The organism is Kitasatospora sp. NPDC001603, assembly GCF_040298365.1.
Taxonomy (GTDB): domain Bacteria; phylum Actinomycetota; class Actinomycetes; order Streptomycetales; family Streptomycetaceae; genus Kitasatospora.
Map to the genome: position 1 here is coordinate 56,667 of NZ_JBEPAA010000015.1, position 56,406 is coordinate 113,072.

49 protein-coding genes, 2 tRNA genes, 1 other RNA gene and 1 pseudogene (2 of these 53 running past the window's edge) are annotated in these 56,406 nt (G+C 73.1%); 26 read left to right on the forward strand and 27 right to left on the reverse strand.

What is annotated here, in order from left to right:
- From ABT263_RS12735 to ABT263_RS12765, 7 genes and pseudogenes are all read right to left on the reverse strand, one after another.
- Positions 1-525, reverse strand: partial view of a spherulation-specific family 4 protein gene (locus ABT263_RS12735; RefSeq protein WP_329488652.1) — the 5' portion only. It extends 171 nt beyond the left edge of the window; only the first 525 of its 696 coding nucleotides appear in the window; it begins with the start codon at positions 523-525; its stop codon lies off the left edge, out of view.
- A complete protein-coding gene (locus ABT263_RS12740) occupies positions 522-1,427 on the reverse strand; it encodes an NAD-dependent epimerase/dehydratase family protein (RefSeq protein ID WP_352290487.1) in 906 nt (301 codons plus the stop codon). The genes ABT263_RS12735 and ABT263_RS12740 overlap by 4 nt, the downstream gene beginning before the upstream one ends.
- Positions 1,428-1,561: 134 nt before the next feature.
- Positions 1,562-2,269: pseudogene (locus tag ABT263_RS12745) on the reverse strand (nucleotidyltransferase family protein); the annotation flags it as partial.
- 73 nt (positions 2,270-2,342) lie between these two features.
- Positions 2,343-3,335, reverse strand: a complete 993-nt coding sequence (locus tag ABT263_RS12750) for an SDR family NAD(P)-dependent oxidoreductase (RefSeq protein ID WP_329488650.1) — start codon at positions 3,333-3,335, stop codon at positions 2,343-2,345.
- Positions 3,336-3,410: 75 nt separating this feature from the next.
- On the reverse strand, positions 3,411-4,943 hold the full coding sequence (locus ABT263_RS12755) for a hypothetical protein (RefSeq protein WP_352290489.1): 1,533 nt from the start codon (positions 4,941-4,943) through the stop codon (positions 3,411-3,413).
- A 227-nt stretch (positions 4,944-5,170) separates the two neighbouring features.
- A complete protein-coding gene (gene pelF, locus ABT263_RS12760; protein ID WP_352290491.1) occupies positions 5,171-6,688 on the reverse strand; it encodes a GT4 family glycosyltransferase PelF in 1,518 nt (505 codons plus the stop codon).
- A 106-nt stretch (positions 6,689-6,794) separates the two neighbouring features.
- Entirely contained in the window at positions 6,795-9,152 is a 2,358-nt protein-coding gene (locus tag ABT263_RS12765) for a hypothetical protein (protein ID WP_352290493.1), read from the reverse strand.
- A gap of 413 nt (positions 9,153-9,565) precedes the next feature.
- Here ABT263_RS12765 and ABT263_RS12770 point away from each other — a divergent pair, with 413 nt between their 5' ends.
- A complete protein-coding gene (locus ABT263_RS12770; RefSeq protein ID WP_329488646.1) occupies positions 9,566-10,564 on the forward strand; it encodes a tyrosine-protein phosphatase in 999 nt (332 codons plus the stop codon).
- Positions 10,565-10,592: 28 nt separating this feature from the next.
- Here ABT263_RS12770 and ABT263_RS12775 read toward each other — a convergent pair whose 3' ends face one another.
- From ABT263_RS12775 to ABT263_RS12810, 8 genes are all read right to left on the reverse strand, one after another.
- Entirely contained in the window at positions 10,593-11,537 is a 945-nt protein-coding gene (locus ABT263_RS12775; protein ID WP_352290495.1) for an RNA polymerase sigma factor SigF, read from the reverse strand.
- Between the two features lie 190 nt (positions 11,538-11,727).
- Positions 11,728-12,810: an RNA polymerase sigma factor SigF gene (locus ABT263_RS12780; protein WP_352290497.1), complete on the reverse strand. Its 1,083-nt coding sequence runs from the start codon at positions 12,808-12,810 to the stop codon at positions 11,728-11,730.
- Positions 12,811-13,082: 272 nt separating this feature from the next.
- Positions 13,083-13,376 carry a Dabb family protein gene (locus ABT263_RS12785; protein WP_329488644.1) on the reverse strand — a complete coding sequence of 98 codons (294 nt, stop codon included), beginning with the start codon at positions 13,374-13,376 and terminating at the stop codon, positions 13,083-13,085.
- Positions 13,377-13,461: 85 nt separating this feature from the next.
- Positions 13,462-13,626: a hypothetical protein gene (locus ABT263_RS12790; protein WP_199926184.1), complete on the reverse strand. Its 165-nt coding sequence runs from the start codon at positions 13,624-13,626 to the stop codon at positions 13,462-13,464.
- A 451-nt stretch (positions 13,627-14,077) separates the two neighbouring features.
- Positions 14,078-14,167: transfer RNA gene (locus tag ABT263_RS12795), tRNA-Ser, on the reverse strand.
- A gap of 69 nt (positions 14,168-14,236) precedes the next feature.
- The gene (tadA, locus tag ABT263_RS12800; RefSeq protein ID WP_352290499.1) at positions 14,237-14,752 is read right to left on the reverse strand and encodes a tRNA adenosine(34) deaminase TadA; all 516 of its coding nucleotides are present in this window, start codon (positions 14,750-14,752) and stop codon (positions 14,237-14,239) included.
- A 40-nt stretch (positions 14,753-14,792) separates the two neighbouring features.
- Entirely contained in the window at positions 14,793-15,371 is a 579-nt protein-coding gene (locus ABT263_RS12805; protein ID WP_329488642.1) for a tRNA adenosine deaminase-associated protein, read from the reverse strand.
- A gap of 232 nt (positions 15,372-15,603) precedes the next feature.
- A complete protein-coding gene (locus tag ABT263_RS12810) occupies positions 15,604-15,840 on the reverse strand; it encodes a hypothetical protein (RefSeq protein WP_329488641.1) in 237 nt (78 codons plus the stop codon).
- 184 nt (positions 15,841-16,024) lie between these two features.
- On the opposite strand from ABT263_RS12810, the gene upp reads away from it, so the two are divergent.
- Positions 16,025-16,660 (forward strand): uracil phosphoribosyltransferase, encoded by a 636-nt coding sequence (upp, locus tag ABT263_RS12815; RefSeq protein WP_329488640.1) that lies wholly within the window; start codon positions 16,025-16,027, stop codon positions 16,658-16,660.
- A 74-nt stretch (positions 16,661-16,734) separates the two neighbouring features.
- Here upp and ABT263_RS12820 read toward each other — a convergent pair whose 3' ends face one another.
- Together ABT263_RS12820 and ABT263_RS12825 are read right to left on the reverse strand one after the other, a co-directional pair.
- Positions 16,735-17,397: a LytR C-terminal domain-containing protein gene (locus ABT263_RS12820; RefSeq protein WP_352290578.1), complete on the reverse strand. Its 663-nt coding sequence runs from the start codon at positions 17,395-17,397 to the stop codon at positions 16,735-16,737.
- Between the two features lie 249 nt (positions 17,398-17,646).
- Positions 17,647-17,943: a type II toxin-antitoxin system VapB family antitoxin gene (locus tag ABT263_RS12825; protein ID WP_030061387.1), complete on the reverse strand. Its 297-nt coding sequence runs from the start codon at positions 17,941-17,943 to the stop codon at positions 17,647-17,649.
- 148 nt (positions 17,944-18,091) lie between these two features.
- Between ABT263_RS12825 and ABT263_RS12830 the strand changes: the two genes are divergently transcribed.
- Positions 18,092-19,744, forward strand: a complete 1,653-nt coding sequence (locus ABT263_RS12830) for a helicase HerA-like domain-containing protein (protein ID WP_352290501.1) — start codon at positions 18,092-18,094, stop codon at positions 19,742-19,744.
- A 58-nt stretch (positions 19,745-19,802) separates the two neighbouring features.
- On the opposite strand, the gene ABT263_RS12835 is transcribed toward ABT263_RS12830, so the two are convergent.
- Positions 19,803-20,969: a type II secretion system protein M gene (locus tag ABT263_RS12835; protein ID WP_352290503.1), complete on the reverse strand. Its 1,167-nt coding sequence runs from the start codon at positions 20,967-20,969 to the stop codon at positions 19,803-19,805.
- A 170-nt stretch (positions 20,970-21,139) separates the two neighbouring features.
- Positions 21,140-21,799 carry a rhomboid family intramembrane serine protease gene (locus ABT263_RS12840; RefSeq protein ID WP_352290505.1) on the reverse strand — a complete coding sequence of 220 codons (660 nt, stop codon included), beginning with the start codon at positions 21,797-21,799 and terminating at the stop codon, positions 21,140-21,142.
- 105 nt (positions 21,800-21,904) lie between these two features.
- On the opposite strand from ABT263_RS12840, the gene ABT263_RS12845 reads away from it, so the two are divergent.
- Positions 21,905-22,423 carry a YbhB/YbcL family Raf kinase inhibitor-like protein gene (locus tag ABT263_RS12845; protein ID WP_329488635.1) on the forward strand — a complete coding sequence of 173 codons (519 nt, stop codon included), beginning with the start codon at positions 21,905-21,907 and terminating at the stop codon, positions 22,421-22,423.
- A gap of 12 nt (positions 22,424-22,435) precedes the next feature.
- Positions 22,436-23,317 carry a hypothetical protein gene (locus tag ABT263_RS12850; RefSeq protein ID WP_352290507.1) on the forward strand — a complete coding sequence of 294 codons (882 nt, stop codon included), beginning with the start codon at positions 22,436-22,438 and terminating at the stop codon, positions 23,315-23,317.
- Positions 23,318-23,327: 10 nt separating this feature from the next.
- Here ABT263_RS12850 and ABT263_RS12855 read toward each other — a convergent pair whose 3' ends face one another.
- The gene (locus ABT263_RS12855) at positions 23,328-24,338 is read right to left on the reverse strand and encodes a helix-turn-helix transcriptional regulator (RefSeq protein ID WP_352290509.1); all 1,011 of its coding nucleotides are present in this window, start codon (positions 24,336-24,338) and stop codon (positions 23,328-23,330) included.
- Positions 24,339-24,431: 93 nt separating this feature from the next.
- Here ABT263_RS12855 and ABT263_RS12860 point away from each other — a divergent pair, with 93 nt between their 5' ends.
- Together ABT263_RS12860 and ABT263_RS12865 are read left to right on the forward strand one after the other, a co-directional pair.
- Positions 24,432-25,961, forward strand: a complete 1,530-nt coding sequence (locus ABT263_RS12860) for an MFS transporter (RefSeq protein ID WP_352290511.1) — start codon at positions 24,432-24,434, stop codon at positions 25,959-25,961.
- Between the two features lie 61 nt (positions 25,962-26,022).
- On the forward strand, positions 26,023-26,235 hold the full coding sequence (locus tag ABT263_RS12865) for a KTSC domain-containing protein (RefSeq protein ID WP_329488631.1): 213 nt from the start codon (positions 26,023-26,025) through the stop codon (positions 26,233-26,235).
- A 26-nt stretch (positions 26,236-26,261) separates the two neighbouring features.
- Here ABT263_RS12865 and ABT263_RS12870 read toward each other — a convergent pair whose 3' ends face one another.
- A complete protein-coding gene (locus tag ABT263_RS12870; RefSeq protein ID WP_352290513.1) occupies positions 26,262-26,540 on the reverse strand; it encodes a DUF2087 domain-containing protein in 279 nt (92 codons plus the stop codon).
- Between the two features lie 124 nt (positions 26,541-26,664).
- Positions 26,665-27,258: an HhH-GPD-type base excision DNA repair protein gene (locus ABT263_RS12875; RefSeq protein WP_329488629.1), complete on the reverse strand. Its 594-nt coding sequence runs from the start codon at positions 27,256-27,258 to the stop codon at positions 26,665-26,667.
- Between the two features lie 698 nt (positions 27,259-27,956).
- Between ABT263_RS12875 and ABT263_RS12880 the strand changes: the two genes are divergently transcribed.
- The 7 genes from ABT263_RS12880 (at position 27,957) to ABT263_RS12910 (ending at position 37,807) form a co-directional block, all read left to right on the forward strand.
- A complete protein-coding gene (locus tag ABT263_RS12880) occupies positions 27,957-29,276 on the forward strand; it encodes a helix-turn-helix domain-containing protein (protein ID WP_352290515.1) in 1,320 nt (439 codons plus the stop codon).
- A 93-nt stretch (positions 29,277-29,369) separates the two neighbouring features.
- Positions 29,370-30,212, forward strand: a complete 843-nt coding sequence (locus ABT263_RS12885; RefSeq protein WP_352290516.1) for a TIR domain-containing protein — start codon at positions 29,370-29,372, stop codon at positions 30,210-30,212.
- The gene (locus ABT263_RS12890) at positions 30,209-32,200 is read left to right on the forward strand and encodes a hypothetical protein (protein WP_352290518.1); all 1,992 of its coding nucleotides are present in this window, start codon (positions 30,209-30,211) and stop codon (positions 32,198-32,200) included. The genes ABT263_RS12885 and ABT263_RS12890 overlap by 4 nt, the downstream gene beginning before the upstream one ends.
- Positions 32,201-32,205: 5 nt before the next feature.
- Positions 32,206-33,510, forward strand: a complete 1,305-nt coding sequence (locus tag ABT263_RS12895; RefSeq protein ID WP_352290520.1) for a hypothetical protein — start codon at positions 32,206-32,208, stop codon at positions 33,508-33,510.
- A 269-nt stretch (positions 33,511-33,779) separates the two neighbouring features.
- A complete protein-coding gene (locus ABT263_RS12900) occupies positions 33,780-36,284 on the forward strand; it encodes a terpene synthase family protein (protein WP_352290522.1) in 2,505 nt (834 codons plus the stop codon).
- A 219-nt stretch (positions 36,285-36,503) separates the two neighbouring features.
- Complete coding sequence (locus ABT263_RS12905; protein WP_352290524.1) at positions 36,504-37,301, forward strand: VOC family protein; 798 nt, start codon at positions 36,504-36,506, stop codon at positions 37,299-37,301.
- Positions 37,301-37,807 carry a DinB family protein gene (locus tag ABT263_RS12910; protein ID WP_352290526.1) on the forward strand — a complete coding sequence of 169 codons (507 nt, stop codon included), beginning with the start codon at positions 37,301-37,303 and terminating at the stop codon, positions 37,805-37,807. Before ABT263_RS12905 ends, ABT263_RS12910 begins: the two co-directional genes overlap by 1 nt.
- Positions 37,808-37,861: 54 nt before the next feature.
- On the opposite strand, the gene ABT263_RS12915 is transcribed toward ABT263_RS12910, so the two are convergent.
- Positions 37,862-38,899, reverse strand: a complete 1,038-nt coding sequence (locus ABT263_RS12915; protein ID WP_502885796.1) for a helix-turn-helix domain-containing protein — start codon at positions 38,897-38,899, stop codon at positions 37,862-37,864.
- A 98-nt stretch (positions 38,900-38,997) separates the two neighbouring features.
- Here ABT263_RS12915 and ABT263_RS12920 point away from each other — a divergent pair, with 98 nt between their 5' ends.
- The gene (locus ABT263_RS12920; RefSeq protein WP_352290528.1) at positions 38,998-40,575 is read left to right on the forward strand and encodes an alpha/beta hydrolase; all 1,578 of its coding nucleotides are present in this window, start codon (positions 38,998-39,000) and stop codon (positions 40,573-40,575) included.
- A gap of 113 nt (positions 40,576-40,688) precedes the next feature.
- Here the strand turns inward: ABT263_RS12920 and ABT263_RS12925 are convergent, their stop codons facing one another.
- Positions 40,689-41,282: a carboxymuconolactone decarboxylase family protein gene (locus ABT263_RS12925; protein ID WP_502885794.1), complete on the reverse strand. Its 594-nt coding sequence runs from the start codon at positions 41,280-41,282 to the stop codon at positions 40,689-40,691.
- A gap of 246 nt (positions 41,283-41,528) precedes the next feature.
- On the opposite strand from ABT263_RS12925, the gene ABT263_RS12930 reads away from it, so the two are divergent.
- Positions 41,529-42,455 (forward strand): NADP-dependent oxidoreductase, encoded by a 927-nt coding sequence (locus tag ABT263_RS12930; RefSeq protein ID WP_352290532.1) that lies wholly within the window; start codon positions 41,529-41,531, stop codon positions 42,453-42,455.
- 96 nt (positions 42,456-42,551) lie between these two features.
- Positions 42,552-43,487, forward strand: coding sequence for an AraC family transcriptional regulator (locus tag ABT263_RS12935; protein WP_352290534.1), 936 nt, complete (start codon positions 42,552-42,554; stop codon positions 43,485-43,487).
- Positions 43,488-43,559: 72 nt separating this feature from the next.
- Here the strand turns inward: ABT263_RS12935 and ABT263_RS12940 are convergent, their stop codons facing one another.
- The 3 genes from ABT263_RS12940 to ABT263_RS12950 form a co-directional block, all read right to left on the reverse strand.
- Positions 43,560-44,687, reverse strand: coding sequence for an NADH:flavin oxidoreductase (locus ABT263_RS12940; RefSeq protein WP_352290536.1), 1,128 nt, complete (start codon positions 44,685-44,687; stop codon positions 43,560-43,562).
- Between the two features lie 256 nt (positions 44,688-44,943).
- Complete coding sequence (locus ABT263_RS12945) at positions 44,944-46,407, reverse strand: MFS transporter (RefSeq protein ID WP_352290538.1); 1,464 nt, start codon at positions 46,405-46,407, stop codon at positions 44,944-44,946.
- A 287-nt stretch (positions 46,408-46,694) separates the two neighbouring features.
- Positions 46,695-46,779, reverse strand: a tRNA-Ser gene (locus ABT263_RS12950).
- 141 nt (positions 46,780-46,920) lie between these two features.
- On the opposite strand from ABT263_RS12950, the gene ffs reads away from it, so the two are divergent.
- The 9 genes from ffs to ABT263_RS12995 all read left to right on the forward strand — a co-directional run.
- Positions 46,921-47,017: signal recognition particle sRNA small type (gene ffs, locus ABT263_RS12955), an RNA gene on the forward strand.
- 69 nt (positions 47,018-47,086) lie between these two features.
- Positions 47,087-49,273: a DNA polymerase III subunit gamma and tau gene (locus ABT263_RS12960; protein WP_352290540.1), complete on the forward strand. Its 2,187-nt coding sequence runs from the start codon at positions 47,087-47,089 to the stop codon at positions 49,271-49,273.
- 225 nt (positions 49,274-49,498) lie between these two features.
- On the forward strand, positions 49,499-49,840 hold the full coding sequence (locus tag ABT263_RS12965; protein WP_352290542.1) for a YbaB/EbfC family nucleoid-associated protein: 342 nt from the start codon (positions 49,499-49,501) through the stop codon (positions 49,838-49,840).
- A 187-nt stretch (positions 49,841-50,027) separates the two neighbouring features.
- Positions 50,028-50,627: a recombination mediator RecR gene (gene recR, locus ABT263_RS12970; RefSeq protein WP_329488609.1), complete on the forward strand. Its 600-nt coding sequence runs from the start codon at positions 50,028-50,030 to the stop codon at positions 50,625-50,627.
- Positions 50,620-51,330, forward strand: a complete 711-nt coding sequence (locus ABT263_RS12975; protein ID WP_329488607.1) for a DUF5063 domain-containing protein — start codon at positions 50,620-50,622, stop codon at positions 51,328-51,330. The genes recR and ABT263_RS12975 overlap by 8 nt, the downstream gene beginning before the upstream one ends.
- 397 nt (positions 51,331-51,727) lie before the next feature.
- Positions 51,728-53,008, forward strand: coding sequence for an aspartate kinase (locus tag ABT263_RS12980; protein WP_329488605.1), 1,281 nt, complete (start codon positions 51,728-51,730; stop codon positions 53,006-53,008).
- Complete coding sequence (locus ABT263_RS12985; RefSeq protein WP_352290544.1) at positions 53,005-54,057, forward strand: aspartate-semialdehyde dehydrogenase; 1,053 nt, start codon at positions 53,005-53,007, stop codon at positions 54,055-54,057. Before ABT263_RS12980 ends, ABT263_RS12985 begins: the two co-directional genes overlap by 4 nt.
- Before the next feature lie 499 nt (positions 54,058-54,556).
- Entirely contained in the window at positions 54,557-55,102 is a 546-nt protein-coding gene (locus ABT263_RS12990) for a SigE family RNA polymerase sigma factor (protein WP_352290582.1), read from the forward strand.
- Positions 55,095-56,406: the 5' portion of a hypothetical protein gene (locus ABT263_RS12995; protein ID WP_352290546.1), read on the forward strand. Its footprint extends 113 nt past the window's final position; the window shows 1,312 of its 1,425 coding nt (coding positions 1-1,312); the start codon lies at positions 55,095-55,097; the stop codon falls past the right edge of the window. The genes ABT263_RS12990 and ABT263_RS12995 overlap by 8 nt, the downstream gene beginning before the upstream one ends.

Here is a 56,406-nt window from a genome sequence, read left to right on the forward strand (position 1 = left end):
GTGCCGGCCGGTCCAGACCGGCAGGGTCATCGCGCGGTACGCCTCCCAGTCCCCCTCGAAGGTGACGAGCAGGTCGGCGAGCCCGACCTCGGCGTAGCCGGGGTCGGGGTGGTCGCCGTGGCCGAACACCACGGTCGCGCAACCGGCGGCGCGGGCCGCGGTGGCGAGCCGCCGGTAGTGCGCCAGCGCACCCGGGTGGGTGGCGACCTGGTCGAGGTAGACGCCGGTGATGCCGTGTCGCTGACGGTACGTCAGGATGTCGTCTACCACGGCGGCGTGGGGTCGTCGGCCGTAGTCGGTGTCGGCGTAGCCGAGCAGCGGGAGGCCCGCCTTGCGCAGCTCGTCGGCGGCCTCGGCGAAGACGTTGTCGGGGACGGCGCCGGGGCCGTCGGCCAGGTTCAGCACGACGGCGGCGATCCGGCCCGGGTCGGCGGCGGCGACCGCCTGCCAGGCCGCCGGGTCCACCGCGGGGTGGACGTACAGCGGCACCAGCAGGCGGCCGTCGACAGGGCTCGCGCCGGTCATCCGGTGACCAGGGGATCGGTGCTGAGCCAGAGGTCGCGCAGGGTGTCGGCGAGGTCCGTCTCCGGGTGCCAGCCGAGCTCCCGGGCGGCGGCCGAGACCTCGGCCTGCTGCCAGGAGACGGCGGCCGAGCGCTCGGAGCCGGCGCCGCTCTCGTCGATCCGGCCGGTGAACCCGGCCGCGGCGGCCAGGCCGTCCGCGATCGCCCGGACCGGCTTCGCCCGCCCGGAGGCGAGGTTGAGCACCCGGGGCAGCGGGTGCTCGGCGGCGACGGCCAGGCCGACCGCGCGGGCGACGTCCCGGGCGTCGACGAAGTCGCGGTGGGCCGAGAGGTCCCCGACCTCCACCACGCCGTCGGCGCCCTGCGGCGCGGCCCGGCGCAGCTCGGCGGCGAGCCGGCCGGGCAGCGAGCCGGCCGGTGCGCCCGGTCCGACCGGGTTGAACACCCGCAGCACCACGGCGTCCAGCGGCGAGCCGGCCACCGCGAGGGAGCCGGCCAGCTTGGTCGCGCCGTAGACGCCGACCGGGCGTGCGTCGGCGTCCTCGGCGAGGGAGCTGCCGGGCTCGCAGACGCCGTACTCGCCGGCCGAGCCGATGTGCACCAGCCGGGCCTTCGGCGCGCCCTGGGCCAGGGCCTCGCAGAGCACGGCCGGGCCGCGCGCGTTGACCTCGGCGAGCGTGACCGCGCTGCCGGACACCGCGCCGGCGAAGTTCACCACCGCGTCCGGGGTGAGCGCGGCCAGCTCCTCGCCGAGCGGACCGGCCTGCGCGGTGGCGAGGTCCAGGCGCAGGTCGTGGTCGGGCCGCCGCCCGGCGGTCAGCACGGTGGCTCCGGGCAGTGACCGCAGGACGGTGGCGGCGTGCCGGCCGAGGAAGCCGTCCACGCCGAGCAGCAGGATTCTCACGCGGCCCGTCCGTCGTTCTCGGGGCCCGTCGCGGCGGAGGCCGTCGGCTGCCCGTCGGCGGCGTCCGCCGCGGTGCGGGCGGCCGGGACCGCCGCTCCTGGGCTGTTCGGCACGGCGTACAGGCCCTCGGGCTCGCCGGGGAGCAGCACCGAGCGGTTGAGCGCGAACTCGGCGTTGGCCCGGTCGTAGTCGTCCGGGCGGCCGATGTCGAGCCAGTAGCCGCCGAACTCGTAGGCGGCCGGCGGGGTCTGCGCGGCGAGCAGGTCGAGGACCAGCTCGTCGAAGCCCAGCGGCAGGCCCGGGGTGTAGGCGGCGAGCGCCGAGCGCGACACGCCGTAGACACCCATCGAGACCCGGTAGTCGATGGTCGGCTTCTCCTGGAAGCCGGTGATCGAGCCGGACTCGGTGGTCAGCACACCGAAGTCGATCTTGACCTGGCGGGCGTAGGTGGCGATGGTGAGCGGCGCCCCGGAGGACTCGTGGTGCTTGAGCACCCCGGCGAAGTCCAGGTCGGTGAGGATGTCGCCGTTCATCACCAGGAAGTGCTCGGGCAGCCGGTCCTGCATGGTGAGCAGCGGGCCCATGGTGCCGAGCGGGCTGTCCTCGACGGCGTAGCCGACCCGGAGCCCCCACTGGGAGCCGTTGCCGACGTAGGCGCGGATGATGTGGCCGAGGTGGCCGATGGCCAGGGTGACGGAGGTGAAGCCCGCCGCGGCGAGCTGGCGCATCACGATCTCCAGGATCGCGTGCTGGTCGCCGATCGGGACGAGCGGCTTGGGGAGGGCGGTGGTGTAGGGACGAAGGCGAACGCCCTTGCCACCGGCCAGGATCACTGCGTGCATGGTGTTTCCCCCACGGAAGTATGGTGCGACAGGAGCCTTGTGGTTGCCGGTGCTGCCAGTGAGGTGCGGCAGGTCAGACGTTGTAGATGTCGGTCTTGTAGCGCGCCAGGTTGGCGGGGTCGCGGAAGAACTCGATGGTCTGCTCAAGGCCCTGCTCCAGGGAGAACTCGGGGGCCCAGCCGGTGGCCGTGCGCAGCCGGGTCGCGTCCGCGACCAGGCGCATCACCTCGGAGTTGGCCGGACGGATGCGCTGCTCGTCCTCCTTCACCGTGAGGTCGGCGCCCATCAGCTTGCCGATCAGGACGACCAGGTCGCCGACCGAGATCTCGCCGCCGGTGCCGGCGTTGAAGGTCCTGCCGACCACGGTCTCGGCCGGGGCGGTGCCGACCGTGCGGAAGGCGTTGGCGGTGTCCTTCACGAAGGTGAAGTCACGGGTCGGGCGCAGGTCGCCCAGGGTGATCTCGCGCTCGCCGGCGGCCACCTGGGCGATCACGGTGGGGATGACGGCGCGCATCGACTGGCGCGGGCCGAAGGTGTTGAACGGGCGCAGCGTGACGACCGGGGTCTCGAAGCTCGCGTAGTAGCTGTCGGCGAGCCGGTCCCCGCCGGCCTTGGAGGCGGCGTACGGGGACTGGGTGTTGATCGGGTGGTCCTCGGTGATCGGCACGGTCTGCGCGGTCCCGTAGGTCTCGCTGGTGGAGGTGTGCACCAGGCGCGGCACGTCGAGGTGGCGCACCGCCTCCAGCACGTTGAGGGTGCCGGTGACGTTGGTGTCGACGTAGGAGTGCGGAGCCCGGTAGGAGTACGGGATCGCGATCAGGGCGGCCAGGTGGTAGACCGCCTCGGTGCCCTTGACCAGGCCGGTGACGGAGCCCGGGTCCCGGACGTCGCCGAGGACGATCTCGACGGAGTCCAGCACCTCCTTGGGGAGGGTCTCCAGCCATCCGAAGGAGGAGAAGGAGTTGTACTGCACCATGGCGCGGACCTGATGGCCGTCCGCGACCAGGGTCTCGACGAGGTGGGAGCCGATGAAGCCCTCGGCTCCGGTAACGGCGACGTTGCTCATCCGGTAGATCGCTTTCTGCTCTGGTACGGGTGGGGACGGCTGGGCGCGGAACGGTGGTGACCCAGCACTGGTGGTTCAGCGGTGCCTGGTGGTGCGGCCGAGCACGGGCCCGGCGATGGCGGTGAGGACCGCGGCCGCGGCCCCGCAGCCGATCAGCTGCAGGACGGTCGGGTCGACACCGGTCAGCAGTCCGGCGCACTCGGCGCCCGCGGCTGCCAGACAGATCAGGGCGGTGCTCCAGCTGAACCCGAAGGCGTTCAGCAGCAGCGCCAGCCAGAGGGAGCCGCCGAGCAGCAGCAGCGCACCGAGCTCCGGGACCCCGAGCGCCGGGGCGCCGGGCCAGAGCACGGTGGCGGCGGCGTCCAGCGCGGCCACGGTGGTGAGGTAGATGAACAGGCAGCCGAGCAGCACGCCGGCGGTGCGGCGGGCGAACGCGGCCGGGGTGTGGCTGGTCCGCAGCCCGGCCACGGCCATCGCCCGGTAGCGGAACAGCAGCCACTCGGCGAGCCCGAGGCTGAGCGTCAGCGCGATCATGGCCGGCCCCGTCGGGCTGGCGGACGCGCCTTCCGCGGCCCCGGTGCGGACCGCCTGGTGGACGGTCGTGCCGAGGCCGGCGATCATGGTGAGGGTGCCGACGGCCAGGCCGAACAGCAGGTGCGGCACCTCCTTGCGGAGCGGGAGCCTGAGCACCGTGGTGTCCTGCTCGCTGCGCAGACAGCGGACGATCTCCCGGCCGGCCAGGCCCACCGCGAGCGCGAGCGAGGCCAGCAGCACGACCGTCCGGACGAGTTGCGGCACGTCCACGGCCAGCACCACGCCGGCCCCGATCGCCGACGGCGCCAGTGCCACCAGCAGGAACTTCTCCCGCCCGAGCACCAGCAGGACGGTGGCCGCCGCCAGGTAGCCGGACTGCCCGGCGGCGAAGCAGAGCGCACCGAGCGGACCGCCGATCACGTACCCGGCGACGGCGGCGACCAGTGCGCCCAGCGGTGCGCCGACCGCCAGGCAGACGCCGGCCGCACGCCGCCGGCCGCGGCCCAGCCAGGCGTACGAGCGGTGCGCCAGCGCCTGGTTCCACGACCAGCTGACCAGGGTGGCGACGGAGAGCGCGAGCATCCCCGAGGGGAGGCCGAAGCGCATCCGGGTGGCCGCGAACAGGTTGGCGCCGAGCAGGTAGCCGAGGCCGGGCAGGGCGAACACCAGGCCGCGCACGACGCACCGCCAGGGGTCGGCCCGCCAGGGGTTGGCGAACTCGGAGCTCGGGCCCGGGTAGCGGCGCTCGACCTTCTCGAACAGCTCCTCGGCGACGGTGAACGCGTCGGGGCGGCCGTACAGCAGCCCGGCCTGCTCGTCGGAGAGGCCGTCGGACTCCAGGAAGGCCGCGATCTCGTAGGGGTGGACGGCGTCGGCGCAGACGTCGGCGAGCCGCTCGGCGAGCTCGTCCAGCGGGTCCGGGGAGAGCTCCAGCTGCTCCTCGGGCTCGGGGACGGGCCGCTGCGCGGGCAGCACGGGCCGGCGGCGCCCCCTCGGGAGGGTGCGCAGCTGTACGGTCTGCTCGGCCCAGTCGGGGCCGGCCTCGTCGGGCACCAGGCGGAGCGGGCCGCTCATGCGCCCACCTCGCTTCGCTCGGCGGCCGCTTCGCGGGACGCGCGGCTTGTGATGGTTCGCTCCCTGCGGTCGTTCACGCGCCCACCTCGCTTCGCTCGGCGGCCGCTTCGCGGGACGCGCGGCTTGTGATGGTTCGCTCCCTGCGGTCGTTCACGCGCCCACCTCGCTTCGCTCGGCAGCCGCTTCGCGGGACGCGCGGCTTGTGATGGTTCGCTCCCTGCGGTCGTTCACGCGCCCACCTCGCTTCGCTCGGCGGCCGCTTCGAGGGGCACCGGGTCGTCCCAGTCCGCGTCGGACGCGCCGTCGGTGACGGCGACGACGCCGTTCGGGAGCCAGCGGGAGGTGCCCAGCAGCTCGGTGTAGATGCCGCGGAAGCCGTCGATGTTCTGGCGGAGCGTGAACTGCTCGATCACCCGCAGCCGGGCCTGCTCGCCGAGCCGGGCCCGGCGCTCCGGGTCGCGCAGCAGCTCGACGGCGGCGGCCGCCATCGGTTCGGGTTCGCGCGGCGGGACGACCAGACCGGTGTCGCCGACGGCCTCGCGCACGCCGCCCACGTCGGTCGAGACCGTGGAGCGGCCGCAGGACATCGCTTCGATCAGGGTGAACGGGAAGCCCTCGCTGATGCTGGAGAGCATCACCACGTTCCCCGCCGCGTACGCGTCGGTGATGTCCGCGACGCGGCCTTCGAAGGCCACCGAGTCGGCGACGCCGAGCTCGGCGGCCAGGGCTATGCAGCGGTCGCGGTAGGCCTCGCCGCCCTTGGGCGTGCCGCCGAACAGCCGCAGCCGCGCGTCGGGTATCTCGGCGCGGACGATGGCGAAGGCGCGGATCAGCGTCTCCAGGTCCTTGATCGGGTCGACCCGGCCGGCCCAGCTGAGGGTGGGCGTCTCGGGCTCCGGCCCGGCGGGCGGGAAGGCCGCCGGGTCCACGCCGTTGTAGACGGTCCGGATGTGCGCGGACGGCGTGCCGCCGCGCTCCTCCCAGCGCCGGTTGTACCGGTTGCCGGGGGTGACCAGCGCGGCCCGCCGGTAGCTCTCCTCGGCGAGCATCCGGTAGAAGCCCAGCAGCAGCGCCTTGACCGGCCAGCGGTAGGGGCCGGTGCGGTAGCCGAGGTAGCGCTCGCGCAGGTAGATGCCGTGCTCGGTGAGGAGAAACGGTACGCCGTACTGCTGCGAGGCGATCAGCCCGGGCAGGGTGGCGAGGCCGCCGCTCGCCGCGTGCGCGACGCCGTCCTGGGGCGGCTCGACCGACAGCGGCCGCAGCGCGTGCTCCAGCAGGTCGGTGGCGTTGAGCGCGTCGTGCAGGGTGGGCCGGGAGACGCCGGTGGAGAGGTAGTCGCGGGTCCAGACGTGCTGGAGGGTGCGCAGGGCGCGCTCGCTGCGCAGCGCCGGGCTGAGCAGCCCGCGCCGGGCGAGGTCGGCGAAGCCGTACAGCTCGGTGCCGAAGTGGGTGGTGTAGACGGGGTCCAGGATGGAGTGCAGGAAGCGCTCGTACGCGTTGAGGAAGCGGCGCATCTCGCGGCCGCGGGGTGCTCTGCCGTCGGCGGCAGGGCCCCAGAGCGGTGCGGTCGTGACGGACCGCACGTTGGCGGGCAGCTCCCAGGCCAGCGGTTCGTGGCCGGTCCCGGTGACGGCGATGACGTCGAAGTCGACGTCCGGCATGCCCTGGACGAGCTGGTCGCACCAGACGCTCACGCCGCCGTGCTGGTGCGGGTACGTCCCCTCGGTGAGCAGGGTGACGCGCATTCCTGTCCCCCCTCCTGTCCTTGCGTCAAGCGGCCGGCCTGGACGGCCGGGCCCGGTGGCCGGTGGCGGGGCGGGCCGTCGCCCGTCCCACCACCGGTGTCACCTGTTAGCGGGTGCCGGACTGGCCGGCGGTCTTCTTGGTCGGGTCGGCCTTCCCCCCGGAGGCCTTGCCGGTCTGGGCGCCGCCCTTGGCGTTGCCCTTGGTGCTGCTCTTGCCGGCCGTGACGCCCTTGCCCGGCACCGGGACCCCGCTACCGGGGACCAGCGTCGGGGCGTCGGTCCGGGCGGTGTCGCCCGGGCCGGCCGGGACGGCGTCGGCGGTGCCCTGGGGCACGACCTTCTTGTCGGCCGGCGCCGGAGCGGTCAGCGTCTTGGCGGTGTTCGGCGCGGCGGCCGGAGCCGCCGGGGTGACCGCCGCGGCCAGCTTGAGCTGGACGCTGCTCTGGAGCGCTCCGGGCTTCACCCAGCCGGACAGCGTACCGGCGTAGGCGGTGCCGAACGCACCCGAGCCGATCGCGAGCTTCTGGGTGGTGCCGGTCGGCATGGTGGCCTGCACCTGGACGCCGGCCGGAGCGCTCACCGTGACGGTGTCGCCGACCCGGTAGGCGGTGACCTGGCCGGCGGTGAGCGCCGCGTTCCAGGCCGCGCGGCGCTGGAACTCGGCGCCGAGGTCCTTCTGCGCCAGGTTCACGATCGGCGCGTTGTCGGCGTGCAGCGCGCGGTAGGTGGAGAGGACCTTCTCCAGCACCGGGTAGACGATCCGGTCCTCGGACAGGTTCGACTGGTGGATGAAGTGCGGTCGCGGGTCGTTGCTCAGCACGTGGCCGAGGTCGATCCGGGCCTCCAGCGGCACGATGTACGACTGGTAGCCGGTGTTCACGTCCAGCGGCGTCGGCAGGCAGGTGGAGTTGGCGTTGTTCTCGCAGACCCCGCTGCCGCCGTTGGCCACGCTGGTGTAGATCCAGTTGTACTCGTCCGTCTCCTCCTTCGCCGTGGCGGCGTTGTAGAAGACGTTCATCGGGTACCGCGGCACGGTCAGCACCGACGAGCCGACGGCCCGCTGGCCGGTCTCGCGGGAGGCGTCGCTGGCCGTCCACTTCACGCCGTTGGCGACCAGCGAGGGAGCCAGGTACGGGTTGTCGCTGGTCTCCTGCGGAGCGGTCAGCAGGCCCGAGTGCTCACCGGTGACCAGCTCGGTCTTGTCGATGTGCAGGTTGCGCGCCGCGGCCCAGTCGATGTTGTTCTTGATCTGGGACGTGATGGTGGCCTGGTCGACCCAGACGGTGTTGCCGGCGGTGTCCTTGGTGCACTTCCACGGCACCACCGAGACGTCCTGGAGGCAGCCCAGGTACGGGTGGGTGTAGGTGTGGTTGACCCACCGGTAGCTGGTCTGGTCGGCGACCATCTGGTCCACCACCGGGTCGGTGGTGACGGAGTGGTCGGCCTTCCAGTCCTCGCTGCCGCCGCCGTTGAACACCATGTCCATGGTGAAGTTGTTGGCGCTCTGCCACTGCTTGGCGTACTGCGCGTCGGCGACCGTCATCCGGATCGGGTCGGCCGTCTCCGGGGTGCCGGGCGGGCAGGTGACGTCACCGGGGGTGCACTTCAGCACGGTGTCCCAGCGGTCGTCCGCCAGGAAGACGTCGTCCACGTGGGCCGCGAAGTAGTTGCGGTCGTAGCCGAGGTGGACGCCCTGGGTTATCCAGTCGACTATGCCGCGCGCCAGCAGGCGGTACTGCTGCTGGTACTGGTTGTAGACGAAGGTGACGACCAGCTCCTTGCGGCCGTCGTGGCTGTACTCGCCGACCAGCGAGCCCTTGGTGGTGGTGCCCGGGATGGTCGTCTCGACCAGCGGGGTGAAGCTCGCACCGGCCGGCAGGGTGGTCAGCGGGGTGGCGAGGAAGCCGTAGCTCTCGCCGACCGCCGGGTCGTTGTCCTCGAACGGGACGCTGCCCTTGAGGTAGCCGAACGGACCCGCGAGACCGGCCGTGGAGACCTGGCCCTGGAAGCCGTCGAGGCTGCCCATGTAACCCGGGTCGGCGGCGTAGTTCAGGCCGACCTCCGGCCTGGCGTAGGTGTACGCGTCGACCTGGCGCACGCCGAACGCCGCCTCGTAGGCGGCGATCGCGGCCATCTCGGCGGAGCCGGCCGCGAACGGGTTGTCGTTGGGCAGCACGATGCCCTGGAACTTGCCGCGCGGCTGGCCGTTGAGGCTGTCGCTGAGGAAGGCCGCATTGATCACCGGGCGTCCGGCGTCGTTGAGGTCGACCAACTTGTACGGGGTGCCCTGGCTCTTCAGCTCGGCCGCGATGGCTGCCGAGGCGGGGCCGCCGTCGCTGATCACCAGGACCGTGAGGTCGATCCTGGGTGCTGCGGTGGCACCGTGTGCGAGGGATGACTGCAGGCCGCCGGCCAGCAGGACTGCTGCCGCGCAGGCGGCAACTCTTCGGGTCGCTCGACCCATGTGTGTTCCTCCCCTGGGCAGGGCGCTTTCGCTGCTCGACGCTCGCCTGCCCGGTCGCTGTTCGCGGGCAGCAGGCTGCCCGGCGCCCATCCTGGTGGAGACTCCGCACCGATTGGGACCAAATGGGCAGGAGTGCAGCGAATCTGTTACCAACGTTCATGGCGATGCCATGAAGGCGCTGATTGTGACCGGAAGAGCGCCTGTTGCGCAAATAATGAATTGAGAATTAAAAACGGCGCCGGAGCGTTACCGCTGGTCACCGACCGTGCGGTGATGACATGTATGCCGCGCCCTACACTGGCGGCGTTGCGCATGACACTCTTGCACATCCCCCTGTTCCGTCGGGCAGGTTCATGCAATATCGCGTCGGGTTGTGCCACGGCACCGCTCGAATATCCAATGGAGGCCGCCGCGTGACCGAGCAGCAGACCGAGACCGCCGCAATCGAGGCCCTGCGGAATGCCGTGGGGACGTCGGTGGAGGGCGACCGGGACGGTGCCCGGGAAGAGGTCCTGGAGCCCGCTCCGGAAGCCGCCCAGCAGGCCCGGAGCCTCGGCCTGCGGGGCGCCGTCAACGCCCGCGATCTCGGTGGCTACCGGACGGCCGACGGACGGGTGCTGAAGCACGGCGCCGTGCTGCGCAGCGACGGCCTCAACCGCCTCACCGACGAGGACCTCGACCTGCTCGCGGCGCTCGGCCTGCGCCAGGTCGTCGACCTGCGCAGCCTCGACGAGGTCCGCGAGGCCGGCCCCGACCGGGTCCGCGGCCTGCCGGTGGCCGTGATCGCGGCCGCCGAGCTGTCCGCCGCGCCCATCACCGTCGAGCGCACCGCCCCGGACGGCGTGACCCTGCACCACCTGCCGGTCTTCGCCGCGGATTTCGACATCTACGTCGCGCTGCGCGACGCCCTGGCCGACCGCAGTCCGGAGAAGCAGCGCGCCCTGCTCGGTGACGGCCGGGCCGCCGCGATGATGACCGGCCTCTACCGGTGGTTCGTGACCGACCCGGTGGCCCGCGAGCGGTTCGCCACCGTGCTGCGCCTGCTGGCCGCGCCGGACGGCGCGCCGCTGCTGTTCCACTGTTCGGCCGGCAAGGACCGCACCGGGTGGACGGCGGCCGTCCTGCTCACCGCCCTCGGGGTGGACCGCGAGACGGTCTTCGCCGACTACCTGCTCACCAACGAGCGTTCCGCCGCGATCGTCGAGACCATCGTGGACAGCTTCGGCACCCGCGGCCTGATGCAGGAGCCGGAGCTGCTGCTCCCGGTGTTCCGGGCGGAGCGCGACTACCTGGAGGCGGCCTTCGAGGAGGTCGAGGCCGGCTGGCCCGACTTCGCGTCGTTCTGGCGGGACGGCCTGGGCCTGGACGACGCCGTGCTGGCGGGCCTGCGGGCCAACCTGCTCGTACCCTGAGCCGCCCCGGCCCGGTCCGGGCCCCGGCTCACCCCTCGCTGATCAGGCCCTCGCGCAGCTGTGTGAGGGTCCTGGTCAGCAGTCGGGAGACGTGCATCTGGGAGATGCCGATCTCCTCGCCGATCTGCGACTGGGTGAGGTTGCCGAAGAACCGCAGCATGATGATCCGGCGCTCGCGCGGCGGGAGCTTGGCCAGCAGCGGCTTCAGCGACTCGCGGTACTCCACGCCCTCCAGCGCGAGGTCCTCGTAGCCGAGCCGCTCGGCCAGCGGGCCGTCGCCGTCCTCCTCGCCGGGGCTGGAGTCCAGGGAGCTGGCGGTGTAGGCGTTGCCCACCGCGAGCCCCTCGACCACGTCCTCCTCGCTGACGCCGAGGCAGACGGCCAGCTCGGCGACGGTGGGGGAGCGGTCCAGCTTCTGGGCCAGGTCGTCACCGGCCTTGGTGAGCGCCAGCCGCAGCTCCTGCAGTCGCCGGGGCACCCGGACCGACCAGCTGGTGTCCCGGAAGAAGCGCTTGATCTCGCCGACCACGGTCGGCATCGCGAAGGTGGGGAACTCCACCCCGCGGTTCGGGTCGAACCGGTCGATCGCCTTGATCAGGCCGATCGTGCCGACCTGGACGATGTCCTCCATCGGCTCGTTGCGGCTGCGGAAGCGCGCGGAGGCGTACCGGACCAGCGGCAGGTTGAGCTCGATCAGGGTGTCACGGACGTAGGTGTGCTCCGCGCTGTCGGCCTCCAGGGCGGCGAGCCGCTGGAAGAGCGAGCGCGAGAGCGTCCGGGTGTCCAGCCCGGGGCCCGGCGGCGCCTGCGGCGCGGCGGCGGCGTCCGCCGCGGCCGGCGCGGCCGGCGCGGGGTCGATCTCGGCGACGGACGGTGCGTCCGGGCCCCGCTGGAGCGGGATCCGGTCGACGGCGACCGCGGTGCCATGGGCCTGACCAGCGTGGATCTCCGCAGTGCCCAGGTCTCCGGACATGCACCCACCCCCTTGTGACTGACAGTTGAACGGATTCCGTCGCGCGGTGGTTCCCGAGGACGCCCTCCCCCTGCATACCGGAACACAGTCCCCGGCAAACCCGAAGGTCGCAAGACGTCACGCGGTGGTAACGCGCAGCAATCCCGGGCGGGCCCAGTGGTTCGCGGTGTTCTGTCCGGGATTGTGACGGTCAGTCTTCCCAGGAATTGCCGGTCCGAAGCCTGGTCAGGATCCGCGAGAGCAGGCGCGAGACGTGCATCTGCGACATCCCCAGCTCGGTGCTGATCTGGGACTGCGTCAGGTTGGCGAAGAACCGCAGCATGACGATCCGCCGCTCCCGCTCGGGCAGCTGGACCAGCAGGTGACGGACCATGTCCCGGTGCTCGACCTCGGCCAGTGCCGAGTCCTCGTAGCCGAGCCGGTCCAGCAGGGCGAGCCCGCCCTCGTGCTCCTGGGCCGCCTCCAGGGAGGCCGCGTTGTAGGCCCGGCCGGCGTCCAGGCAGGCCCGGACGTCCTCCTCCGGGATGCGCAGGCTGGCGGCGATCTCGGGCACCTTGGGGGCCCGTCCGTGCACCACCGTCAGCTCCTCCATCGCGCCGCTGACCTGGACCCAGAGCTCCTGGAGCCGGCGCGGGACGTGCATGGTGCGGACGTTGTCGCGGAAGTAGCGCTTGATCTCGCCCAGGATGGTCGGCAGCGCGTAGGTCGGGAACTGCACGCCGCGGTTCGGGTCGAACCGGTCGATCGCGTTGATCAGGCCGATCGTGCCGACCTGGACGACGTCCTCCATCGGCTCGCTGCGGCTGCGGAAGCGGGTGGCCGCGTAGCGCACCAGCGGGATGTTGACCTCGATCAGCGCCGCCCGGACCCGCTCCCGCTCGGGGGCGTCCGGGGGCAGTTCGGCGAGCCGCTCGAACAGCACCCGGGTGAGCGTCCGGACGTCCACCACCGGGCGGCCGCCGGGGCCGCGCAGGCCGTCCGGGCGGAGCTCGCCGGCCGGGCCGATGACGGTGGCCAGGACCTCGTCCCCGGGCGTGGGCGCCGGGCGACCGGCGTCCGGTGCGGCGGCCTGCGCCGGGGCCTGGGCCGGAGCCTGCGCCTGGGCCTGGGCCTGGGCCGGAGCCTGCGCCTGGGCCTGCGCCGGGGCCTGGGTCTGGGCGGTGGTCGGTCCGGCGGTCTGGACGACGGCCTGGACGACGGTCTCCGCGGTGATCTGCCCGGCGGCTTGGCCGGTGCCGGTGTCCGGCGCACTCCCTGGTGTCCGCACGGACACGTCACCCCTCCCAAAGTCGACAAACGGTGGGACTTGCGGATCGGGTGTCGCGGCTCGATTCACCACCTCGCCGTGTCCGGCAAAACCGGTCATAGCATCACAAGCCGGGCGCAGGTCGGGCAAGTACCGAGGGGAGGTGTGTTGGTGCTGCGCCGGTGCGCCACCCGGCCCCCCGGGGTGGCGCGGCGCCGGGGGCGGTTTCCGGACAGCGCAAGGCGCCCCGCCCGGGTCCCGGGCGGGGCGCCTGCGGCCGTCCGGGGGACGGTCCGGGGTCAGACCTCGATGTCGGCGATCACCCAGGTGGCGAACTCCCGCCACTGACCGGCCGCGGCCTGGTGGGCCGGGTGGGTGAGGTAGGCCTGCAGCGCCGCACGGTCCTCGACCAGGCTGTTGATCGCGTAGTCGTGGGCGATGTCGCGCTCGGTGGTGTTCCAGCCGCACTCCCACTCGCGCAGCTCGGGGATGACCGGGCCGAGCGCCTCGAAGGCCTCGGCGCCGGCGAGCGCTCGCTCGTCGTCCTTGCTGACGCCTTCGTTGAGCTTGAACAGGACCAGGTGCCGGATCACGATGCCGCTCCTCGCGGACGGGGGACTGAGGGTCCCGCACACCGTAGCCGGAGCCGCCGGGGCCGGAGGACCGCCCCCTGGTCCGCTACTTCACCAGCCCGGTCATGAAGGTGCCGACCGCTTTGGCGGCGTTCGAGATGCCCTCGAACCCCAGCTGGACCAGCTCGGCCGCGCGGGCGGGCGAGGTGATGATCGTGTAGAGCACGAAGATGAGCAGGAGGACCATGCCGATCTTCTTCGCCTGCGCCATCCGGTGACCTTCCTCCCTGCTGTGGGCCGCCGCCATTCGGTCCCCGAGCGGCCCTCTGCAGAGCGCAGCTTATCCACCGGACGGCCCATCAAGTGTGCGACGCGTTCACCCGGCGGGACGAAGGTCCCCGGGAGTGGGGCCTTTCTCCGGGTGCCCGGGCGCGGACCGTCGCGCAGGATGGGTGGTGTGCCGCGGATCTGGCAGGAATCCCCCGGCACGTGGATCCGGAGCTCCCCGCTGTGGGACCGGTCGCCGTGACTTCCCCCCGACGCGGCGCCGGTTGTGGGACTCCGCCGGGGGAGCGGTTGGTCCCCCGAGCCGCTCCCCCTCCAGGCTCCGTACTCGCCGGGCGTTGGTGGTCATCGGCCCCGGGTGCGGAGCCCTTCCGCGCCCGAGGGTGCGCGGGAACGACGAGGGCCCCGACCGTCTCCGGTCGGGGCCCTCGTACTGCTGGCGGTAGCGGTGGGATTCGAACCCACGGTGAAGTTGCCCCCACACACGCTTTCGAGGCGTGCTCCTTTGGCCGCTCGGACACGCTACCGAGGGGAACTCTACCGGACGGGTGGCGAGGTCACGAAATCCGTATCGGGACGGCGGCCGGCGGCCGCGTTCAGCGGTGGTTCTCGAAGAACGCGCGGAGCTGCTCGCCGCACTCGTCGGCGAGGACGCCCGGGATCACCTCGGGGCGGTGGTTGAGCCGGCGGTCGCGCATCACGTCGAAGAGCGAGCCGGCGGCGCCGGCCTTCTCGTCGAGGGCGCCGTAGACCACCCGGTCGATCCGGGAGAGCACGAGGGCGCCCGCGCACATGGTGCAGGGCTCCAGGGTGACGACGAGGGTGCAGCCGACGAGCCGCCACTCCCCGAGCGCGGCGGCGGCCTCCCGGACGGCGACCACCTCGGCGTGGGCGGTCGGGTCGCCGACCGCCTCGCGCGCGTTGTGGCCGCGTCCGATCACCTCGCCGTCCGGGCCCAGGACGAGCGCCCCGACCGGGACGTCCCCGGTGGCCGGCGCCAGGGCGGCCTCGGCGATGGCGAGGCGCATCGGCGCCGCCCAGCGGTCGCGGACCGGGTCGGGGCGGACGGGGGCGGGGAGCGGGGCTATCTGGCGGGTGGACGCGGACTGCATGGCATCCAGTGTCCGGCATCCGGCGAGGGGCACCGGCCCGTTACCGGACGGCCTCCAGGACCTCACCGCAGCCGAGGGCCTCGGCGATCTCCTCCAGGGCGTCGCCCGGCACCGCGCCCTCGCCGCTGAGGGCGAGCAGCTCCTCGGACGGCAGGCCGAACTCGGTGAGCAGGTGGGCGTCGCCGAGCGGGCCGACCGGGACGCCGCCGCGGGCGTCCGCGTCGCCGTCCTCGTCCTCCTGCCCGGCCGAGGCCTGCGCCTCCTCGTCCTCCAGCTCGGCGACCAGGTTGTCGAGGTCGCCGAACTCGCTCTCGCCGGCCTGGTCGACCAGCTCGTCGGTGAGGACGGAGCCGTAGCTGCTGCGGGCGGCGGCGGCGCCGTCCGATACGAAGATCCGCGGGTCCTCCTCACCGTCGACCCGGACGATGGCGAACCAGACGTCCTCCTGTTCGATGAAGACCAGGACGCTGTCGTCGTCCTGGGCGGCTTCGCGGGCCAGATCGGCCAGGTCCGCCAGGGTTTCGACGTCGTCGAGTTCCGTCTCGCTCACATCCCACCCGTCCTCGGTGCGAGCAAGCACTGCAGCGAAGTACGCCACCAGGGACACTCCCAAGATCATCGGTCTCGGCTCGGCGCTCCGGGCAACGCGGAATCTGGCCGCCCCCGCGCCAGAGGCGGCCCGCTGTTCGGACCGTCCCCTCGGAATCGTGACAGAAAGCCCGGCTTTGCGGGGAGTGTTCGGCAGCGCGTCTTTGCAGGTCGTGTCGGAAGGGCCGGCCCGGAGCCGGTGAACGGGCGCCGGGTGCGCCGGGTGCGCGCCGTCGGATCCCCGTGGGCGCGCCGCGGGCCCGTCAGAACCGGAAGGTTCGCATCCGCATCGCTTCGCGCATCCGGCGCTCCTTGGTGCGCCGGGGCTGGACCCGCTCCCGCAGTTCGCGCGCCTCGGCGAGTTCGCGCAGGAACACCGTCCGCCGTTTGCGGCGCTCCGCCTCGGTCTCCGGGTGGTCCGGGGGCAGGCCCGAGCGCCCGCCCGACGGGCCCGTGGACCCGTCCGCCGAGCCGTCCCCGTTCTTCGGGTTGCTCGTCATAGGACCTGACTTTCCCAGATCGGCCGGATTGATACCACAGGAGGACGTTCCGCCCCGACATTCGCGGTGCGTCACGGCGCGTCACCGCTGGGTGACCCCGGTCGGCTCCGCGCCGGGACGCGGCGCCGGCCCGGTGGGCCACCGGGTGGCGTACGGGCGTCCGGGGCCGGGCTAACCTCGACGTATGCGGATCCACGTCGTCGACCACCCCCTGGTCGCCCACAAGCTCTCCACCCTGCGCGACGAGCGCACCGACTCGCCGACCTTCCGTCGCCTGACCGACGAGCTGGTGACCCTCCTCGCGTACGAGGCGACGAGGGACGTCCGCACCGAGGAGGTGGAGATCACCACCCCCGTGGCGGTCACCACCGGCACCCGGCTGAGCTACCCCCGGCCGCTGGTCGTCCCGATCCTGCGGGCCGGCCTGGGCATGCTGGACGGGATGACCCGGCTGCTGCCGACCGCCGAGGTGGGCTTCCTCGGCATGGTGCGCAACGAGGAGACCCTGGAGGCCTCCACCTACGCCACCCGGATGCCGGACGACCTCTCCGGCCGCCAGGTCTACGTGCTCGACCCGATGCTGGCCACCGGCGGCACGCTGGTCGCCGCGATCAGGATGCTGATCGAGCGGGGCGCCACCGACGTCACCGCCGTGGTGCTGCTGGCCGCGCCCGAGGGCGTCGCGGTGATGGAGAAGGAACTGGCCGGGCTGCCCGTCACCGTGGTGACCGCCGCCGTCGACGAGCGGCTGAACGAGAACGGCTACATCGTCCCGGGCCTCGGCGACGCGGGCGACCGCCTGTACGGCACCGCGGGCTGAGCCCCGCGCGCCACGAACGGACGAACGGAGCCCCCCGGCGGTGCCGGGGGGCTCCGTTGTGCCCGGGGCCCGGCTCAGCAGCTGCCGGTGGTGCTCGGGGTCGGGGTGGGTTTGGTCGCCAGGGCCAGCGCGGCGGCGGCCTGGGTCTCGTCCAGCAGGGCGTTGTAGCTGTCGCCGATCACGAAGTCGACGGTGGTGTCGGTCCGGGCGTCCGCCGTGGTGAGGGCCCCGGCGATCTGGGAGCCGAGCAGGGTGGACGCCCCGGCGCCGGCCGGGCCGGCGACCACCTGGGCGGTGCCGGGCACCTTCTTGTCCAGCTCGGCGGGCGCGTTGCCGACCTTGCCGATGGTGAAGCCGCGCTTCTTCAGCTCCTCGGCGGTCCGCGCGGCCAGCCCGGACTTGGCGGTGGCGTTGTAGACGTTCACCGTGATCGAGGCCGGCTGCGGGATGGCGTTCGGATCGGTGGGGGCGCCGGAGGGCGGGGCCGAGCCGTCCGGGGTGGGGGCGGCCAGCGGTTTGCCCGAGGGCGACACGCAGGCCTGGGCGGAGGCGTTCTTGCCCTTGCCGGTGAAGATGTCCCAGAGCTGCACCCCGCCGAGGCCGATCAGGGCCAGGGCGAGCAGTGAGCCGATCAGGGCGAGGACCTTGCGGCTCTTCTTCGGCGGCCGGCCCAGCCGTGGATAGCTGTTGCCGGTGACGCGGTACTGCTTCCCCTTCAGGCCTTGGGGAGTCAACATGCTCACGGTTTGTCTCCCCCTCGTGCCAGGGCGGGGATCGGGTGACGGAAACGGCCTGGGTGGGCGGCGTACGCCACGGACTGCGGCCGTAGTCAGCAGATTAGTGCCGGACGGCTGCGAAGGTACTAAATGATCATCATCTGGAGTACGCCGGCACCCGAACGGGGGTACCGGTGCATGCGCGGACCGCCCTCCGGAGGTGGCCGGAGGGCGGTGTCCACACGGGTCGCGGGGTGCGGGACGAGCCCGTCACTCCATTTCGAGGACGCGGGCGTGCAGCACCTGGCGCTGCTGGAGCGCGGCGCGTACGGCGCGGTGCAGCCCGTCCTCCAGGTAGAGGTCGCCGTGCCACTTCACGACGTGGGCGAAGAGATCGCCGTAGAAGGTGGAGTCCTCCGCGAGGAGGGTCTCCAGGTCGAGTTGGCCCTTGGTGGTCACCAGCTGGTCCAGCCGCACCGGACGCGGGGCGACGTCCGCCCACTGGCGGGTGCTGGTCCGGCCGTGATCCGGGTACGGCCGCCCATTGCCGATGCGCTTGAAGATCACACGGAAAGCCTACCGTTTGGGCGGCGGATGGCGCAGCAGCCGCGAGCGCGCCACGCGCACCGGCGCGAGCTGCGGGCGGACGATTGCGGCTGTTTCATGGGAAATGTCGTGAACGTCGCCCCTCAGTCGTGCCCTGGAGTGTGCACCGATGTCCACCGCCGAGCCGCCGTCCGCCCCCTCCGGCACCGAGGTCGTCCCGGAAGTCGTCCCGCCCGCGGTGCGGGAGATCGCCGAGGGGTACGCCTTCGCCGGGCCCGCCCTCGACCTCGGGGCGGTGCTGCTGGACGGCACCGCCTACCGGGACGCCCAGGTGCGCATCCCGCTCGGGGTGCTCAACCGGCACGGGCTGGTCGCGGGCGCCACCGGCACCGGCAAGACCAAGACCCTCCAGCTGATCGCCGAACAGCTCTCCGCCCAGGGGGTGCCGGTGTTCCTGGCCGACATCAAGGGCGACGTCTCCGGGATCTCCGCGCCCGGCGCGCCGGGCGAGCGGACCGCCGCCCGGGCCGCCGAGGTCGGCCAGGACTGGTCGGCGCAGGGCTGCCCGACCGAGTTCTACGCCCTGGGCGGCCTGGGCACGGGCATTCCGATCCGAGCCACCGTCACCAGCTTCGGCCCGCTGCTGCTCGCCAAGGTGCTCGACCTGAACGAGACCCAGGAGTCCTCGCTCGGGCTGGTCTTCCACTACGCCGACCGCAACGGCCTGGAGCTGTACGACCTCAAGGACCTCACCGCCGTCATCACCTTCCTCACCTCGCCCGAGGGCAAGGAGGAGCTGAAGGGCATCGGCGGGCTCTCGGCGGCCACCGCGGGAGTGATCCTGCGCTCGCTCACCATGCTGGAGAACGAGGGCGCCGGGGCGTTCTTCGGAGAGCCGGAGTTCGACACCGCCGAGCTGCTGCGGACCGCCCCGGACGGGCGGGGCCTCGTCTCGGCGCTGGAACTGCCCGCGGTGCAGGACCGGCCGCGGCTCTTCTCCACCTTCCTGATGTGGCTGCTGGCCGACCTCTACCAGGAGCTGCCCGAGGTGGGGGACCTCGACAAGCCCAAGCTGGTGTTCTTCTTCGACGAGGCGCACCTGCTCTTCAGCGGCGCCTCCAAGGCGTTCCGGGAGGCGATCACCCAGACCGTCCGGCTGATCCGCTCCAAGGGCGTCGGGATCTTCTTCGTCACCCAGACGCCGAAGGACGTCCCGGCCGAGGTGCTCGCCCAGCTGGGCAACCGGGTGCAGCACGCGCTGCGCGCCTTCACCCCGGACGACGCCAAGGCGCTCAAGGCGACGGTCTCGACCTTCCCCCGGTCCTCGTACGACCTGAGCGAGGTGCTGACCTCGCTCGGCACCGGCGAGGCGGTGGTCACGGTGCTCTCCGAGCGGGGCGCGCCGACGCCGGTGGCGGCGACCAGGCTGCGGGCGCCGCGGTCGTTGATGGGTCCGGTCGAACCTGCCGCGCTGCGGGCGGCGGTGGACGCGTCGCCGCTGGCGGCCCGCTACCGGGACGCGATCGACCGGGAGTCGGCCTACGAGAAGCTGGCCGCCCGGGCGGCGCGGCCGGAGCCGGCCCCGGTGCCCGAGCCGGTCCCGGAGTCGGTGCCGGCCGGGGAGCCCGCCGCGCCGCGGCCGGCGCCCGAACCGCGTCGGAGGTCCGAGGCGGGGTCGGGGGAGGGGGCCGGGGACGGTGGTGGGCTGCTCGGGTCGCTGCTGAGCAACCCGACGCTCAAGTCCTTCGCCCGCTCGGCCGGGACGCAGCTCGGGCGGGAGATCTCGCGCAGCCTGTTCGGGACGTCCCGGCGGCGGCGCTGAGCCGGGCCGTGGTGCCGAGGTGCGGCGGGGCCGAGCGGTGGGCTCGGCCCGGCTCCGCTCAGCCGGCGAGCGCGGTGCCGATCCGGTCCAGCGAGGAGAGCCGCATCAGGCCGTAGTGGTAGAACTCGACCTCCGGCACGCCGAGCTCACGGAGCGCGGCGATCTTGGCGGCGAGGTTGGCCGGGCCGTCGCAGTCCGAGGCCATCGGGCGCAGGATCACCGCCATGTCGCGCGGGCGGACGCCGTGCAGGGCGAACGCGGCGATCTTCTCCCGGACGGCCTCCGGGGTCCGCGCATAGCCGAGCGTCTCGATCTGGTCGGCGACCCCGGCGAGCGCGGGCAGGTCGATGCCGGCGAGCCAGCCCCGGCCCGGGCCGCCGCCGTCCATGAAGCTCAGCCGCATGCCGTGCCGTCGCGCCTCCTCGGCGACCTCGGCGGCGAGTGAGGTCACGGTCGCGGCGGAGGCGTCGACGTAGGCCGCCAGGGCGCCGCCGGCCAGCTCGTCGAGGGCGGCGGGCTCGGCGGCGGCCGTGTCGTCGGCCAGCCGGCGGCGCAGCTCGGCGCGGACGGTCGCCGCCACCTCGTCGGCCGGGACGCCCGCCCGGACGGCGGCGGCGCGGCAGTGGTCGCAGAAGCAGATTCCGAGCAGCGCCTCGGCGACCGGGCCCAGCTCCTCGAAGTAGCGCTCGTGGTGGTAGCCGTGGCGCAGCCCGTGGAAGTGCAGCGACTCGGCGCGGATCGCGTCCACGCCGTACCGGGCCAGCTCGGCGACCAGCGTCACCGCGTACTCGCGGACCTCCGGGGCGGCGGGGCAGAGTTCGGTGAGGTGGCGGTCGCCGAAGGCGTTGGCGGGGGCGCAGTCGGGGTGTTCGAAGCCGAGCCGGTCGTTGTGGCAGAACACCGTCCAGGCGTGCAGCTTCATCCCGCGGCGCCGCGCCTCGGCGGCGGCCTCGGCGAAGGGGTCGCGGTCACCGATCGCGGTGGAGGGGGTGGGCCGCAGCCGCCGCCCGGCCCAGCGCGCCGGGTCGGGGCGGAAGTAGGCGGCGCCCGGCTCCAGGTAGCGGATCACCCGGCGCGGGTTGTGCGGGAAGACGTCCCGGGCCTCGTGGTAGACCGAGGCGAGGGTGACGCCGCCGACCCCGGCCCGGTCGGCGAGGTTGCCGAAGAAGGTGTCGGTGCCCTCGTCCAGCAGGTCGGTGGCGAAGGCGAGGACGGACGACTCCACGGTGCGGCTCCGGAGCAGGGGGCAGGGGGAGAGGGCAGAAGGCAGTAGGCAGAGGGCAGGGCTCTCCCACGCTAGTCGCAGGTCCGGGATTGGTCTATACCTGGCCGGCGGCGCGCTCGCGGGGCCCCTCGCCGCGCTCCTGGCGTGCTCCTGGCGTGCTCCTCCGGCGCTCAGAGGCCGAGGTCGTCCAGCTCCTTGTGCAGGGCGGACCGGGGGCCGGCGGCGGGCTCGGACGCCGGGGCGGCGGCCGTCTTCGGTCCGCGGTTGCGGAGCAGCCAGGCGGCGGCGAGCCCGCCGATCAGACCGCCGAGGTGGCCCAGCCAGCTGACCCCCTGGGTCACCGGCAGGACGCCGATCAGGAGGTAGGAGTACACCGCCGCGACGACGACGGCGATCACCGCGTCCAGCAGGTTGCGGTCGAGCACGCCGCGCAGCACCAGGTAGCCGAAGTAGCCGTAGACCAGGCCGCTGGCCCCGGCGGTGACCGTCTCGGGGCGCTCGCACAGCCAGACGGTGAGGCCGCCGACCACGACGATCATCAGGGTCGCCCAGAGGAACCTCTTCATGCCCCGGTAGGCGGAGAGGAAGCCGAAGGCGAACAGCGGCCAGGAGTTGGCCTCGATGTGCTCCCAACTGAAGTGCAGCAGCGGCATGGCGAACACGTCCGGCAGCTCGTCGAGCCGGCGCGGCATCAGGCCGTGTTCGTAGGTGAGGCCGTAGTCGTCCATCCAGTTCACCAGCTGCACCAGCCAGATGACGGCGAGCAGGCCGACCATGGTGAGGAGGGCTCGTCGGGAGTCGGCCAGCAGGCGGGCGGGTGTGGAAGCCATGACCCGACTGTAGAGGGGGCCCGTGAACGGTGGCACCCCACTACAGTGAATCGCGTCATTCAGCCTGGTCCGGGCTGTCCTGGCTTGTCGAGAGGTGACCGTTTCATGAGCGTTCGTCCGCCGCTGCCCTACGAGTTCCTGCCGCAGGTGCCGTCCTTCGAGCTGACCAGTGATGACCTCGCCGAAGGCGGCAAGCTGGCCGAGGAGTTCGTCCACGCGGGCGGCAACCTGTCGCCGCAGCTGGCCTGGTCGGGCCTGCCGGAGGGCACCCGGTCCGTCGCCGTCACCTGCTACGACCCGGACGCCCCGACCGGCTCCGGCTGGTGGCACTGGCTCGCCCTCAACCTGCCCGGTGACACCGCCGGCCTGGCTCGCGGCGCGGGTTCGTCCGACGCGGACCTGCCCGGGGCGGCCTCGTTCCACGGCCGCAACGACTTCCCCGGCAACAAGTACGACGGCGCGGCCCCGCCGCCCGGCGCCCCGCACCGGTACGCCTTCGCCGTGCACGCGCTGGACGTGGACGCGCTGGACGTCACCCCGGAGACGCCGGCGGCCCAGATCGGCTTCCACATCACCTTCCACACGCTGGCCCGTGCGGTGATCACCGCCGAGTACGGGGTCTGACATCCTCGTCGGATGAACGAACCGGTGGAGGTCTGGCGGCTGCCCGAGCACGATGCCGGTGCGGGCCGCCGGGCCTGCGGCTGGACGGTCGGACCGGACGGCGAACTGGTCGTGCTGCTGGTGCCCGGGGAGAAGCCGTCCGGCGCCTGCGGCCGGACGTGCCCCGACCCGCTCCCGGACGCCGAGCTGGTGACGGTGACACCGGAGGGGGAGCGGCGGACGGCGTTGCGCGGGCTCGCCGTCGACCCGGACCACCTGGCGCCGCTGCCCGGCGGCCGGCTGCTGGTGGCGAGCTACCGGGCCGACGAGGAGCCGGGCGGATGGGCGCCCAACGCGGTCGTGTTCGGGCCCGACGGCGAGCCCGAACACGAGCTGGTGCTCGGCGACGACATCCGGACGCTGGTCGCCGACCGGGACGGCCGGATCTGGATGGCCTTCGGGGACGAGGGCATCTACGGGGACCACCCGATGGCCCACCCCGGTCTGGTCGGGGCGGACCCGGCCGGGCGGATGGTCTGGCGACCGGGGCCGGACGAACTGCCCGGTTACCCGCTGGAGGGCCTGGCCGGGGCGACCGAGGGTCGCGCCGTCTGGCTGGCCTGGTACCCGGGCAGTACCGCGAGCTACCTGACCCGGATCGACCCGGCCGGACGGTCCGTGAGTCGGCGGTCCCCGGTGCGGCTGCCGCTCGGCTTCGCCGTCGGCGGCCGGCAGGGGATCTTCCTGACGCACGCGGGTGAGCTGGTCCGGTGCCTGCTGGTCGGCAAGGAGTGGAAGGAGACCGGGCGGCGCCGGCTCCGGCTGCCCGGGGAGCTGGACCGGGAGCGGGCCTACGGGCGGGACGGCGTGCTCCGGTTCCGCTCGGGGGACGCCTGGTACCGGGTGGCGGCGTAGCGCGGGCGGCTCAGGGTCGGACCGGACCCCCGCTGTCGGCGGCGGGGCGGACCGGACCCCCGCTGTCGGCGGCCCGGCCGGCGCGGGCGGCGAGGGCGCGCAGGTGGGCGTTCATCTCCGGGGGCTCGTGGACCTCGAACTCGCAGCCCAGCATGAGGAGCCGCATCGCCAGGTACCCCAGCGAGTCGGACCGCGAGCGGAGCCGGCAGCTCCGCTCGTCGACCGGCTCGACCGTGGTGTCGGCGGCGCGGCTGATCCAGCTCTCCACCTCGGAGGCGGGCATGTGCAGGGTCGCCACCAGGGTGTGGGTGGCCGCCGGCCGGCGGAGCTTGCTCGCCACGTACGCGGCCGCGTCCTCGGCGGGGAGCTCGCGCGGGGTGAAGCGGGCGCCGGTCGGGAAGGGCTCGCTGATCCGGTCCACCCGGAAGAGCCGCCAGTCGTCGCGGTCGAGGTCGTAGCCGACCAGGTACCAGCGCCGACCGGTCGAGACCAGGCGGTTCGGCTCGACCTGGCGCCGGGTCTCGGCGCCGTCGCCCGCCCGGTAGTGGAAGCGCAGCCGCTCCCGGTTGGTGACGGCGCCCGCGAGCACGGTGAGGTCCTCGGGGTCGACGGTCGGTCCGTCGCCGGTGAGCAGCGGCACGGTGGCCGTGTTCAGCGCGCCGACCCGGTGGCGCAGGCGCCCCGGCAGCACCTGGAGCAGTTTGCCGAGCGCCCGGACGGACGCCTCCTCGATGCCGACCACGGCGTGCCCGGCGGCCGCCCGCAGGCCGACCGCGATGGCCACCGCCTCCTCGTCGTCCAGCAGCAGCGGCGGCATCGCCGTCCCGGCCACCAGCCGGTAGCCGCCGATCGCGCCCATCGTCGCCTCGACCGGGTACCCCAGGGCGCGCAGCCGGTCGATGTCGCGGCGGATCGTCCGGGAGCTGACCTGGAGGCGTTCGGCCAGTTCGCTGCCCGGCCACTCGCGCGGGGTCTGGAGGAGGGAGAGCAGGTTCAGCAGCCGCGCCGGAGTGTCCGTCATGGCACCCAGGATGCCGGACAACGAGGACAAGAGCTGACCTATATCCCCTCTACTGTCGCAGACGTGCCGAAGAGCGAGGTAGAGGAGAAGACGATGACAGCGGATTCCGGGGTGGGCTCCGGAGCGGGCTCCGGTGCGGTGTCCGACCGGCGGAGGTGGATCGCGCTGGCGATCGTGATGACGGCCTCGTTCATGGACCTGGTGGACGTCACCATCGTGAACATCGCCATCCCCAGCATCCAGGAGGACACCGGCGCCTCGTTCAGTGCCGTCCAGTGGGTGACCGGCGGCTACGCCCTGGCCTTCGCGATCGGGCTGATCACCGGCGGTCGACTGGGCGACATCTACGGCCGGAAGCGACTGTTCCTGATCGGAATCGGCGGCTTCACCGTCGCCTCGGCGCTCTGCGGTCTGGCGACCGGCGCCGAGATGCTGGTCGCGACCCGGATCCTCCAGGGCGGGACGGCGGCGCTGATGGTGCCGCAGGTGCTGTCGATCATCCACGCCTCCTTCCCGGCGGAGGAGCGCGGCAAGGTGTTCGGCCTGTTCGGCGCGGTGGTCGGTCTGGGCGCCGTCTCCGGACCGCTGATCGGCGCGCTGCTGACGGAGTGGGACCTCTTCGGGCTGGCCTGGCGGCCGATCTTCCTGATCAACCTGCCGGTCGGCATCGCCGGGCTGCTGCTCGGCCGGGCGTTCATCGGCGAGTCGCGGGCGGAGAAGGCGCTCAAGCTGGACCTCGTGGGCGTGCTGCTGGCCAGCGTCGGCCTGCTGATGCTGCTCTACCCGCTCACCCACGGCCGGGAGGCCGGCTGGCCGCTCTGGGGCCACCTCTCGATGGCCGGCAGCCTGCCGGTGTTCGCCCTGTTCGTCGCCTACGAGAAGGTGAAGACGCGGCGGGACGGTTCGCCGCTGGTCGAGCTGTCGCTGTTCCGGGTGAAGAGCTTCGCGGCCGGCATCGGCGTCCAGCTGACCTTCGGCGTGGTCACCGGGATCTTCTTCCTGGTCTGGACGCTCTACATGCAGATCGGGCTGGGCTGGAGCCCGCTCAAGGCCGGGACCACGGGCATCCCGTTCTCGATCGCGGTCTCGGTGGCGGCCGGACTCTCGGTGCAGCAGCTGGTGCCGCGCTTCGGACGCAAGGTGCTCCAGGCCGGCGCGCTGGTGATGGCGGTCGGCGCGCTGACCTACATCTGGGAGGCCGACCGGTACGGCACGGCGATCACGTCCTGGCAGATGGCGCTGCCGCTGGTGGTGATGGGCCTGGGGATGGGCCTGATCGTGGCGCCGATCACCGACGCGGTGCTGGCCGAGGTGCCGCGTGAGCACGCCGGTTCGGCGTCGGGTTTGATCAACACGGTGAACCAGCTCGGGACGGCGCTGGGGCTCGGGCTGGTCTCGGTGGCGTTCTTCGGGGCGATGGACGACGTGGTCGCCCCCGAGGCGGTCGGGACGGCGTTCGGCGCGGCCTTCGTCCACGCGATGTGGTGGGTCGTCGCGGTGCTGGCGGCGGTGTTCCTGCTGATGTTCGCGCTGCCGAGGCGGAAGGCGGCGGTCGTCGCCGGTACCTCCTCCGCGTCCTCTTCCGACGAGGCCGAGCGGGAGCAGGAGCCCGTGCTCGTCTGACGGTGGGTGGAGGGCCCCGGCCGCGATGCGCGGCCGGGGCCCTCGCGCGCACACTGGGAGCATGGAGCGGCTGGCGGTGGACTCCTCGGCGCTGCGCTCGGTCGGCTACGACGCGGCGCGGCGGGTACTGGAGCTGGAGTTCACCGGCGGGAGCGTCTACCGGTACGACGCGGTCCCCGGGCGGGTGCACCGGGAGCTGATGGCGGCGGAGAGCCACGGACGGTACTTCGCCCGGAGGATCCGCGGGCGGTACGCCTACCGGCGGGTGCGCTGAGGCCCTCCCCTCCCCGGGGGCGGGGTTCAGGCGGCGCGGCGGTAGCTGCTGCCGTCCTGGGGACGCGCCAGGTGGCCGGCCTCGACCAGGAAGCGGCGCAGGGCCGGGTAGTCGTCGTGCACCGCCCGCAGCGTCTCGTTGACCTCGCGCTCGCTGTAGGAGCGGCCCGGTTCGAAGAGGGTGCCGGCGAGGTGGGCGAGCAGCTGCTCGCGGCGGGCCGCCTTGCGGGGGATCGTGGTCAGCCGGCCGTCGCCGGAGAAGAGGGAACGCACGCCGGGGCTGCCCTGGCTGTCGGTGTCGGTCATCCGTCGAGCCTCACCCGGCGGGGCGTGGGCGGGCAACCCGTTTTCGGGGCGGGTGCCGGGGCGTGCGCCGCGCGCTGCTGCCCGGCACTCCTCGGGAGTGCCGGGCAGCGGGAATTATCGGTCATCAGACCTTGGCGGTCTTGGCCTCCTTGGCGGCGCGCTTCACCTCCTGCTTGTGGGCGCGCACCTTTTCCAGCGACTCCGGGCCGGTGATGTCCGCGACCGACCGGTAGGCCCCCTCCTCGCCGTACAGGCCCGCCGCCTCGCGCCAGCCCTCGGGCCGCACGCCGTACTGCTTGCCGAGCAGCGCGAGGAAGATCTGCGACTTCTGCTTCCCGAAGCCGGGAAGGGCGTTGAGGCGGCTGAGCAGCTCCCGGCCGGTCGCGACGTCGCGCCAGAGCGCCGCCGCGTCGCCGTCGTACTGCGCCACCACGAACTGGCAGAGCTGCTGCACCCGCTTGGCCATCGCGGCCGGGTAGCGGTGCACGGCCGGCTTCTCGGAGAGCAGGGCGACGAACGCCTCGGGGTTGTGGACGGCGATCTCGTGCGCGTCCAGGTCGTCCCGGCCCAGACGCTGCGCGATGGTGAGCGGGCCGGTGAACGCCCACTCCATGGGCACCTGCTGGTCGAGAAGCATCCCGACGAGCGCGGCGAGCGCGCTGCGCCCGAGCAGGTCGTCGGCCTCGGGCTGCTGCGCGAGCCGGACGGTGACGTTCATGGGCAGGCCCTCCTCGGATCGTGGAGACTCGGATCGTCGCCCAGTCTGGTGGACGGGGGATGAGGGGAGCGGGTCAACACGCCCGTCGGAACGGATTGCTTGAGTTGGCCGCCCTTGGCCCGAGCGGTTGGTTTGTGTTCGATCTTTAGGTGTTCTGCGGCCCGCGAGCCGAAGGGGCCACGGGGTGCACCGGAAGCGGGTCGGTGGACGGTGTCCCGGTCGGCCGATGGCGATGGCGTGAGCGATCACCAGGGCGGCCGCTGCCCCGCCGGCCCTGCGAGCCGACGGGGGCGACCGGGAGCCGGCCGCCTGGAGATGGGTGAATGCGCCTGTCCAGTAGCGCTGTTGGGCTGCCGCCTCAGCCTGGGCGTGCCCGACAAGTCAGGTGGTTCGCTTTCGTGCCGATGGATCCGTGCCGGCTGTCACTCCTCCCGCTGCGGGGGAGGCCGTCCTCGGCGGTGATGCGGAAGGCGGACGCCGATAATCGGCTCATAGCAGTGGACTTGTCGTCAATTCTCTTTGTGTCCACGTCGAATGGATATTGCTCCGGCATGGGTGAAAGAGGAAACGGGAAACGCCTCCGTTCCGCGTCCGCCCTCCTCGTCCGCATGCCAATATTCATTCGGAGGCGGGGGGAGAGACCGTCTCGGGCCCACGATGCAGAACTACGGGCAGACGGTTCCAGAAAGGGGGTTGGCATGCACGCGTCCGCAGTGCCCCACGGGGCCGGCGAGTTCGGTCCGGAGCTACGTAGGCGGCGGATCGCCGCCGGGCTGACGCTCACCCGGCTGGCCGAGTTGCTCAACTACAGCAAGGGCCACCTGAGCAAGATCGAACGCGGCCACAAGCATCCGCCGGCCGAACTGGCCCGCCGCTGCGACGTCCGACTCGGCGCGGGCGGCGAGTTGGCGAGGCTGGCGCCGTTCGAGGCTCCTGAGCGTGGAGCGGGGGTGGACGGCGCCTCGGTCGACGAGACGGCATGGCTGCTCAGAGTAGGCCGCGACGGCGTCCGCTGGCCCGGGGGCCTCGGGCGTCGCCAGCTGCTCGCCGCCGGTGCGACCACTCTGCTGGGGGCGGGAGTCGCCGCCGCCGTGGTGCCGCCCCCGCAAGCTGTCGCTGCGGCCACCGATGCGGCTCCGGTGGAAATCTTCCGTCTGCAGTTCGACCAGATGCGGGCACTCGGGCAGACCACCGACCCCGGTGTGCTGCTGCCCTTGCTCACCGTGCAGACCCACACCCTGCGCGAGTTGGCCGTCAAGGCGGCCCCGTCGAGCCGGCCGAAGCTGCTCGGTCTCGCTGCCCGCTATGCCGAGTACGCCGGCTGGATGGCCCAGGAGGACGGGGACAATCCGGCCGCTCTCTGGTGGACCGCCCGCGCCGTCGAGCTCGCCGAGGCCGGTGGCGACCGGGATCTCGCCTCGTACGCACTCGTCCGGCGGGCCCTCGTCACCCTCTACGCGGGTGACGCCGCCCAGACCGTCGAGCTGGTCGCCCAGGCCCAGGAGGGCAGCCTGCCGCCGCGGATCCGGGGTCTCGCCGCCCAGCGGGAGGCTCAGGGCCACGCGCTGGCCGGCGACCACGCGGCCAGCCTGCGCAGCCTTGAGCGGGCCGGCGATCTGCTGGCCCGGGCCGTGGCGCAGGACGGCAGTGACGCGCCCGTGCTCGGGACGAGCAACCTCTCCGACCCTGCTGCCATGGTCACCGGCTGGTGCCTGCACGATCTCGGCCGCTCCGCGCAGGCCGCCGAGATCCTCGACCGTGAGTACCCGCGGATTCCCGTGCGGGCCACCCGCAGCCGCGCCCGGTACGGCTTGAGGCGTGCCCTCGCGCATGCGGCCGCCGGGGAGATCGAGTACGCGTGCGTGCTGGCCGCCGAGCTGTTGCCGCTCGTCCCGGGGCTGCGGTCGGCGACTATCGGCACCGATGTGGAACGGCTCGCCCGCGAGCTGGCCCGGTTCCGGGCGAACCGGGCGGTGCTCGACCTCCAGCCCGCGCTGGCCGCAGCGCTGCATCCGTAGACCTTCGGGACCTACGCCTTTCGCGGACCGTCGTGCCGCCGTTTCCCGGCCCGCTCGTCCCGCCCCCGTAACTTCTTGGAGAGGTGATCCCCCATGCCCGACATCTTCGTGAACTACCGCACCACCGACGAGGACACCGGCGCCACCCTGATCGAACGCGAGCTGTCCCGACGGTTCGGTAGCGAGAGGGTGTTCCGCGCCAGCAAATCGATCAAGGTCGGCCGGCGATTCCCGCAGGAGCTGCTGACCGCCGTGCGTCGCAGCAGCGTACTGATCGCCGTCATCGGCGATCGCTGGGCCGACGCCCGTACCGCGGGCGGTCGGCGCGCGCTCGACGACCCCGAGGACTGGACCCGGCGGGAGATCGTCGAGGCCTTCGAGAGCGGCGCTCTGGTCGTGCCGGTGCTGATCGGCCGCGCCACCCGGCTCGAACGGCGTAACCTCCCGGCCGAGTTGGAGGAGCTGGCCGACTGCCAGTACCGCCGCCTGGACACCCGCAACGCGGACGCCGACCTGGCCAGGATCGGCGACGACCTGGCCGAGGCACTCCCTCAACTCGCCGAGGCGCAACGGCAGCTCGGCGAGGAACGACGGCAACTCGGCAAGGGCGAGGCGGACAGCCCGGGGATCCGCAATCGGGTGGGCCGGGTCGACGGGACCGTTGTCCAGGCGAGGGACTACACACACCGGCAGAACGGCGGTATCGGCAACGTGGGGGGTGACATCGGCACTTTCATCAACACGGCGAACGGGCCGCTGCACACGGGGAGCGGGGAGCAGCGCAACGAGATCCGCAACGGGGGCGTGCAATTCACCGGCGACGGTGCCAACTACCTCGAACACGGCACGGTGAACCAGGACTTCGGCGGCCGTCGGGAGAGCGAGGTCTGCGGCGAGGGGGAGGACCGCCGAGGGCACGAGGGCCGGCAGCGGTGAGCGGTGTCGGGGACGGCACCCGGATCGACGAAATCCGGGGAGCCGCGCACACCGGGACAGGCAACCAGTACAACTTCCACGGCTTCGATCCCTTTCGCACGGCTCGTCCGAAGGCGGACCCGTGGCGGGTCGCGCAGACGCAGCCCCGCTGGCTGGAGAACCGGTTCGTGCCTCCGGCCGGATTCGGGGAGGCGGCCGGACGGTTGGCGGAGCCGGGCTCCACGCTGCTGCTCGCCGGACCGCCCGGCAGCGGTCGGAGAACGGCGGCGGTCATGCTGCTGCACCGGCTGGGCGGAGACGACAAGGGCTTCATCGAGACGTCGTTCTCCAAGGAGAAGGACGACCTCTCGGAGCCGAAGGAGGGCGAGCGCCTGCTGGTCGATCTGACCGGGACCTCGGAGGAGGCCTATCCGGAGGCTCAGGAGCTGCTGTACTCGTTCTGGGGGAAGGTCGATGCCGCCGGGGCCCGGCTGATCGCGGTGCTGCCCTTCGAGGACGAGGACCTGCTGCACCCCAGACTCCGGCAGCTGGTGGCACACATCGGTCGGCCCCGTGAGTCGGCGGTGCTTCGCAGGCATCTGGTCGGCGAGCAGGTGCCGTTCGACCCGGTCGAGCTCCAGGCCATGGATGCCCAGGAGCAGTTGAAAGCCTTCGCCATGAGGGACTTCCAACGCCTCGCGCGCCTGGTGACGCAGGCCCGTAGCCGGGACGCCTCCGGCGGGATCGGGGCGTGGCTGCAGCAGGCGTTCTCGGCACTCGGTGACCGGAGCGCCGATGTGGCCAGGGACGTCGCCGCTCTCGCGTCGGGTCCTCAGCGGGCCCTGCTCCTGACCGTGGCGATGATGCACGGCGGCCCTGCGGACGCGGTCTTCCACCACACCGACGAGCTGTTGCGGCTGGTGGAGCACACGCAGGACGAAAGGCCGCTGCTGGAGCGGGCCGATCTGGCGGAGCGGCTGAAGGCGTTGCCGGTGGACGTGGAGGACTCCGGCGGTCTGATCCGTTTCAAGCCGCTGGCTTACGACGCGGCGGTCAGAGCGCACTTCTGGACGTACCTCCCGAGCCTGCGCGGCCGGTTCGGTGAGTGGGTCCAGGAGGTGATCCGCGCGCCGCACCCGATGTTCGGACTGGAGGAACGGACCAGGTTGGTGAGCCGCTTCGCCGAGCAGAGCCTGCGGATCGGCGAGTGGCAGCGTCTCCAGTTCCTCGTGGAGAAGTGGGCCGCCGCGAACCAGCGCCGCGGCGGCGAAGCGATGGCCGTGCTGGAGGCAGGCCTGGCGCACGAGCGGTACGGGGCCGCCTTCCGGGCCTGGGTCTATGACCAGTCGATCAAGGAATCGCCGGAACCGGGCCTCGTCCAGGTGCTGGCGAGGGCTTGCGCCGAAGTGATGGTTCGCACCCACCCGGACCAGGCATTGGTCCGGCTGCACCACCTCGCCCGGGTCACGGCCGTCAGCGGGCCCGCAGATGCTCGGGATGCGTTGTTCGACCTGGTCGGGCGGGACCGGCGGCTGTACACGAAGCTGCTCGTCCGGCTCGGCAATGCGCCACGCGCCGTCCGGATCGGGGACGCGCCACCTGCCACCGTTTCGAACGCGGGGATCTTCCTGGACCTGATCGGGTCGTTGCCCGAGTCGATCGCCCCCGAGGCCGGCGAGAGTGGCTGGCGGACTGCCCTGGCGGCAAGCCCGGTAACGCGGTGGGGGCCGGTGGCGGGGCGGTGGCTGTCCGTGGCCCGGGCGGCGCCCGCGGCCCGGAGGGAGCGACTGCTGAAGGTACTGGTGCAGGCCGCCGACAAGCGGCCTGCCGTGCTCAGCCGGCTGTACCTGGTCGGCTACGAATGGGCTGCGGGCGGCGGCCAGTTGCCCGAGGAGGTCGGTACCCGGGACGAAGTGGCACGCCGGTTCTGGCAGTTGATCGATCTGGAGCAGGGCATCGAGCCGATGGGCCCGCTCCGAATGCGTCCGTCCGAGGAGAGGATCCCATGAGGCCCATGAGCAAGGCCCGTGTTGTCGCCGTCGCCGTCGCGGCGGGGTCGGTGCCCGTGCTGCTGGGGCTGCTGGCCGGGTGGCCGGTCTGGTTGTGGACGGTGGCGGCCGTTGTGCTCGCCCTGGTCGTGGGGCTGAGTATCGGGCGTCCTGGCGCCCCGGTGCGGGAGGAGTCACGCGGACCGTACGTCCCGCCGGCGCCCCCGGCCCAACCGCCGGTAGTCGAACTTCCCTACCAGGAAGACAGGGTGGAGGGTGTCGCGCTGCCCAGCGGTCTGCCGGACTACGACTTCCTCTTCTCGGCGACCGTCTGGTGGCGGCCGGTCCACAACGCGACCGGGCTCGTGCACGTCAATCCGGGCGGTCTCGCGGTGGAGGCGGTGCTGGCTCGTGCCCGGGCGGTGACCGAACGCGAGCACCCGAGTCGGCTGGACCTGGTCCGGCACCGGCTGGAGGGGACGCTCGGCACACAGTGCCCGGACTCCTCGGGTCTGGTGGTAGCCATGGGCGGCCGGGTCGGGCTCGGTCTGCCGGACGCGGACCGGGAGCGGCTCGACAAGCTCTCCGAGGTTCGCAAAGCCGAGGAGGTCTGGGAGCACGAGCGGCGTTATGAGCGGAGCAAGCGGGCCTATCTCGGCGACGACGTGCTCAAGTCGCCAGGCAGCGCCGTGGTCTGGTGGCTTGCTCGGCACGACGAGGAGGTCGGGGAGGCGGTCGGGATGATCGGCCCGCTCGCGCAGCTGTCGGCGGCCGCCAACGACCGGCCGGTCGACGAGTTGTACGAGCACCTGGTCACGCGGCCGCTGCGGCAGCCGGTGCCGTTCCTGGACGCGGTCGCGCCGGGCGTGGTGTCCGCGCTGCACCACCCGGACGTGGACGAGGGGGCGGCAGCCGCAACGGAAACGGCGACGGCGACGATGGCGGGGGCGCAGGACCCGGGGCGGCGGGGGCCTGCGGTGGTCGGACCGCTGAACGACCTGATGGACGATGTCGACGTCGATGGCGAAGAGGGCGAGCGGACCGTCTACGCACTGCGGGTGGCCGGGATCACGGAGGCCATGGGGAACTCGGAGGCGGCGGCACTGATCCGGGCGAGCCTGGCGGAGCCTCCCGAGGAGGGGCCCGGGTCGAGCGCGTTCGTGCCGGGCCCGGTCCGGCCGGGTGGCCCGGGTGTCGAGGCATCCGCGCCGGGCGGGGCATCCGTACCGGACGGAGCGTACGCGTCACGTGAAGCGGAGGAGCCGGACGAGTCCGTTCCGGCGCCTTGGGAGGTCTACATGCAGGACTCCGTCAACGGCAGTGGGGCTTGAGCTTGATCGTGTTCTGCCGCAGGGTCTCTCCGGTTCGTCCACTCGACGGGAGGTAGGACCGTCGCTCCGCACAGGTGACCGAGAGGCGTGCGTTCTATCGGGCGGGTGTTCGGGGGAAGTGGGTTATCTCATACGACTGTTGCGGTTGTCCGGTGGAGATCGTCGGCGAGGGGTAATGCTGAGCCGACCGGGTCGTGGGGCAGCGGACCGACCGGCTCCGCTCCGCCGGGCCGGTCGGCCTCCTCGACGCGTCCAGAAAGGCTCGCCCGGTGACTCAGCCGTTCGAACTGCCCTCCTTCTACGTGCCGCACCCGGCGCGCCTGAACCCCCATCTCGAAGGCGCCCGGACCCACTCCACCGCGTGGGCCCGGGAGATGGGGATGCTGGAGGGGTCGGGCATCTGGGACCAGGCCGATCTGGAGGCGCACGACTACGGCCTGCTCTGCGCGTACACCCACCCGGACGCCTCCGACGAGGCGTTGTCGCTGGTCACCGACTGGTATGTGTGGGTCTTCTTCTTCGACGACCACTTCCTGGAGATCTTCAAGCGCAGCAACGACCGCGAGGGCGGCAAGGCCTATCTGGACCGGCTGCCGCTGTTCATGCCGGCCGACCCGTCGACCCCGGTGCCCGAGCCCACCAACCCGGTCGAGGCGGGCCTGGCCGATCTGTGGCGGCGCACGGTGCCCTCGATGGGGGAGGACTGGCGGATCCGGTTCGCCGAGAGCACCCGGAACCTGCTCAACGAGTCGCTCTGGGAACTCGCCAACATCAACGCCGGCCGGATCGCCAACCCGGTCGAGTACATCGAGATGCGTCGCAAGGTCGGCGGCGCGCCCTGGTCGGCCGGTCTGATCGAGTACGCCGCCAACGCCGAGGTGCCGAAGGAGGTTTCGGGTTCGCGACCGCTGCGGGTGCTGATGGACGCCTTCTCGGACGGCGTCCACCTGCGCAACGACATCTTCTCCTACCAGCGGGAGGTCGAGGACGAGGGCGAGCTGAGCAACGGCATCCTCGTGCTGGAGACCTTCCTGGGCTGCACGACGCAGGAAGCCGCGGACGCCGTCAACGACCTGCTCACCTCGCGGCTCCAGCAGTTCGAGAACACCGTGTTCACCGAGCTGCCCTGGCTGTTCACCGAGACCGGGCTGGACCCGGCGGGCGTCGCGCGGGTGATGGCGTACGTCAAGGGCCTGCAGGACTGGCAGTCGGGCGGCCACGAGTGGCACATGCGGTCCAGCCGGTACATGAACGGCGGCGGCGCGGCCGCCGCGCCGGCCCGTTGGTGGGACCAGTACGCGATCGGCGGGGTCGGGACGTCGGCGCTGGACGTGCTGCGGGTCGGCCCGGGGCGCGGACTGCCGGGAGGCATGGGTGAGTTGGGCTCGCTGAGCGGGGTGAACACGCTGGACGGGACGCCCGGCTCGCCCGGTGGCGTCGACCCGGCGGTGCGGCGGGCGCGCTCGCACGGCCATGTGCCGTTCCAGCGGGTCGGGGCCTCCAGGCTGCCGGAGTTCAGGCTTCCGTACACCGTCGAACTCAGCCCGCACCTGGACGCCTCCCGGCTCAACACCGTGGCGTGGGCCGCCCGGATGGGCATGCTGGAGGCGCAGCCGGGCGTACCGGGCTCGGGCATCTGGACGGCCGAGAAGTTCGCCGACTACGACTTCCCGCTCTGCTCGGCCGGCATCCACCCGGACGCCACCCCCGAGCAACTCGACCTCACCTCGGCGTGGTTGACGTGGGGGACCTACGGCGACGACTACTACCCGGTGGTCTACGGGCGGACCCGCGACCTGGTCGGCGCCAAGCTGCTCACCGAGCGCTTCTCGACGTTCATGCCCGTCGACGACAGCCCGGCGCCGGTGCCGGTCAACGCCCTGGAGCGGGGCCTGGCCGACCTCTGGGAGCGGACCAGCGCCCCGATGACGCCGGACGCCCGGCGGAAGTTCCGCGCCGCGATCGAGGACATGACCCTGAGCTGGGTCTGGGAGCTCAACAACCAGGCGCAGCACCGGATCCCCGACCCGGTGGACTACATCGAGATGCGCCGGAAGACCTTCGGCTCCGACCTCACCATGAGCCTGTGCCGGCTGGCGCACGGCCAGGCCGTCCCGCCGGAGATCTACGAGAGCGGGCCGATGCGCTCGCTGGAGAGCGCGGCCGCCGACTACGCGTGCATGATGAACGACCTCTTCTCGTACCAGAAGGAGGTCGAGTACGAGGGCGAGGTGCACAACGCCGTCCTGGTGGTGCAGAACTTCTTCGACTGCGACTACCCCTCGGCCGTCGGCATCGTCGACGACCTGATGCACTCGCGGTTGCGGCAGTTCGAGCACGTGGCGCGGAACGAGTTCCCGGTGCTGTACGACGACTTCGGGCTGGAGCCGGAGGCCCGGGAGCTGCTGGACGGGTACGTCAAGGAGCTGGAGAACTGGCTCGCGGGCATCCACGTCTGGCACCGGGACTGCCACCGGTACGGCGAGGCGGACCTTCGGCGGCACTTCGGGCGCGGGTCGGGGGCGGATGGCAGGGCGGCCGAGCTCCCGGCCGGGCCGGCGGCCGATGAGGTGCCGAAGGCCGACGGGGTGCCGGCGGCGGAGGTGCCGTCCGACGGCGTGGGTGCCCCGGCCACGGCCGTGCCGGAGGGCGCCCCGGTCGGTGCCGGGGGCGCGCTCCCGTTCGGCGCGCCCGGACTGGGGACGGCGGCGTCGCGGTTCGCCTTCGCGGCGGCCCTTCCGGTGACCCTCCCGGCGGGTGCGGCCGACGTGTAGCGGTGACCGGTTCTCGTGACGGCCCGCCGGGGTGCTCCGGCGGGCCGTCGCCGTGTCCGGCCGGGGATGCCGGGAAGGGCAGGGGCCGGGGAGGGCGGGTGCCGGGGAGGGCGGGTGCGGAGGGCACGGGCGGGGCGGTGCGGGTACTCGGGGCGCGGTCCGACGGGGGACTGGCTACTGTGACGAATCGGGGCAAACCGTTACATGGAGGGCAGGATCATGACCGTGCTACCTGAGGGCACACCCTGTTGGGCCGACGCCATGTTCAAGGATCTGGACGGCGCCAAGGCCTTCTACGGGGCGGTGCTGGGCTGGACCTTCGGCGAGAGCGCGTCGGAGTTCGGCAACTACACGACGGCGTACTCGGACGGCAAGGCGGTGGCCGCCGTCGTCCCGCCGATGCCCGGGGACGACGTGCCGTCGGCCTGGTGCCTGTACCTCGCCTCGCCGGACACCGCCGCGACCGTCGAGAAGATCCGCGCCGCGGGCGGCGAGGTGCTGATGGGGCCGCTGCAGGTCGGCGACTTCGGTTCGATGGCGATCGCCAAGGACCCGGGCGGCGTCACCTTCGGCGTCTGGCAGGCCGGCAGCCACGAGGGCTTCGAGAAGCAGAACGAGCCGGGTTCGTACACCTGGGCCGAGGTGCTCACGCGTGAGCCGGGCAAGGCCGACGCCTTCTTCCCCGCGGTCTTCCCCTACAGCACCAAGCGGATGGACACCGACCAGGTGGACTACAAGATCTTCCAGGTCGCCGACCGGCCCGCGCTCGGCCGGATGAAGGTCGGACCGGACGACATGCCGCCCGAGGCGCCCTCGTACGTGAGCGTCTACTTCTCGGTGGACGACTGCGACGCCGCCATCGCCAAGGTGACCGAGCGCGGCGGACAGCTGTTCTTCGGGCCGATGGACAGCCCGTTCGGCCGGTTCGCCGCCGTCGGTGACCCGCAGGGCGCGGCCTTCGGCGTCATCGACCTGGGCACGACCTCCGGGCCCATGCCGACCATGGCGGACGCCTGATGGCTGCCGGCGCACCGGCGGGCGGCGAGCGTGCCGACCTGCTCCAGACGCTGGACAAGCACCGCGGCTTCCTCCGGTACACCGTGCGTGACCTCGACGACGAGCAGGCCGCCCGGCGCACCACGGCGAGCGAGCTGTGCCTGGGCGGTCTGATCAAGCACGTCATGGGCGTCGAGGAGCGCTGGTCGCGGTTCGCGGTCGGCGGTGCGGAGGCGATGGAACGGGGCTCGATCTACTGGGAGGGCCAGTTCCGGATGACGGACGGCGAGACGCTGGCGGGCCTGCTCGCCGCGTACGAGCGGGTGGCGCGCGAGACGGACGAGCTGGTCTCGACGCTGCCCGATCTGGACCTCGTCCACCCGCTGCCGGAGGCGCCGTGGTTCGAGCCGGGCGCCGGCTGGTCGGTGCGCCGGGTGCTGCTGCACATCATCGCGGAGACCGCGCAGCACGCCGGGCACGCGGACATCATCCGGGAGTCGCTGGACGGGGCGAAGACGATGGGCTGAGGGCCTCGGCCCTGAGGGCTGCGCCGGAGCGGGGGCTGCGAGGGCGGCGGGCGCTCAGGCGGCTTCGGGGCGTCGGACGTCCGGGGCGGTGGTGCGCAGCGGGGAGGCGCCCGGCGCGGTGGTGCCCGGCGCGGTGGTGCCCCGGGTGGAGGCGCCCAGCGCGGTGGTGGCGCCCAGCGCGGTGGTGCCCAGCCCGGCGCGGAGCCATTCGTGGGCGGAGCCGGCCGTGACGGCGGGCGGGCCGCCGGCCGGGGTGGCGAGCTCCGCGGCGAGCTGCCAGTAGCGGCCGATCACCGGGTCGGCGGTCTGGTCGAGGACGTATCCGAGCCGACGGCGGAACTCCGGGGTGTCGCGCAGCCCGCGCGAGTCGGCGTGCGCGGCGACGAAGCAGTCCAGCGCCTCGCCGGGCCGCCCCGCCCCGTCCGCCATCTCCGCCGCCGCCAGCTCGTACGCCGTGCCGAGGCCCTGGTAGAGCACCGCCGGCCGGTAGTCCTCGTCGGGCTCGCGGAGGTCGGGCCGGCAGACGTCGATGCTGAGTCGCCCGGGGGCGGTGAGCGCGTGCAGCCGGGCGAAGGTCAGCACCTGGGCCGGGGTCGGATCGTCGGGGAGCTGCGGGACGGCCGCGTCGACGACCGCCGTGAGCAGCGGGGCGGGCAGCCGCGGGGGCAGCACCCGGCGCCAGAAGCGGGCCAGCACGGTGGTGTCGGGCGGACTGGTCACCGCGCCGATCAGACGCAGCCGGTCGGCGCGCTCGGCGGGGGTGCAGTCCTGGAGCAGCTGGAGGGCGGCCTCGCGCCAGCGCAGGGCGGCCAGCTGGGACCCGAGCTCGCGCAACTGCCGGGCGACGGCGCCCTCCAGTGCCGACTCGTCCTCCAGGGCCCGGCCGACCTCCGGGACGGGCAGGTCGAGCGCGCGCAGGGAGCGGATCAGCCGGAGCCGGTCGAGCGCCTCCGGGCCGTACCGGCGGTGGCCGCCGGAGCTGCGGCCGGCTTCGGGCAGCAGGCCGCGGTCCGAGTAGTACCGGACGGTCTTGACCGTGACGCTCGCCTGCTCCGCGAGTTCGCCGATGCTCCACATGACGTCTGACGACAGCAAGGCTTGAACCTCCCTCAGGGGGAGTTCCTACCGTACCGGTGTACGCGGGCGGCCGGCGGGCCGCCTGCGGGGACGATCCGCGCAAGGAGACGATCATGACGGCGTTCGTGCTGGTGTCGGGGCCCTTCACCGGTGGAGAGGTGTGGCGGGAGGTGGCCGCCAGGCTGGAGGAGTCCGGGGCCGAGGTGTACCCGGCGACGCTCACCGGGCTGGGGGAGCGCCGCGAGGAGGCCGGTCCGGACACCGGGCTGGGGACGCACATCGAGGACGTGGTGCGGCTGATCGACGGGGTGGAGGGGACGGAGCTGGTGATCGTCGGCCACGACTACGGCATCCACCCCGTGCTGGGCGCGGCCGACCGGCGCCCGGAGCGGATCGCCCGGATCGTCTACCTGGACGCCGGCCTGCCCCAGGACGGTGACGCCGCCGTTCAGCTGGTCCCGGACGAGGAGGTCCGCCGGCGGCTGCTCGACCCGGCGGACCGGGACGGCGGGACCGGGTGGATCGACCCGCCGGCCGCCGACGGGTGGCAGCGCTGGGGCAGCACCGCCGGGCTCTCGGAGGAGGCGCTGGCCCGGCTGACCGGTCTCGCCTCGCCGCAGCCGAGTGCCACCTTCACCCAGCCGCTCAGGCTCTCGGGGGCCCTCGCCACCGTGCCGACCTCCGGCATCTTCTGCACGGAGAGCGGGATGAGCATCGCCAAGCTGGAAGGCCTGATGACGCTGGGCATGCCGCAGTTCAAGGCCCTCGCCGACCCCCGGGTGAGTTTCTTCGACCTGGACACCGGCCACTGGCCGATGCTCTCCCGTCCGGACGAGCTGGCCGAGCTCCTGCTCGGCGCCGCGGCCGGCGAGGGGCACCGGCTGGCGGCGGCGCCCGCCCAGGAACTGCCGGGCTACCTGCGCCCGTTCGTGCTGGACGTGCCCGAGCAGACCCGTGAGCGGATCGGCCGGGTCGACCTCTACCTGCCGGCGGACCCGGACGGCGCCGGTGCGGCCGGCGCCAACCCGGCCGGTGCGGCCGGTACGGCCGGTGCGAGCGACGCGTCCGCCGCGCCGCGTCCGGCGGTGCTGTTCGTCCACGGCGGCCCCGTCCCCGAGACCCTGCGGCCCACCCCACGGGACTGGACGACCTACGTCGGCTACGGCCGGTACGCGGCGAGCCAGGGCGTGATCGGCGCGACCCTGGACCACCGCCTGCACTCGCTCGCCGACTACCCGCTCGCCGCCGCGGACGTCGCCGAGGCCGTCGAACTGCTCCGCGCCGACCCGCGCGTCGACGGCGACCGCATCGCCCTCTGGTTCTTCTCCGGCGGCGGCCCGCTCTCGGCGGACTGGCTCTCCGCGCCCCCGTCCTGGCTGCGCTGCCTCGCCGTGACCTACCCGATCCTCGCGCCGCTGCCCGGCTGGCAGGGCGTGGACAGCCGGTTCCGCCCGGTGGACGCGCTGGCCGGGGTCGGGCGGCTGCCCGTCGTCCTGACCCGGGTGGGCCTGGAGGTCACGGAGATCGCCGCGACGGTCGAGGAGTTCGTGGCCGCCGCCGAGGCACGGGACACGGACCTCCAGGTGATCGACGTCCCGCACGGCCACCACGGGTTCGACACCGTCGACCCGACGGACGAGTCGCGCGCGGCCGTCGAGCTGGCCGTCCGCTCCGTCCTCGGGCACCTCTGAGCCAGGTGCCGCCCGTTCCGCCCGGTCACCGGACCGGGTGCGGCCGAGGGCCCGGCCCCGACGGGGGTGGGGCCGGGCCCTCGGGTCGACGGTGGCTCGCCGCGACGGGGCGGTCAGTGCGCCGCCCGCTCGTCGGTACCGGGGACCTTGGCGGTGCTGAGCGCGATCCGGTTCCAGGTGTTGATGGTGAGGACCAGGGCCAGCAGCCGGGCCAGCTCCTCCTCGGTGAACTGCGCGGCGGCCCGGGCGTAGACGTCGTCGGGCAGGCCGGCCTGGCCGATCAGCGTGACGGCCTCGGTCAGCGCGAGGGCGGCCTGCTCCTGCGCGGTGAAGAAGTGCGCGGCGTCCCGCCAGACGGCGACCAGGTGCAGCCGCTCCTCGCTCTCGCCGGCCTTGCGGGCGTCCGAGGTGTGCAGGTGCAGGCAGTACGCGCAGCCGTTGAGCTGCGAGGCGCGGATCTGGACCAGCTCGACGAGCGCCGGGTCGAGGCCCTCGCGGGCGGCGGCGTCGAAGCCGATCAGGGCCTTGAAGGCGGCCGGGGCGGCCTTGGCGAAGTTGATCCGGGGAGGCCGGGCGGCGGGGGTGTGGGGGGTGCCGGGGGCGGCGGGGGTGCCGGGGGTGCCGGGGGTGCCGGGGGTGTGGGGGGTGCCGAGGGCGGCAGTGGGCGTGGTGGTCGGCGCGGCTGCGGCGGCGTTCGTCATGACCATGAATCTAGCGATTCGGAAGACCGGTGGAGCAGTGCATTCCAGCAGCATGATGGCGGGTCAATTGCCGTGATTTCAGCAGTCGCGGGCTGGTCCGGTCGCCGTGGAGCGGAGCGCCCGCCGCACGAGACGCTGGGACATCTTCCGAAGACTGAAGGATATTCATCGGCTCGTCGGACCTTCCTAGGGTTGGGGACAACGAGAACCGGTCCGCACGAGGGCCGGGCGAGCCAGGAAGGCAGTCCTCCCATGCGCGCAGTCACCCAGCAGTCCTTCGGCGGCCCCGAGGTCCTGGAGACCGTCGAGATCGACCGCCCCACCCCGCTCGGCGGCGAGGTCCTCGTCCGGGTCCACGCGAGCGGGGTCAACCCGGTCGACGTGGCCGTCCGGTCGGGGGCCTACCCGCTGCTGGGCGAGCCGCCGTTCGGCGTCGGCTGGGACATCTCGGGCGTCGTCGAGGAGGCCGGCCCGGGCGCCCGGTTCAAGGCGGGCGACGAGGTGTACGGCATGCCGTTCTTCCCCCGCGCCGCCACCGGGTACGCCGAGTACATCGCCGTTCCCTCGCGTCAGGTGGCCCGCAAGCCCGCCACGATCGACCACGTGCACGCCGCCGCCCTCCCGCTCGCCGCCCTGACCGCCTGGCAGGGCCTGGTCGACGCGGCCGGGGTGACCGAGGGCCAGCGGGTCCTGATCCACCGCGCGGCCGGCGGCGTCGGCCACTTCGCCGTGCAGATCGCCAAGGCCCGGGGAGCCCATGTGATCGCCCTGGCGAGCGAGGCCAAGCACGCGTTCGTTCGCGGCCTGGGCGCCGACGAGGTGATCGACTACCGGACCACCGACTACACCGAGGCGGTCCGCGACGTCGACGTCGTCTTCGACTCCTCCTCCGAGGGCGACCGCGCCCTGGCCGTCCTGCGCCCCGGCGGCACCCTGGTCAGCATCATGGAGCACTGGAACCAGGAGCTCGCCGCCCGGATCGAGGCCGTCGGCCGGCACTTCGCGGGCATCTCGGTCGAGCCCGACTACGCCTCGCTGGAGGCCATCGCCGCACTCGTCGACGCGGGCCGTGTCCGCCCGCACGTCAGCGAGACCTTTCCGCTCGACGAGGCCGCCAAGGCCCACGAGCTGGTCGGGTCCGGCCGGGTGCAGGGCAAGGTCGTCCTCACCGTCGCCTGAGCGCGGTCCTACAGTGGAGGGCCGGACGTGCCGGATATTCGGGATGGGCCGGATGTGCCGGACACATCGGACGAACGGGGAAGCGGGGGGAAGGCGTTGGACATCCTGACCGAGGCGCTGAGCTCGATGCGGACGGGGCAGCCCACGTCCGTACGCACCGAGGGCCGCGCCCCCTGGGGCCTGCGCCTCCCCCCGGTCGCCGGGGCCGGGTTCCACGTGGTGCTGTACGGGACGTGCTGGCTGGTCCCGCTGGAGGACGCGCCCGGCGCGGAGCCGATCGCGCTCAGCCCCGGCGACGTGGTCTTCCTGCGCGACGGCCGCGGCCACATCCTCGCCGACCACCCCGCCACCCCGGCCGAGGCCGAGCGGCCCGACCAGTACCGGCCGGGTTCACCGATCGGCATGGTCACCCTGGGCGGCGACGGCCCCCGCACCAGCCTGCTGTGCGGCAACTACCACCTCGACCAGGGGCGTCCGCACCCGCTGGTCCGCCAACTGCCGGCGGTCATCCACCTGCCCACCCGGCACGGCCGCCACCCCGAGCTCAGCGCGGCGGTCCAACTCCTCGGCACCGAGCTGGAGAAGCCGCGGATCGGTTCGGCCGGGATCGTCCCCGCCCTGATCGACTCGCTGCTCCTCTACATCCTGCGCGCCTGGTTCGAGGACCAGCCCCCCGCGGCGGCCGCCGGCTGGGCCGCCGCGCTCGGCGACTCCGCCGTCGCCCCGGCGCTGACCGCCATCCACGAGGCCCCCGCGGCGCCGTGGACCGTCGAGTCGCTGGCCGGCCGGGCCGGACTCTCCCGCGCGGCCTTCGCCCGCCGCTTCAGTACGCTCGTCGGCGAACCGCCGATGGCCTATCTGACCCGCTGGCGCCTGACCACCGCGGCGACCCTGCTGCGCGAGTCCGAGGCCCCGCTGACCGCCGTCGCCGCCCGGACCGGCTACGGCTCCGAGTACGCCTTCGCCAAGGCGTTCAAGCGCGAGTACGGGCAGCCGCCCGGCAGTTACCGCCGCACCGCCCGCGCCGCGTGAGACCGGCGGCCGCCACGGCCGTGCCCGCCACCCGCTGTGACGCGGTCGGCGGGCACGGGACATGACTGAACGTCAGCTCAGCGTCGCCAGGGCCGACACGTCGTACGGCTTCAGCTCGTCGAAGCGGCCGGCGAGGACCTTCGCCGCCCACTGCGGGTCCTGGAGCAGCGCCCGGCCGACGGCGACCAGGTCGAACTCGTCGCGCTCCAGCCGGTCGAGGAGGTTGTCGATGCCCTGCACGGTGGCACCCTCACCCGCGAAACTGCGGATGACGTCGCCGTCGAGGCCGACCGAGCCGACGGTGATCGCGGGCCGCCCGGTGAGCTTCCTGGTCCAGCCCGCCAGGTTCAGGTCCGAGCCCTCGAACTCCGGCAGCCAGTAGCGGCGGGTGGAGGCGTGGAAGACGTCGACGCCGGCCTCGGCGAGCGGGGTCAGGATGTCCGCCAGCTCCTCCGGGCTCTCCGCGAGCCTGGCCTCGTAGGCCTCCTGCTTCCACTGCGAGTAGCGGAAGACCACCGGGAACTCCGGCGACACCACTTCCCGGACGGCGGCCACGATCTCGGCCGCGAACTTCGTCCGGGCGACCGGGTCGCCACCGTAGGCGTCCGTCCGCCGGTTCGTCCCCGCCCAGAGGAACTGGTCGAGCAGGTAGCCGTGGGCGCCGTGCAGCTCGATGCCGTCGAAGCCGATCCGCTCGGCGGCCGCGGCGGCCTCGGCGAAAGCGCCGATGACGTCGTCCAGGTCGCTCCTGGTCATCGCCCTGCCGGTGCCCTCGGTACCGTCGATCCGCAGGCCGGAGGGGCCGATGGCGGGGGCGTCGGCGAACGGCGGGTCGCCCTGCTTGCGCACCATGCCGATGTGCCACAGCTGCGGCATGATCGTGCCGCCCGCCGCGTGCACGGCCGCGGCGACCTCGGCCCACCCCGCCAGCTGCTCCTCCCCGTGGAACCGCGGCACCCGGTCGCTCTGCCCGGCCGACTCGTGGCCGATGTACGTCCCCTCGGTGAGGATCAGCCCCACCCCGGCGGCGGCCCGCCGGGCGTAGTACGCCCGGACGTCCTCGCCGGGCACGCCGCCCGGCGAGAACTGGCGCGTCATCGGCGCCATCACGATGCGGTTGGGGACGGTCAGCCCGTTCAGCTCGACGGGCCGCGCGAGCAGCTCGGCCGCACGGGAGGCGGAGGACGCGGTGCTGGTCATGGGGTTCCCTCGGGGTCGGACGGCGGGTGCGATGTTCAGGTGTCAACCACTGCGCGGGTCCCTCCATTTCGCCCACCCGGCAAGCGGGCCTGTGATCCGGGCCACTGCCGCGCCCGGTGCGACCGGAGCGCCGGGCCCGTCCGGCGTGCCCGGGCCGGAGGGCGGAAACGCGCGGTGCCGCCCCGGGAGGGCGGCACCGCGCGAAGTCGTACCGGGGCGTCCGTCAGAGGTGCCGGAGGTGCTGCTCCCATGGATGTCAGACGTGCACGACGGGGGCCGGGCCGGCGGCCGCTGCCCCGGTTGCCTTCGGTGCCTTCGCCGGCTTCTCCAGCCGCAGCGCCACGAGCGCGGTGAGCGCGATCCCGGCCGCTGCCAGGTACACCGCGGTACGCAGCCCGTCGGCACTGGCGGCGCGCAGTGCGTCGCCCGAAAGGCCCTCGGCGACGGTGGAGTTGGCGACGGCCACCAGGAGCGCGAGACCGACCGCCCCGCCGACCTGCTGGCTCGTGGAGGCGACACCCGAGGCGATGCCCTGCTCCCGCGCCGGGACCCCGAGCGCGGCCGCGCCGAACATCAGCGTGTACCCGGCACCCTGGCCGAGGCCCAGGACGACCAGCCCGGGGACGAGCGCCCCGTACGAGCCGCCGGTGGACATGGTGGCCCCGACGAGCACGGCACCCGCACCACCGAGGAGCAGGGCCGCGACGAGGACGGGACGGATGCCGAACCGGGTCGCCAGCCGCCCGGCGGTCTGCGACCCCACGGCGATGGCGGCCATCGGGACGAGGAAGGCGAGGCCGGTGCTCAGCGCGTCGTAGCCGTGCACGGTCTGGAAGTACACGGTGAGGAAGTACAGCAGGGTGCCGAAGGTCGCCATGTAGAGGAAGGTCACCAGGGTGCCGGTCGCAAGGTTCCGGTTGCCGAACAGGCGCAGCGGCAGCAGCGGATCGGCACTGCGGCGCTCGATCACGACGAAGGCCGCGAGCAGGGCGGCGCCCACCGCCGTGGCGGTCAGCACGACCGCGGAGGTCCAGCCGGCCTCCGGGCCCTGGACGAGCGCGAAGACCAGGGCGGTACTGCCGACGGTCGAGGTGGCCGCACCGGCCAGGTCGAACGAGCGGCCGGCGGCGCGGGGCAGGTCGGGAGCGATCAGCACGAAGGCCAGCAGCGCGGCGGCGCCCGCCAGCGGAACGTTGACGAAGAACACCGAGGCCCAGCCGAACGACTCCGTCAGGACGCCGCCGAGCAGCGACCCGAGGATCATCCCGCTGCCGCCGGCGGTGCCCCAGACGGCGAACGCCCGGTTGCGGTCCCGGCCTTCGGCGAAGCTCGTGGACACCAGGGTGAGCGTGGCGGGGAAGAGGAACGCGCCCCCGGCCCCCTGGACCGCCCGCGCGGCGACGAGCAGGCCGGGCCCGGTCGCGAGCCCGCCGAGCAGGGAGGCCCCGGCGTACAGCGCGAGCCCGAGCGCGAACATCCGGCGCGGCCCGAACAGGTCGCTCGCCCGCCCGCCGAGCAGCAGGAACCCGCCGAACGCGACGGCGTATCCGCTGATCACCCACTGCAGGCTCTGCGGCGAGAAGCCGAGCGAGGAGCCGATGTCCGGCAGGGCGACGTACACGATGTTGTAGTCGATCGAGATGATCAGCTGGGCGAACGCGAGCAGCGCCAGCGTGAGACCGAGACGCGCGGACGTGGGCGCGGGGCTGGACGAAGGCATGGCGAAGCCTGCTTTCGAGTAGGGGGCCGGAAGAACGACAGCACGGCCGCCACCCACACCTCCGGGCGCCTCGTGCTGCTCACACCAACGAATCTAGGACCCCCAGAGACCGCTCATATGGTGCACTCCACCACCTGTTCCATGGGTCAATCCCCGGAGCGGACGACGGCAGCCGCGACATGACGAGGGCCCCGACCGCACACCGGTCGGGGCCCTTCGTCCCCCTCGCGGAGGACGCGATGAACGACGAAGGCCCGGACCGCGATGCGGTCCGGGCCTTCTGCCGGCGGAGGATACGAGATTCGAACTCGTGAGGGGTTGCCCCCAACACGCTTTCCAAGCGTGCGCCCTAGGCCTCTAGGCGAATCCTCCGTGGGAGAGCTTAGTACATGTTCGGGGGTGGTTGCGACCACGTATGTCGAGGGTGGTCCGGGGGTGTGGCCTGCGGATCGCGGAGCGGGGGCGGGGAGGGTGGGTGGTGGAGGACGGGGGCCGGGATCCGGTACTGTGGGTGTCAGCCCCTCGTGTGGCGTTATCTCTCTGAACCCCCCCAGGGCCGGAAGGCAGCAAGGGTAGGAGGGCTCTGGCGGGTGCGCGGGGGGTCTTTGCGTTCCCGGGGGCGGGCGGGGGCCGTTGAGGGGCGACGCGTTTGTCGGCTCGTCCCGATATCGTCGGTGGTGTGTCCCTAGCCCTGTACCGCCGCTATCGCCCCGAGACTTTCGCCGAGGTCATCGGGCAGGAGCACGTGACCGCTCCGCTCCAGCAGGCCCTGCGCAACAACAGGGTCAACCACGCCTACCTGTTCAGCGGCCCGCGCGGCTGCGGGAAGACGACGAGCGCGCGCATCCTGGCCCGCTGCCTGAACTGCGCGCAGGGGCCGACGCCGACGCCGTGCGGTGAGTGCCAGTCCTGCCGTGACCTGGCGACGGGCGGGCCCGGTTCGATCGACGTCATCGAGATCGACGCCGCCTCGCACGGTGGTGTGGACGATGCCCGTGAGCTGCGGGAGCGCGCGTTCTTCGCGCCGGTGCACAGCAGGTACAAGATCTTCATCCTGGACGAGGCGCACATGGTGACCTCGGCCGGCTTCAACGCGCTGCTGAAGGTGGTGGAGGAGCCGCCGGAGCACCTCAAGTTCATCTTCGCGACCACGGAGCCGGAGAAGGTGATCGGGACGATCCGCTCCCGGACGCACCACTACCCGTTCCGGCTGGTGCCGCCCGGCACGCTGCGCGACTACCTGGCGGAGGTCTGCGGCCGGGAGCAGATCCAGGTGGAGGACTCCGTCTTCCCGCTGGTGGTCCGGGCCGGGGCCGGGTCGGTGCGTGACTCGATGTCGGTGATGGACCAGCTGCTCGCGGGTGCGACCGAGGGCGGTGTGACCTACCAGATGGCGACCGCGCTGCTCGGGTACACGGACTCCGCGCTGCTGGACGAGGTGGTGGACGCCTTCGCGGGGCAGGACGGCGCGACGGTGTTCCAGGTGATCGACCGGGTGGTCGAGGGCGGTCACGATCCGCGCCGGTTCGTGACCGACCTGCTGGAGCGGCTCCGGGACCTGGTGATCCTGGCCACGGTGCCGGACGCCGGGGAGAAGGGGCTGATCGACGCCCCGGCGGACCGGGTCGCGGTGATGCAGGCGCAGGCGGACGCGTTCGGCGCGGCCGAGCTCAGCCGGGCCGCGGACATCGTCAACACCGGGCTGACCGAGATGCGCGGGAACGCGGCGCCCCGGTTGCAGCTGGAGCTGATCTGCGCCCGGGTGATGCTGCCGGGCGCGTACAGCGACGAGCTGTCGTTGCAGGCTCGGCTGGACAAGCTGGAGCGCCGGGCGGCCACCGGGGGCTTCGCGGCCCCGATGCAGGCTCCCGCCATGCAGGCTCCCGCCATGCAGCCCCCGATGCAGACCCCTGTGATGCACGCGCCTGCCCTGGGGGCTCCCGCCGTGCAGGCCCCCCAGGCGGAGGCCGTCCCGGTGCAGGCGCCGGCAGCGCCCGCGGCCCCGGCGCAGGAGGCCGCCGCTCCGGCAGCGCCCGCGCCGGGTGCGTGGCCGATCCCGCGCAGCTTCTCCCCGGGCGGGGGTGCGCCCGCCCCGGTGGCGGCGCCGCCCGTGCAGCAGGCTCCCGCGCCGGTCCAGGCCGCCCCGGTGGCCGCGCCCGCCTCCGCTCCGGCCGCCGCGCCCGGCGGCGGGCAGCCGTCGGGCGCCGCCCAGCAGGGGGCCGGGCAGGTCCGGCAGATGTGGCCGCAGATCCTGGAGGCGGTGAAGAACCGCCGCCGCTTCACCTGGATCCTGCTCAGCCAGAACGGCCAGGTGGCCGGGTTCGACGGCAGCGTGCTCCAGGTGTCCTTCATCAACGCGGGCGCGCGGGACAGCTTCGTCAGCAGCAACAGCGACGACGTACTGCGCCAGGCGCTGGCGGACGCGCTCGGTGTGGACTGGCGGATCGAGTGCATCATCGACCCGTCGGGCGGCTCGGGCGGGACCGGCGGCGCCGGGGGCGGGAATCCCGGCGGCAGCGGCTCCGGCAACCCGGGCAGCCCCGGTGGTTCCACCGGCGGCTGGGGCGCCCCACCGGCGCGTCCGGCGGCGCCCGCGCCTGCGGTTCAGGCCGCCGCTCCGGCGCCCGTACCGGCGCCCACACCGATGGCCACGCCCCCTGCGATGCCGCCCGCGCCGGTTCCTCCGCCGGTGCAGGCCCCGTCGGCGCCGCCGGCCGGGCGGCCGGCGCACTCGGTCGCGCTGGAGGACGACATCCCGGAGGAGGACGATCCGGAGCTCAAGGAGGAGACGTTCTCCGGCCAGGAGCTGATCATCCGCGAGCTGGGCGCGACGGTGCTGCAGGAGATCCGCCACGGCGGGAACTGACCGGCGGGCGGGCGGCGCGCCGGCAGGGGGCGGCCGGCGAGTCGGCGGCCCGAGCGGGACCCGGCCGGTGACCGATCGGACGCCCGGCACCGGTAGCACGTAGGCTCGGTGCGACGACGCGGCGACGTCCGCGCGACGCCCGGCCGGCACGGCCGGCGGCGCGGTCGGCGCAGGCGTGCCAGGACGAAGCGAAGCACGACGGACGCAGAACGCAAGGAGTGAGCCGTGTTCCCCGGTGGTGGCCAGCCCAACATGCAGCAGCTGCTCAAGCAGGCGCAGAAGATGCAGCAGGACCTCGCCCAGGCGCAGCAGGAGCTGGCCGAGACGAAGGTGAACGGTTCGGCGGGCGGTGGCCTGGTCGAGGCCACCGTGACCGGCGCCGGTGAGCTGGTGGCCCTGGCCATCGCGCCGGCCGCCGTCGACCCGGAGGACACCGAGACCCTGGCCGACCTGGTCCTCGCGGCCGTCCGGGACGCCAACCAGGCGGCGCAGAAGCTGCAGGCCGAGCGGATGGGCCCGCTGACCCAGGGCCTGGGCGGCGGCGGAATCCCCGGTCTGCCGTTCTGACCTGGTCTGATGGCCGAATCGGGGCGGAAAGACCGAAGTCATGAAGGTCTGAAGTTCAGATAAAAGACCTGTGTGATTTATGCGGGAGTAGGGCGTCGGGCGGTGTGCCCGGCGCCCGATTCGTTGGATGATGGCACCGGGACATCGGGCAACCGGTGCACCACAGACCCCTGAGGGAAGGCGCGACGTGTACGAGGGCGTGGTTCAGGACCTGATCGACGAACTGGGCAGGCTGCCCGGCGTCGGGCCCAAGAGCGCGCAGCGGATCGCCTTCCACATCCTGCAGGCAGACCCCACCGACGTCCGCCGGCTGGCGCACTCGTTGCTGGAGGTCAAGGACAAGGTCCGGTTCTGCGCGACCTGCGGCAATGTCGCGGAGGCCGAGCAGTGCCGCGTCTGTCTCGACCCGCGCCGCGACCTCGCGGTGATCTGCGTGGTCGAGGAGCCCAAGGACGTCGTCGCGATCGAGCGCACCCGCGAGTTCCGCGGCCGGTACCACGTACTGGGCGGCGCGATCAGCCCGATCGAGGGCGTCGGCCCGGACGACCTGCGGATCCGCGAGCTGCTGGCGCGTCTCGCGGACGGCACGGTCACCGAGCTGATCCTGGCCACCGACCCCAACCTGGAGGGGGAGGCGACCGCCACCTATCTGGCCCGGCTCTGCAAGCCGATGGGCCTGAAGGTGACCCGGCTGGCGAGCGGTCTGCCCGTCGGCGGGGATCTGGAGTACGCGGACGAAGTGACCCTCGGCCGCGCCTTCGAAGGGAGACGACTGCTCGATGTCTGACCGGACGATCAACCAGCAGCCCCACACGCCCCACCAGGCAGGCCCGCAGCAGGACCGGCCCGCCCCGCACGTCCATGCGCACGGCTCGGAGCCGGACGACTTCGCGGTGCAGATCGCGGACTCGGTGGAGAGCTTCGTACTCGCCGTCACCGAGGTCGCCAAGGGCGACGAGCCCGGTAGCGCCGTCTCGCTGCTCCTCCTGGAGGTCTCGCAGCTGCTGCTGGCCGGCGGTCGGCTCGGCGCGATCGAGGACGTCGTCCCGGAGGACCGCTTCGAGCCCGACACCGGTCCGGAGCCGGACAGCGAGCAGCTGCGCGAGCGGTTGGCCGTGCTCCTCGCGCCGATCGATGTCTACCACGAGGTCTTCGACCCGTACGGGCCGCCGGAGAAGCCGAACGCCTTCCGGATCTCGGACGACCTGGCCGGCGTGGTCAGCGAGCTCCAGCACGGTCTCACCCACTACCGCGAGGGGCGGGTCAGCGAGGCGCTCTGGTGGTGGCAGTTCTCGTACCTCTCCAACTGGGGCACGACCTGCTCGGCGGTGCTGCGGGCGCTGCAGTCGCTGATCGCCCACGTCCGGCTGGACAGCCCGATCGGGGCGGTGCCGGACGGTGCGGACACCGACGACGACGGGCTCACCGACGAGCAGCTGGAGCAGCAGGCCGGCGACCTGATGGCGGCCGAGCTGGGCCTGGGCCGGTAGCGGACCGGGCAGCCGTACGACGGGCGGCACGAGCAGTGCGGGCAGCACAGGCGCACGGTGACGGGCAGCACAGGCGCACGGTGACGGGCAGCGCCGGAGGCGGGGAACGGGCGGGAACGGACTGTGACGGACGCCTCAGGGATTCCGGTGGAAGGGAAAACCCCGGGGCCGCCGTCCGTTCGTCCGCCGATTCTCCGGGGCCGCACCGGAAAGCCCGCAGACCTGCCGGTCGCCACCTCCGAACCGCCGCCCACCTGCTGAAACGGGCGTCTCATCATATGGAAAGCGGCAGTCGCGGCACCCCCGCTCGGTAGACTGGCGCGGACCGCACAACCCCCGCCACCCGGGGGTGCGGGGGCCCAGAGCCCCCGGAAACGACACAAGTCGAGGAGCGCACGTGGGCCTTGTCGTGCAGAAGTACGGCGGCTCATCCGTTGCGGATGCCGAGGGCATCAAGCGCGTGGCCCGTCGAATCGTTGACGCCAAGAAGGCCGGCCATGAGGTCGTCGTCGTGGTGTCCGCGATGGGCGACACGACGGACGAGCTCATCGAACTCGCGGAGCAGGTGTCACCCCTCCCTGCCGGCCGTGAGTTCGACATGCTGCTGACCGCTGGAGAGCGCATCTCCATGGCGCTGCTGGCCATGGCGATCAAATCCCTGGGTCACGAGGCCCAGTCCTTCACGGGCAGCCAGGCCGGTGTCATCACCGACTCCGTCCACAACAAGGCGCGCATCATCGACGTGACGCCGGGCCGCATCCGCACCGCCCTGGACGAGGGCAACATCGCGATCGTGGCCGGATTCCAGGGCGTCTCGCAGACCGGCAAGGACATCACCACGCTCGGTCGCGGCGGCTCGGACACCACCGCCGTCGCCCTCGCCGCGGCCCTCCGGGCCGAGGTCTGCGAGATCTACACCGACGTGGACGGCGTGTTCACCGCCGACCCGCGCGTGGTGAAGAAGGCCCGCAAGATCGACTGGATCGCCTACGAGGACATGCTGGAGCTGGCCTCGTCCGGCTCCAAGGTGCTGCTCGACCGCTGCGTGGAGTACGCGCGGCGCTACAACATCCCGATTCACGTACGCTCGTCCTTCTCGGGTCTTCCCGGGACGATCGTCAGCAACGACAACCCGAACCAGCCCGAAGGGGGCGAGATGGAGCAGGCCATCATCTCCGGAGTCGCCCACGACACTTCCGAGGCCAAGGTCACGGTCGTCGGCGTGCCGGACAAGCCGGGCGAGGCGGCGCGCATCTTCCGCGCCATCGCCGACGCCGAGGTCAACATCGACATGGTGGTGCAGAACGTCTCGGCCGCCGCGACCGGGCTGACCGACATCTCCTTCACGCTGCCGAAGACCGAGGGCCAGAAGGCCATCGACGCGCTCGGCCGGGTCAAGGAGGGCATCGGCTACGAGTCGCTGCGCTACGACGACGCGATCGGCAAGATCTCCCTGGTCGGCGCCGGCATGCGCTCCAACCCGGGGGTCACCGCGACCTTCTTCGAGGCGCTCTCCGAGGCCGGCGTCAACATCGAGCTGATCTCCACCTCGGAGATCCGCATCTCGGTCGTCACCCGGGCCGACGACGTCAACGAGGCCGTGCGCGCCGTCCACAGCGCCTTCGGGCTGGACAGCGAGTCGGACGAGGCGGTCGTCTACGGGGGCACCGGGCGATGACCCGCCGGCCGAACCTCGCCGTCGTCGGCGCCACCGGCGCGGTCGGCGAGGTGCTGCTCGGCCTGCTCTCCCTCCGTCAGGACATCTGGGGCGAGGTGCGCCTCGTCGCCTCCCCGCGCTCGGCCGGCCGCAAGCTGACCGTGCGCGGGGAGTCCGTCGAGGTGCTCCCGCTCACCGAGGAGGCCTTCGAGGGGATCGACGTCGCGCTGTTCGACGTGCCCGACGAGGTCTCCGCCCGGTGGGCACCGATCGCCGCCGCCAAGGGCGTCGTGGTGGTCGACAACTCCGGCGCGTTCCGGATGGACGGGGACGTCCCGCTGGTCGTCCCCGAGGTCAACGCGGCGGCGGCCCGGATGCGGCCGCGCGGCATCGTGGCCGGTCCCAACTGCTCCACCCTGGCGATGATCGCCGCGATCGGCGCGCTGCACGCCGAGTACGGGCTCAGCGAACTGGTGGTCGCCTCCTATCAGGCGGCCTCCGGCGAGGGCCGCTCCGGGGTGGACGCGCTGCGCGCCCAGGTCGCGCTGGTGGCGGGCACCGAGGTCGGCGAGCAGACCGGCGACCTGCGTGCCGTGATCGCCGACCACGGCCCGTTCGCCGCCCCGCTGGCGCTCAACGCGGTGCCCTGGGCGGGCGCGCTGATGGACGGCGGCTGGTCGTCCGAGGAGTTGAAGCTCCGCGACGAGTCGCGCAAGATCCTCGGCCTGCCGGCCCTGCGGGTCTCCGCGACGTGCGTCCGCATCCCGGTGGTGCGCACCCACGCGCTGGCCGTGCACGCGGTCTTCGAGCGCGAGGTCACCCAGGAGCACGCCCAGCAGATCCTCCGTGACGCCCCCGGCGTGGTGCTGTACGACGACCCGGCGGCCGGGGAGTTCCCCACCCCGAACGACGTGGTCGGCACCGATCCGGTCTGGGTCGGGCGGGTGCGGCGGGCGCTGGACGACCCGGCGGCGCTGGACCTGTTCCTCTGCGGAGACAACCTGCGCAAGGGCGCGGCGCTCAACGCCCTGCAGATCGCCGAGCTGGTGGCGGGCGAACTCCTCGTCTGACGCGCCGTGGGCCGGGGCGGGGCCGCGTGGCCCCGGACGGCCGGGCGGACGCGGGTGACGCCGGACGACGCGGGGGCCGGATGAACCGTCGGAACGGAACCGACCGTGAGACCGGTAGGGGGCCGGGGACGGGAAGGGACCGTGCCCCTCCGTAAGGCTCCAGCGACGACCGGGACGGGATCGGGGCGGGATCGGAGCGGGACCGGGTCGGGGCCGGACGGGCTCCGAAAGCGGCGAGAACCGTGAGACGTCGTGAGATTCCGTGCGCCTTCTGCGGTCCTTCGGAGGTCACTTGCCCAATCCGCCGGAATCCCCTGGAGCGGGCCGCCGCCCGTACGCGAGAATGTTCCGTGGGCTGGGGCAACCATGACAGGGGATCGAGTGTCCAACGGGCGTGGCGAACGTGATGGTGGGGGCAGGGGCGGGCATCTCGGCAGCGGCCGTGGTGACGTTCTCGCCGCGTGCCCAGCGGCCTGCGGATAGGCCGGAAGACAGCCAGATGACGGCGGTCGCACCCGGCACGGCGGGCTCCGGCGCCGGTACCGGCGCGGGTACCAGCGAGGACCTGCTCACCGAGACGTACCAGGCCCACTACCGCTCCCTGTTGCGGCTGGCGGCGCTGCTCCTCGACGACCTCTCGACCTGTGAGGATGTGGTCCAGGAGGCGTTCATCCGGGTGCATTCGGCACGCCGCCGGGTGCGCGAGCCGGAGAAGACGCTCGCCTACCTGCGGCAGACCGTGGTCAACCTGTCCCGCTCCACGCTGCGACGGCGGATCCTCGGCCTGCGGCTGCTGCCGAAGCCGATGCCTGACATGGCCAGTGCAGAAGAAGGAGCCTACGATGCGCTGGAGCGCGACCAGTTGAAGGCCGCGCTGCGTGGTCTGCAACGTCGTCAGCGGGAGGTTCTGGTGCTCCGTTACTTCGTGGACATGACGGAGGCACAGGTCGCGGATACTTTGGGCATCTCGCTCGGCTCGGTGAAGGCCTACGGCTCGCGAGGGATCGCCGCGCTGCGGGTCCAGCTGGAGGCCGGGCATGGCTGACGACCGGATCGGTACGGGCGGTGGCCCGGACGGGAACGGCCCGATCGCGCAGAGCCCGAGAGCGGACGGCCCTGACGTGCGCGGGCCGAAGGCGCTCGGCCCGAAGGCTCCCGGTCCTGACGCACCCGTTCCTGACGCACCCGGTCCGAAGGCGCTGGGCCCCGACGCGCTCGCCCCGAAGCCCGACGGGCCGCCCACCGACGGGCTCGACACCGACGAGCTGCTGGTCCGCGTGCTGCTGCAGCGCGCCGTGGCCGAGGTGCAGCCCGACCCCGCCGGACTGCACCGGATCCGCCGCGCGGTACCCCGGCGGCGGGCCGCCCGGCGCGGCGCCTGGACGGCGGCCGCCGCACTGGCGGTCGCGGTGGCGGTCGGCCTGCCGGCCCTGCACGACGACGACCACCTCGGACTCTCCGGCGGCCCCGGCAGCCCCGGCGCGTCCGGCGCGACGCCCTCGGCCACCGTCGAGGGCGGTACGGCCGGCAACGACGCCGCAGGCGCGAACGCGCTGCCGCACCCCGAGGTCAGTGGTTCGCCGGGCGCCGGCAGCCCGTCCGGCTCGGCGAGCACCACGCCGCGCCCGGGAGCCAGCAGCGCCGACGCCGGGGCGGGCGCGTCCGCCCGGCCCAGCGCCTCCAGCACCGGCGGGGGCGACGACGTGCCCGTACCGCTCTGCCTCCGGGGCGACCTCGGGCAGGGGACGGCCAGGGTCGGCGCGGCCGACGGCGACGGGCGGGTCTACGGGTACTTCACGGTGGTCAACACCTCCGCGCACACCTGCCGGCTCGGCGGGCCGGGCTCGGTCGCGGTGACCGGGGCCACCGGGACGGACCAGTCCCGGATCCGGGTGACCGACCACACGGCGGACGATCCGGCCACCGACCTGCCCGCCCCGCGACCGGGCGGCGGGGACGGCCCCGGGCTGCTCCTGGCACCGCAGGCCGCCTACCGGGTGGACTTCGGCTGGGTGCCGGACGGCGGCGGCTGCCGGACCGCGGGCGGCGCCTCGCCCAGTGCGACGGCCGGCCAGAGCGGCCCGGGCAGCTCCGGTTCGGGCGGCGCCCAGGCGCTGCGGTCCGGCGGACCGGGCGGCTCGGCCGCGGGCTCCGGCACGGGCGCCGTCGCCCCGGCGATCGGAGCCTCGGCGGCACCGACCGGGGCGCCGCCGGCGTCCACCACCCCGACGGCGCGCCCGACCACGGCGCCGAGCCCCTCGGCCACCCCGACCTCCGGCACCACCGCGCCGCCGGCCGGCGTCACCCTCGCGCACACCCCGGCGCCGGGCAGCCCGAGCGCCGCCTCCG

What these genes read in the sequence shown, in the direction of transcription:
- ABT263_RS12765 (WP_352290493.1), bottom strand. Translation starts at nt 9,152, where the DNA reads ATGGGTCGAGCGACCCGAAGAGTTGCCGCCTGCGCGGCAGCAGTCCTG.
- ABT263_RS12755 (WP_352290489.1), bottom strand. Translation starts at nt 4,943, where the DNA reads ATGAGCGGCCCGCTCCGCCTGGTGCCCGACGAGGCCGGCCCCGACTGG.
- ABT263_RS12910 (WP_352290526.1), top strand. Translation starts at nt 37,301, where the DNA reads ATGGCTGCCGGCGCACCGGCGGGCGGCGAGCGTGCCGACCTGCTCCAG.
- ABT263_RS12860 (WP_352290511.1), top strand. Translation starts at nt 24,432, where the DNA reads ATGACAGCGGATTCCGGGGTGGGCTCCGGAGCGGGCTCCGGTGCGGTG.
- ABT263_RS12940 (WP_352290536.1), bottom strand. Translation starts at nt 44,687, where the DNA reads ATGACCAGCACCGCGTCCTCCGCCTCCCGTGCGGCCGAGCTGCTCGCG.
- ABT263_RS12920 (WP_352290528.1), top strand. Translation starts at nt 38,998, where the DNA reads ATGACGGCGTTCGTGCTGGTGTCGGGGCCCTTCACCGGTGGAGAGGTG.
- ABT263_RS12810 (WP_329488641.1), bottom strand. Translation starts at nt 15,840, where the DNA reads ATGACGAGCAACCCGAAGAACGGGGACGGCTCGGCGGACGGGTCCACG.
- upp (WP_329488640.1), top strand. Translation starts at nt 16,025, where the DNA reads ATGCGGATCCACGTCGTCGACCACCCCCTGGTCGCCCACAAGCTCTCC.
- ABT263_RS12885 (WP_352290516.1), top strand. Translation starts at nt 29,370, where the DNA reads ATGCCCGACATCTTCGTGAACTACCGCACCACCGACGAGGACACCGGC.
- ABT263_RS12775 (WP_352290495.1), bottom strand. Translation starts at nt 11,537, where the DNA reads ATGTCCGGAGACCTGGGCACTGCGGAGATCCACGCTGGTCAGGCCCAT.
- ABT263_RS12895 (WP_352290520.1), top strand. Translation starts at nt 32,206, where the DNA reads ATGAGCAAGGCCCGTGTTGTCGCCGTCGCCGTCGCGGCGGGGTCGGTG.
- ABT263_RS12820 (WP_352290578.1), bottom strand. Translation starts at nt 17,397, where the DNA reads ATGTTGACTCCCCAAGGCCTGAAGGGGAAGCAGTACCGCGTCACCGGC.
- ABT263_RS12985 (WP_352290544.1), top strand. Translation starts at nt 53,005, where the DNA reads ATGACCCGCCGGCCGAACCTCGCCGTCGTCGGCGCCACCGGCGCGGTC.
- ABT263_RS12845 (WP_329488635.1), top strand. Translation starts at nt 21,905, where the DNA reads ATGAGCGTTCGTCCGCCGCTGCCCTACGAGTTCCTGCCGCAGGTGCCG.
- ABT263_RS12865 (WP_329488631.1), top strand. Translation starts at nt 26,023, where the DNA reads ATGGAGCGGCTGGCGGTGGACTCCTCGGCGCTGCGCTCGGTCGGCTAC.
- ABT263_RS12945 (WP_352290538.1), bottom strand. Translation starts at nt 46,407, where the DNA reads ATGCCTTCGTCCAGCCCCGCGCCCACGTCCGCGCGTCTCGGTCTCACG.
- ABT263_RS12840 (WP_352290505.1), bottom strand. Translation starts at nt 21,799, where the DNA reads ATGGCTTCCACACCCGCCCGCCTGCTGGCCGACTCCCGACGAGCCCTC.
- ABT263_RS12805 (WP_329488642.1), bottom strand. Translation starts at nt 15,371, where the DNA reads ATGATCTTGGGAGTGTCCCTGGTGGCGTACTTCGCTGCAGTGCTTGCT.
- tadA (WP_352290499.1), bottom strand. Translation starts at nt 14,752, where the DNA reads ATGCAGTCCGCGTCCACCCGCCAGATAGCCCCGCTCCCCGCCCCCGTC.
- ABT263_RS12930 (WP_352290532.1), top strand. Translation starts at nt 41,529, where the DNA reads ATGCGCGCAGTCACCCAGCAGTCCTTCGGCGGCCCCGAGGTCCTGGAG.
- ABT263_RS12990 (WP_352290582.1), top strand. Translation starts at nt 54,557, where the DNA reads ATGACGGCGGTCGCACCCGGCACGGCGGGCTCCGGCGCCGGTACCGGC.
- ABT263_RS12855 (WP_352290509.1), bottom strand. Translation starts at nt 24,338, where the DNA reads ATGACGGACACTCCGGCGCGGCTGCTGAACCTGCTCTCCCTCCTCCAG.
- ABT263_RS12925 (WP_502885794.1), bottom strand. Translation starts at nt 41,282, where the DNA reads ATGGTCATGACGAACGCCGCCGCAGCCGCGCCGACCACCACGCCCACT.
- ABT263_RS12975 (WP_329488607.1), top strand. Translation starts at nt 50,620, where the DNA reads ATGTCTGACCGGACGATCAACCAGCAGCCCCACACGCCCCACCAGGCA.
- ABT263_RS12870 (WP_352290513.1), bottom strand. Translation starts at nt 26,540, where the DNA reads ATGACCGACACCGACAGCCAGGGCAGCCCCGGCGTGCGTTCCCTCTTC.
- ABT263_RS12905 (WP_352290524.1), top strand. Translation starts at nt 36,504, where the DNA reads ATGACCGTGCTACCTGAGGGCACACCCTGTTGGGCCGACGCCATGTTC.
- ABT263_RS12750 (WP_329488650.1), bottom strand. Translation starts at nt 3,335, where the DNA reads ATGAGCAACGTCGCCGTTACCGGAGCCGAGGGCTTCATCGGCTCCCAC.
- pelF (WP_352290491.1), bottom strand. Translation starts at nt 6,688, where the DNA reads ATGCGCGTCACCCTGCTCACCGAGGGGACGTACCCGCACCAGCACGGC.
- ABT263_RS12850 (WP_352290507.1), top strand. Translation starts at nt 22,436, where the DNA reads ATGAACGAACCGGTGGAGGTCTGGCGGCTGCCCGAGCACGATGCCGGT.
- ABT263_RS12790 (WP_199926184.1), bottom strand. Translation starts at nt 13,626, where the DNA reads ATGGCGCAGGCGAAGAAGATCGGCATGGTCCTCCTGCTCATCTTCGTG.
- ABT263_RS12830 (WP_352290501.1), top strand. Translation starts at nt 18,092, where the DNA reads ATGTCCACCGCCGAGCCGCCGTCCGCCCCCTCCGGCACCGAGGTCGTC.
- ABT263_RS12880 (WP_352290515.1), top strand. Translation starts at nt 27,957, where the DNA reads ATGCACGCGTCCGCAGTGCCCCACGGGGCCGGCGAGTTCGGTCCGGAG.
- ABT263_RS12875 (WP_329488629.1), bottom strand. Translation starts at nt 27,258, where the DNA reads ATGAACGTCACCGTCCGGCTCGCGCAGCAGCCCGAGGCCGACGACCTG.